Raw genomic sequence first — 54,342 nt, forward strand, 5'->3', positions numbered from 1 at the left:
TGTGGGTGAGGGCATCAAGCAGCTCAGGCCGTAACGGTAACGCTCTGACCTTCAAAACTCACGGTTTGACCCGCGACAATCTTGCAGCGCTTGCGGGTTTCCACCGCGCCGTCGACTTTTACCAGCCCGTCGGCAATGGCGATTTTGGCCTGTGCGCCGCTTTCGCTCCAGCCTTCCAGCTTCAGCAGATCGCACAGCTCAACGTGCGGGTGTTTACCTAATGAAAATGTGGCCATCTTACGCTTCCTTTACGTCGTGATACTCAACGCACGCCTGCAATGTATTCTGAATCAGTGTGGCAACGGTCATCGGGCCGACGCCGCCAGGCACCGGAGTAATGTAAGACGCGCGTGCAGCGGCATCTTCATAAACCACATCGCCCACCACTTTGCCGCTTTCCAGACGGTTAATGCCCACGTCCACGACAATCGCACCTTCTTTGATCCACTCGCCAGGAATAAAGCCCGGCTTACCGACTGCCACGATCAGCAAGTCAGCGTTCTCAACGTGGTGACGCAGGTTTTTGGTGAAGCGGTGGGTGACCGTGGTGGTGCAACCCGCCAGCAGCAGTTCCATGCTCATCGGACGGCCAACGATGTTGGATGCGCCAATCACCACGGCATTCAGGCCGTAGGTGTCGATGTTGTAACGCTCAAGCAGCGTAACGATACCGCGAGGCGTACACGGACGCAGACGCGGCGCACGCTGGCACAGGCGGCCGACGTTATACGGATGGAAACCGTCGACGTCTTTGTCTGGCGCGATACGCTCAAGCACTTTCACGTTGTCGATGCCCGCAGGCAGCGGCAGCTGGACCAGAATACCGTCAATTTCTTTATCGGCGTTCAGGGTGTCAATCAGCTCAAGCAGTTCTGCTTCGCTGGTGGTTTCTGGCAGATCGTAAGAGCGGGAAACAAAGCCCACTTCTTCACACGCTTTGCGTTTGCTGCCGACATAAATCTGCGATGCCGGATTGCTACCAACCAGCACAACAGCCAGCCCAGGGGCGCGAAGTCCGGCCGCTTTACGCGCCTTCACTTTTTCCGCAACCTCAGAGCGCACCTGCTGCGCAATCGTTTTACCGTCAATAATCTTTGCTGCCATCAGAGAGAAGATTCCGTCTGTAACGTTTGAAAGGGGGATTGCCTATATTTTGTCAGAAGCGAGCGCCGCTGTCAGTCACCCTTTGCGAGATTTCCTTCACTGGCCTCAAAACCCATGGTAATCGCATGGTCAATTTCTTAGGGCGGATTAGGATGTGGCCTGGTTAAATCGCAGCGTTTTGACATATTTTAAAATACTTTCCTGAGCTACTTTGTCTCCTCCGAAATAAGCTTTCAATTTATCAATTGAACGTATTTCTTATTCCCGATTATCCGCGGGAAGGGTTATTTATATTTTAAAGGAATAGACATGAAACTCAGCAACATTGCTTCGACCATTATTGCAACTCTGGCCCTGGTCGCGGGTGCCGCTCACGCTGAAGATCCAACGCCGGTTTCCGTGAATGGCGGTACCGTGCATTTTAAAGGTGAATTAGTGAATGCCGCGTGCTCAGTTAATACGGATTCTTCAGAACAGACCGTTAATCTTGGTCAGTACCGTACCGCGAAATTCACCAAAGTCGGTGATACCACCTCTAATATTCCATTCACTATTGAACTGAACGATTGCGATCCGCTGGTTGCGAAAACGGCTGCAGTCGCCTTTACCGGTCAGATCGACGCAACCGATAAAACCCTGCTGGCCGTAACCTCCGGTAACAACGACAACACCGCGCAAGGTGTAGGTATCGAGATCCTCGACAGCAAATCCAGCACGCTGACCCCAGACGGAGCCACTTTCTCTGCTGCGCAGACGCTGATCGAAGGGACCAACACCCTGAACTTCACCGCGCGTTATAAAGCGACCGCTGCGACCACCACGCCTGGTCAGGCGAACGCGGACGCAACCTTCGTCATGAAATACGAGTAATGCCTGAATACAGGGATGTGGTCGACCTCAGGGAGGAGGTCTCTTAATCGCTAACGCCGGGAACGAAGGATGACAAGGACTGGGATACTGCTTTTTGCCCTTGCGATTGCCTCAACGGTAAATGCTCATACCGTGGTGATCGACGGCGGTAAAGTTCACCTGAGAGGGGAACTGGTCAACGGCGGCTGCGCCGTGGCGCCTGACAGCCAGAATATGCGCGTGGATATGGGGCAGTACCGCACCAACGCCTTTTCGGGCGTTGGCAGTTTTTCCACGGTAAACGTGCCTTTCACCGTACGGCTGCTTGACTGCAGCGTTGATGTCTCCCGTACCGTGGGGATCCAGTTTCAGGGCGCCACGCCTGAAGAGGATCCGCAGGTCTTCCTGGCGACATCGCGGCCAGGGGAAACCCCTGTCAGCAGCGGGGTTGGACTGGCACTTTTCGACGAACAACAGCGTCAGATAATCCCAAACGCCGCGGCGGTCAGTTGGTTGCCCATTAATACCAGTGAGCTGGCGTTTCATTTCAGTGCCCGCTACCGGGCAATTTCCGAACACCTCGTGCCAGGCAATATTCAGTCAGACGTCTGGTTTACGTTGATTTATCCCTAACGCCTGCGAACACATTATTAAAGGTACGGTTGTGATGAACACCCTAATTAAACCTGGACTGATTTTATCTTTTATTTTGATGATGGTTTCTACATGCGCAAATGCGTCCGGCGGTATTGCGTTGGGCGCGACGCGCGTTATTTATCCGGCGAATGCGAAACAGACCTCGCTGGCGATCACCAACAGCAACAAACAAGAACGCTATTTAATTAACGCGTGGATCGAAAATGCGAACGGGCAAAAGGAAAAAACCTTTGCCGTTACACCGCCCCTGTTCGTGAGCGAGCCGGACAGTGAAAATACGCTGCGTATTATTTATGCAGGACCGGCATTACCCACCGATCGCGAATCGCTGTTTTACATGAATGTGAAAGCGATCCCATCGGTCAGCAAGGCGAAAACAGAGAACAATAACGTGCTGCAACTGGCCATTCTGTCGCGAATCAAGCTGTTTGTGCGCCCGGTTAACCTGTCGATGCCGCCGGAAGAGGCGCTCTCCCAATTGCGCTTTGAGCGCGTCGGAAACCACCTGAAGGTGAGCAATGCCTCGCCCTATTACGTCACGCTGGTCAATCTTAAGCTTGGCGGTCAGACGCTGGATAACCTGATGGTCGCGCCTAAAAACTCAGCGCAGCAGGTGTTACCAACCGCCGCGAGCGGCACGCTCTCCTGGCAGAGCGTCAATGACTACGGTGCCATTACACCGGCACGTAGCGTCAATCTGTGAGCAGAGTCAGGGCGATGAACACTCAATGGCGTTACTGCCCGGTTGCACTGGCATTGATGGCAACGCTCTGGCCGCAAACCGGCTGGAGCGAAAGCTACTTCAACCCGGCCTTTTTATCCGACGACACCGCAAGCGTGGCGGATTTGTCGCGTTTTGAGCAAGGGCATCAGCAGGCTCCGGGCGTCTATCGCGTGGATATCTGGCGCAACGATGAATTTATCGGCACGCAGGACGTGCGCTTTGAACAAGCCGAAAACACCCCACCTGTCGCGGGCGGGCTCTCACCATGCATTACGCGCGCGATGCTTGATCGATTTGGCGTTAATATCGCGGCGTTTCCGGAACTGGCAAACGTACAGGGCGAGACCTGTGTTCCGCTGACCACGGCCATTCCTGGCAGCGAAACGGCATTCAACTTTGCGTCGCTGCGCCTGAACATCAGCCTGCCGCAGGTGGCGATGCAAAATAGCGCTCGGGGCTACATTCCCCCTGAACAGTGGGATGACGGGATCCCCGCCGCGTTGCTCAACTACAGTTTTACCGGCAACCGGGGCAGCGACGACGACAGCTATTATCTGAACCTGCAAAGCGGGCTGAACTACGGCGCCTGGCGTCTGCGCAACAACGGCGCATGGCGTTATTCGCAAAACAACGGCGAGCGGCACAGCAACTGGGAAAATATTGGCACCTGGGCCCAGCGCAGCATTATTCCCCTTAAAAGCGAGCTGGTGCTGGGTGACAGCAATACCGGTAACGACGTGTTTGATAGCATCGGTTTTCGCGGCGGGCGGCTTTACTCTTCTGACAGTATGTATCCGGACAGCCTTCAGGGCTACGCACCCACCGTGCGCGGTATCGCCCGGACGCCTGCCAAAGTGGTCATTCGCCAGAACGGGTACGTGATTTACCAGAGCTATGTCCAGCCCGGCGCTTTTGCAATAAACGATCTGAACCCCACTTCATCCAGCGGTGACCTTGAGGTCACGGTAGAAGAAAAAGACGGTAGCCAGCAGCGCTACACGGTGCCGTATTCCACCGTGCCGCAGCTTCAGCGTGAAGGTCGCTGGAAGTATGACCTGGTGGCGGGTGACTACCGTAGCGGGAACAGCGAACAGGATACGCCGTTCTTCACTCAGGGAACGTTAATTGCCGGTCTTGCCGATGGCTACACGCTTTACGGCGGTACGCAGCTGGCATCACGTTACACGGCGCTGGCCATCGGTGCCGGGAAAAACCTCGGTGACTGGGGGGCAATATCGCTCGATCTGACTCATGCCCGCAGCCAGCTTGCCGATGACAGCCGCCACAAAGGACAGTCGCTGCGCTTCCTCTATGCCAAATCCCTGAACGGATTTGGCACCAACTTTCAGTTGCTCGGTTACCGCTACTCCACGAAAGGGTTTTACACCCTGGATGATGTGGCCTGGCGCTCGATGGAAGGTTATCAATACGGCGACAGCCAGGATAACGACGGTGTGCCGGACGTGCAGAGCTATCACAATCTGACGTGGAATAAAAAAGGGCGCTTCCAGCTCAATATCTCCCAGTCGCTGGGGGATTACGGATCGCTGTATGTCTCTGGCAGCCAGCAAAGCTACTGGGGAACCAGCGAATCAAACGTCTGGTATCAGCTTGGCTACGCTGGCGGCATTCAGGGCATCAGCTATTCCGTCTCCTGGTCGTGGAATAAAGCCGTGGGGATCGACGGCACAGACCGGATCGCCTCGTTTAACGTCTCTGTTCCTTTCAGCCTGTTCACGCGCCACGGCTATCGACGTGATCAGGCCATTGACCGGGCTTATGCCACGGCTTCTGCCAGCCGGAATAACGACGGTGACAGCAGCTGGCAAACCGGGATCAGCGGCACATTACTTGAAGACCGTAACCTGAACTACAGCGTGACCCAGGGGCATACCAGCAATAACGGCGCTAGCGGAAGTGCCAGCGCCAACTGGCAGGCGACCTACGGCACGCTGGGAGTGGGCTACAACTACGCGCGCGATCAACATGATCTCAACTGGCAGCTTTCTGGCGGCATCGTGGGCCACGAAAATGGCGTGACCTTCAGCCAGCCGCTGGGGGATACCAACGTTCTGATCAAAGCCCCAGGAGCATCCGGAGTGAGCGTGGAAAACCAGACCGGAGTGAAAACCGACTGGCGCGGCTACGCGGTGATGCCGTATGCCACGGTCTACCGTTACAACCGTGTGGCGCTGGATACCAACACCATGAGCAACAACACCGATATCGAAAATAACGTGAGCAGCGTGGTGCCGACAAGAGGCGCGCTGGTGCGTGCCAGCTTTGATGCCCGGATCGGCGTGCGCGCGTTACTGACCGTCAGACGTGGCGATCAACCCGTGCCGTTCGGCGCCATAGTGCGTGAAACCGAAAGCGGCGTCACCAGCATGGTGGGCGATGACGGACAGATTTACCTCAGCGGATTACCGCTGGAAGGGGAGCTGTTGATCCAGTGGGGCGACGGGATGCAGTCCCGGTGTCGCGCGCACTACCGCTTACCCGCAGATAGCCAGAACCAGGCCATTACCATGGCGGGGGCGAGCTGTGATCGATAACAGGAACTCAATGATGAAATTTCCCCACACGCTATTGGGTGCGGTACTGCTGTGCGGCGCGCTGCCTGCGTGGGCAACCGTGTGTCAGAATGCCGACGGCGTCGCGAAGGATATCTCTTACGATCTCTCAAACGTCTTTGACAGCTCTAACAACAAGCCCGGGCAGATTGTCACCCTGGCGCAAAAATCCGGGTTGGTCGGGGTGAACGCTATCTGCCCGAAGGGCACTTCCGGCAAATCGACCATGCGAAGCTACGTCACGGACCTGCCCATCACCACCGAGATAGACAGCTACAAGTATGTGAAGCTGAATGACTATCTGGATGGCGCGATGCAGATCCACGATGATTATGCCGGGACGTTTTATCCACCAGCGAACTATATCCAGATGGGCCAGCACCCCAACGTGCCGAACAACAAAGCCTTTCCGGTGACGGATTCGAAGCTGGTGTTTCGCCTTCGGGTGACGCGCCGGTTTATCAATATGGTGGTGATCCCGCAGCAGACCATGTTCAGGGTCTACGTCACCACCACGTCGTCCGACCCGCTCAGCACGCCGGTTTACACCATCAGCTACAGCGGGACGATCCAGGTGCCGCAAAGCTGTGAAATTAATGCCGGAAAAGTCGTGGAATTTGATTTTGGTGAAATCGGTGCATCGCTGTTTAGCCAGGCCGGAGCCGGAAATCGCCCGGACAAGGTTTCGCCACAGACAAAAACGATTGCCATCAAATGCACCAATGTGGAAGCCAATGCTTACCTGTCCATGCGTATTGAAGCTGAGCAAACCTCTGGCAATGCGCTGGTTTCCGATAACCCCGACTTGGGGTTTGTGATCGCAACAGAAAGCGGCACCCCACTGACGCCCAACAACCTGACCAGCAAAATTCCGTTCCGTCTGGATGACAGCGCGCAGGCGCAGGTGGGGATCCGGGCCTGGCCGGTCAGTATAACGGGCAATAAACCCGCCGAAGGGCGTTTTACCTCTCGCGGGTATCTGCGCGTGGATTATGAATAAAGGAGGAGCAATGCGACGCTTAAGTAAAGCACTGCTGCTGGTAGCGCTGGTTCACGCGAACGCCCATGCCACCACGGCACTGGGGGAAATCAACATTGAGCTGTACGGTAATATTGTGGATTTCACCTGTGTCGCGGAAGGCAGCGATAGCGACAAAATCGTGACGCTGGGTACATGGCCGACAAAACAACTCAGCACCACAGGCAGCAGGACGCAGCCGGTGCCGTTTACGCTGAAGCTGACCGGATGCCCGCCCGGCGCGGCATCGATAACCTTTTCAGGAAAAGAGGACGGGAGCGATAGCGGTTTACTGGCTCTGAATGATTCAAGCCAGGCCAGCAATGTTGCGGTGGAAATTCGCGATCGCGATAAAACACGCCTGGCGTTGCAGCAGGCCAGTCAGACGGTGGCGGTAGACACCCAGGGAAACGCAGAGCTGTCGTTTTATGCCAATTATATTGCCACGGCTGATAACCCGCAGCCGGGCAGGGCAGATGCCGATGCAACCTTTATGATTAATTATAATTGAAACTGACCGCACTCCCTGCAACTCGTATAAGTTGCGGGGAGTGAATTCAGGTTAAAGCAATTCGTGGGCTTTCGCGTAATCAATTAATTCAACAATGCTTTGCACACCCAGCTTAGAATAAATATTGGATTTGTGAGCGCTTATTGTTTTGTTGCTAAGCAACAACTGCTCGGCGATTTCTTTATTCGATAACCCATTGGCCAGATACCGCAGTACCGTCACTTCTCGGTTTGATAACGGCATGTCTATAACCATTCCTTTGTGTGTTCCCAGGTGATTTATAAAATTTAGTGTTTCGGATGGAAAAAATGAATATCCCGTCAGTAACATTTCAACCGCATTATAGATCTCACCTAAGTCTTTTCGCTTACTGACAAAGCCGTTTGCTCCGGCACGAATGGCGCGTCCGGCGTAAAACGCCTCTGATTTTGAAGACAGGAAAAGAACTTTGATGTCCTTATTTAAGTTTTTGATTCTTTTGAGTAATGCAAATCCGTCAGTCCCGGGGAGTTCGATGTCCAGGATCACCAGATCAATCGCATGGTTGCGTATACAATCAAGAACTTCATGGCTGTCACCAGACTTGAGCTTAACCACGATATTTTTATTTTTCTGTAGCAGGACTTCTATCGACATTCTGACAATAGGGTGTTCGTCCATAATGATAACGGATGCCGGTTTCATTTTTTATGCCTCAGATTGTTAAAAGCGTTGTGCCGAGTTTTGCTAAAACTCTCGGAAAGCCGGAAGGATAATTATGCAGATCCTTATACGGTGGTAATTCCCTGGAAGAGCGAAAGCATCCTTGTTAACGTAGCGATAAAATCATTGCCTCAGCGCGGATTGTTAAATTGGCTGGTGGTGGCAAAAGTGTTTTCTTATTCATGTTTGAAACACGTCTTATTATACCGCTTAAGCTTTCTCCGAAAAGCCTGTAAATTATATTTTCCGTGTTTCGCTATATTATCTTCTGGAAGCTAATAGCTATTAATTTAAATTTAGCTGAAATCACCTGTTATTTCTTATACGGCAATTCATCATCTTCATGTAATAACAAAAAATGACATATCTCTCTATATGTTGATCGGTTGTTAAAAATATAAACCCGAAACCCTGAGTCATTTTTCCTGGTGTTAGCGAAGCGATCGCTGACACAGGCCGTGGTGCCGCCAACGGCAAGCGCTAACGCTCTTAAAGAAAATCTTGTGACTGAACAGCAGGATATGCTGGACATTCGCATGTCGTGTTGATGCCGTTATGACTAATCTGCTTGTTTTTACATCATTATCATCTCATTAACGGAATCATTATTATTTTAACGCATGGTGGAATGAACTGCCTGTTCAGGTTTTTGTGGTGTTTCGCGTTGTTAAAGTGGATAAATTAGGAATAGTTGTAATTTCGCAAATTATGTTAATAAATCACATTTAATTGACAATTATCTTAAGTAATTTCCTAAAGTCCTTTGGGAATTAATGGGTTAGTGAGTAAGTTAAAACGTGAAGTCGGACAGGTTATTGAGCAGGTGCAGGAGTTCCTGGCGCTGATTTAATCCGAGTTTTTTCAGGATGCAGTTCAGGCGATAAATGATCCGGCTGTAAGGACGGTTTTGTCGGTTGGCTATTTCCCGCAATGACAGACCCTGGGACAAATACTGAAGCACGGGCCATTCGTTGCGGGAGAACCACTCTTTTTTCATACTCACCAGCGCAGTGGTGTGCAGCAGGGATTGTTGCATGGCCTTCGCGGTGAGCTGGCGCTCCAGAACGTGAAACGGCCCGGAGGCACGGCAAAAAAGCCGGGTGTCGTAATCATCCGCCCTGATCAGTAAATGAGGTATCAGAAAAGGGGAGTAAAGGCTCTGCCTTCTTAGCCTGTCCAGCATGTCGATAAGCGTAATGGCACGGCTTTCGATATCCACAAGCAGCCTGGCCGACGGCCAGTGGCCGAGCGTGCTGAACGCCTCTTCCAGCGTTTCGCAATCACAGCAGTTACTGAGCGGGGAGAGCCCGTTCATAATACCTGTACGAAGGAAGTTATCTTGGGTGACCAGAATAATAAAAGGCGCGTGCGTCTTGCGAGTCTGATTAATCGACTGGCTCAAAAACTCTAGACGGTCAAAAAAGGGGGGAGGATAGGGCGAGTGTGTAAATCCCGGTGAATCACTTCCTGTCCGACGCCGTCTGTAGCGGCGTACTGTCATTCGCATAGCTTCCCTCCTGGCGATGACTGGCTAGTCCTCCGACCAATACCAGCATGGCCAGTGATAGCCCTGGCCTAATCCTGCTCCTGCCTGTAACGCATATGCACGATCCTGGTCGTTCTCGATACCTTCGATCAGCACATGCCCGGCAAGTTGCGAACAGAGAGTGACCAGCCTGGAAAGCGCAGGTGTGGCGCGTAATCGCCAGAACGCGACCTTATCAATTTTGATGCCGTATAAAGGTAACCGACAGGATAAAAACGGTTTAATAACGGTTTCATCAACGTCATCCAGCCAGATGCGGTGACCTTGCATACTTAATTGCTGCAAGCGTTGGGTTACACATTCACGTAGCCCGGCCGAAAGACTGAAAAAAGATGCGGGCTCGACAATCTCAATATTGAGTTGCGAGCTTTTAAGCTGCATTAACTGATGAAATGTTTTGCCCATAGTTAATACGGTTATCGGCAGATTGATAAAAAGGTTTTTGCACATCAGGGCGTTTTTTAACGTGCAGAGTTGGGCTTCAAGTAACATAAATGACTGAACCGCTGACTGGTTGTGGAAAAAACGCTCGTTTTGCAGGTTGGGTGACAACACGCTGAGCACTTCAGCACCCACGGTACGTGAAGTTGAGAGGGCAACGATCGGTTCAAGTTTGATACCGGTAATATCGCTAGAGATGTGTTGAAAGCGGGAGGATTGCACTGCTACTCCGTCGTCCTGTTGTCTGCCAGTCATCGTCATAGATTGACGGAGACCGATACAGGAAAACAGCAGGCGTTACTTAAATGCAGCTAAGCCTTTTCGCAGCGAGAAGAACGAGGACGGAAGGGGGACAAATGTTGAAAAAACAGACGTATTTACAATCGTGTAGCGCATATTGGCAGAGAAGACCGACAATCATGCCAAAAGGCATTGACTCACCTGCCATTGACCGTATAATTCCACGCGTTTCACCACCGCGAAGTTTACGCTTCTCCGTGCGCCCTTAGCTCAGTTGGATAGAGCAACGGCCTTCTAAGCCGTAGGTCGTAGGTTCGAATCCTACAGGGCGTGCCATTCAGGTCATCTGTTTATCAAAACCTCCGTTTCGCCAGCATAAAACCTTCTTTCGTTCCTGCGCGTCATTTTTGAATAATGCTGTATATTTCACCCCGGAAAGGTGTAAATTCATTTGCCAGAAATAAATAGAATGCTAATTAAATAATATATTTTTGCATCTTAAGGTTTTCCTAATCTTTAATATGGTCGTGTTTTTTTATTGGGTTTTTATCATTTTAAATTCGGTCAAATTAATATTTTAGACTTTTACGAAAAAACATGACTGATAGTAATTATCATTAGCGTTTTTATATGCTTTAATCCGTATCCTCAAAGCCATTCGTTGTTATTTACTTTGGTCAATTAAGGATATGTTCATGAATTCTCGCGTATTGTCATGCTTCTCGCTTGCATTATTGTCTTCATCGATTTTCCTTTCAACTCAGTCGGTTGCGGCAGAAAACAACGAAGGTATCGTTGTATATAACGCCCAGCATGAAAATCTGGTGAAGTCGTGGGTTGATGGTTTTACTAAAGAAACAGGGATTAAAGTCACACTGCGTAATGGCGATGACAGCGAGCTGGGTAACCAGCTGGTTCAGGAAGGAAGTGCGTCACCTGCGGATGTCTTCCTGACAGAAAACTCCCCATCAATGGTACTGGTTGATAATGCAAAACTGTTTGCGCCATTAGATGCGGCCACATTAAAACAGGTCCCTGCGGAATTTCGTCCTGCGCACGGTCGCTGGATTGGTATTGCTGCACGTAGCACCGTCTTCGTCTATAACCCGGCTAAACTGAGCGAACAGCAGCTGCCTAAATCGCTGATGGATCTGGCAAAACCTGAGTGGAAAGGCCGCTGGGCTGCTTCCCCGTCTGGTGCTGATTTCCAGGCGATTGTCAGTGCGATGCTGGCGCTGAAAGGCGAGCAGGCTACCCTGGACTGGCTGAAAGCGATGAAAGCCAACTTTGTTGCCTACAAAGGCAACAGCACCGTGATGAAAGCGGTCAATGCCGGTCAGATTGATGGCGGCGTGATTTATCATTACTACCGTTTTGTTGATCAGTCCAAAACCGGTGAAAACAGCAAAAATACTCAACTCTACTACTTCAAACACCAGGATCCGGGCGCGTTCGTGAGCCTCTCTGGTGGTGGTGTTCTGGCGTCCAGCAAGCATAAAGAGCAGGCTCAGGCGTTCATTAAGTGGATCACTGGTAAAGAAGGTCAGGAGCAGCTGCGCACCAACAATGCGTTCGAATATGCCGTGGGCGTTAACGCCGCGTCTAACCCGAAACTGGTTCCGCTGAAAGATCTTGATGCACCTAAAGTTGAGCCTTCTACACTCAACAGTAAGAAAGTCATTGAGCTGATGACACAAGCGGGCCTGCTGTGATCCTAAGAGTTAAGTGAAAGCCTTATGTCTGGTTTGAGTCTCGACCTCGGTAAAAGGCCATCTCGCCAGCCGGCCCGTAAGCGGCCGGCGTTGCCGATGGTTGCGTTAGCGGTACTGTTTTCATTAATGGCGCTTCTGCCTTTAGGTTTTATCATTGCCATTGGCTTTGAGACCGGCTGGGAAACCATTAAGGCTCTTGTGTTTCGCCCGCGTGTTGCTGAGCTGCTCAGCAACACGCTGTGGCTGACTGCGTTAGCGGTGCCGCTGTGCATTGTTCTGGGTGTTTCCATCGCCTGGCTGACCGAGCGCACTACGCTTGCGGGCCGTCGTGTCTGGTCAGCGCTTGCCGTTGCGCCGTTGGCGATCCCGGCATTTGTCCAAAGCTATGCCTGGGTGAGTGTCGTGCCTTCTATGCACGGGCTCTCTGCGGGCGTGTTTCTCTCCGTCCTGGCCTACTATCCGTTTATCTACATGCCTGTTGCAGCCGTCCTGCGCCGCCTTGACCCAACGCTTGAGGATGTTGCCTCTTCGCTCGGCACTCCGCCGTGGCGGGTGTTTTTCCGCGTGGTGTTGCCGCAGCTAAAACTGGCGATTTGTGGCGGGGCGCTGCTGGTTGCGCTGCATTTACTGGCGGAATATGGCCTGTACGTCATGATCCGCTTCGACACCTTTACGACCGCGATTTACGACCAGTTCCAGTCGACGTTTAGCGGCCCGGCGGCCAATATGCTGGCGGGCGTACTGGCTTTGTGCTGCCTGGCTATTCTGCTGCTTGAAGGCGCAACGCGCGGTAAAGCCCGCTACGCCCGTATCGGCTCCGGCGCGGCGCGCGAGCAAAAACGCTGGCCGTTAAAACCGGCAACGGCTCTGATGGGGCAAGCGCTGTTTATCGTGCTGGTTATTCTGGCCCTGGGTGTCCCGCTGGTGGTGCTGTGTCGCTGGATCTGGCTCGGTGGCGTGCAAAACTGGATGAGCGCCGATCTCTGGCTCTCGCTTCGCCAGACGCTGATACTCGGTGTGGGTGGCGCGCTGCTGACCACCGTCTGCGTTATTCCCATTGCCTGGCTCGGTATTCGCTATCCGCATCGCGTGTTCAGGATGCTGGAAGGGTGCATTTACATCACCAGTTCATTGCCGGGGATTGTAACGGCGCTGGCGCTGGTGACGGTAACTATCCATTACGCGCGGCCGATTTATCAGACAGAAGTCACGCTGTTCCTCGCCTATCTGCTGATGTTTATGCCCCGCGCGCTGATCAACCTGCGGGCCGGGATCGCGCAGGCCCCGGTGGAGCTGGAAAACGTTGCCCGCAGCCTGGGCTCCTCTCCGGCGAAAGCGCTCTGGAGCGTCACCATGCGGCTTGCGGCACCGGGTGCTGCGGCAGGTGCGGCGCTGGTTTTCCTCGGCGTAAGTAACGAACTCACTGCGACGCTGTTGCTCTCGCCGCTGGGGACGCGCACGCTTTCAACCGGCTTCTGGGCGTTGACCAGTGAGATTGACTACGTTGCCGCGGCACCTTACGCCATGCTGATGATCCTTATCTCACTGCCGCTGACCGGTATCCTTTACATGCAGTCTAAAAAAATCGCAGGGCTTTGACATGCTTGAACTTACGTCGATTTCTAAATCATTTGCCGATGCGCTGGTGCTCGATAACCTGAACCTGACCGTTGCGCCAGGAAGCAGAACGGCGATTGTCGGGCCATCGGGTTCAGGAAAGACAACGCTGCTGCGTATTCTTGCCGGTTTTGAAACGCCGGATGCCGGGCGCATAGTGATGCAGGGGAAAACGCTGTTTGATGAGGCGAATTTTGTTCCGGCGCATCAGCGTGGGATCGGCTTTGTTCCGCAGGAAGGGGCGCTGTTCCCGCACCTCAATGTGGCGGATAATATTGCCTGGGGGCTGGAAGGCACCCGGCAGGAAAAACGCCAGCGTGTTGAGGCGCTGATGGAGATGGTGTCGCTGGACAGGCAGCTGGCAACGCACTGGCCTCATGAGATTTCCGGTGGCCAGCAGCAACGCGTTGCACTTGCGCGTGCTCTGGCGCAGCGTCCGTCGCTGATGCTGCTGGATGAGCCTTTCTCTGCGCTTGATACCGGGCTTCGTGCCATGACCCGTAAAGCAACAGCGGATTTGCTCGCTGACGCGGGCGTGGCATCTATTCTTGTGACCCACGATCAGAACGAAGCCTTGTCATTTGCGACCCAGGTAGCCGTGATGCGTGCAGGGCGTTTCACTCAGGTGGGGACGCCTTTTGAGGTTTACACCCAACCGGTGGACGAAGAAACCGCGCTGTTCCTGGGCGATGCGCTGGTACTCCCTGCGCAACTCAAGGATGGACGTGCGCTATGTGCTCTGGGCGAAGTGCTGACTGATGATGATAAGGCAACGGGGCAGGGGCGTATGATGTTGCGCCCGGAACAACTTCGCGTTACGGCGTGCGCGCCACATGAAAGCCAAATCTCCATTGTTGACGTCGATTTCACCGGACATTTATCAACGCTCACTCTGGCACTTGCCGGGCAGCAAGCGCCGCTGATCCTGAAAACGGTGAGCCAGCCGGGGTGGAACCCGGGAACATCTGTACGTATCGATATTGCCGGTAAGGCCCGTGTTTTTTGAGTTTGCAGCTCTGAAATATATTCTTAATACTCGTTAGTATTTTCCGGCAACGGATTGTAATAAAAGATTTTTCCAGGCGTGTGGCATTTCCTGAGTTTCTCTACCATGCTGATAAAACCTCACAAAAGACGTGCGGTTTTACGTGGTTGTTTATTAATCTCAAGGAAAAAGGTTATGAAAAAAACAATTGCTATTTTGATGGGAACGGCGTTTTTGTTTACGACGAATGTCTTTGCCGCTGAACTGATGACTCGCGCTGAGTTTAAAAAAGTCGAGTCTCATTATAAAAAAATCGGTACTGTCTCCACTTCGAATGAAGTATCCGTTGATGATGCGAAAAAAGAGCTGATTGAGAAAGCAGATAAGAAAGGTGCTGATGTTCTGGTGCTGACGTCAGGCAATACGAATAACAAAATTCATGGCACGGCCAATATTTACAAGAAAAAGTAACACAGTGAACGCCACCCCGGAATGACGGGGTGGCGTTCTGTCCTTTCTCCTTGAGTGAGATATCCTTTTTGTCGCTAATGTTATGAATTTAAGGCGTTACGCATATTTACACTTGATCATAAAAAGATAATGAGTATAGTTCTCATTCTCTTTAGTGTTTGCGGGCGCTGACGGACACTCCCCGCATCAACAGTGAGCAGATCTCACACGGAACACTGAGTACAACGGTGGATCCTGCTCTGGCCTAACAGCCTGCCAACACAATCATAATCGCAGCCACATGCGACGCAGATCCCCGCCTGACTATCTTTGAACGGTAAAGGATGTTCCTGATGACCCAAAAAATGTCTGCGCTGGCATTGCTTGTTGCTGTCTCTCTTTCTGGTTGCGCAGCCCAACAGGCGGCCACGCCAGCACCTGCTGTCCAGAAGACCGTAACGGCCCCTGAGAAAACCGGCGTGCTCAAACGTGAACTGGCCGATGGTCTGTACGAAATGGTGCTCAATCAGAAAGGCGATGCGCTGTTTGTTGCCAGTTCTGAGGGCTTTAAGGATGTGCAGGGCGGCGTGGTCTATAAGCTTGATCCCGCCACGCTGAAAACCATTGGCCGCAGCCATACGGATCTGAAAAACTTCGCGATGGCTATCTCGCCCGACGGGCAAACGGTCTACGTCACGAACTCGCTGGACGGCGGTATCAGCGCGATCAGCACCGCTGACGGAAAAGTCAAAAAACGCCTGATGTTCACCGAGCGCAACAAAGAGGGCTTCCCGTTTGGCGCACGTGAAATTCTGCTGCACGACGGCTCGCTGTACGTCGGTGGCGTGGGCGATCCGGGGGTGATTTGGGTGATAGACGCCGAAACCCTGAAGCTGAAAAAAACCATCAAAAATGCCGGCCAGTGGGTTACCGGGTTGTTGTGGTCTGAACAGACAGACCGCCTGTATGCAGCCAACGGCGGCGGCGAGATCCTCGTCATCAATCCGCACACCAACAAAATCGAAACACGCTGGAAGCCGCTGGGTAGCAAGCCAGCGCTGCTGCTGAATCTGGCCGAAGACAAGGCCACCGGCCGCCTGTTCGTTACAGATAATTCCAAAGCCAAAACCACGCTGGTGCTCAATATCCGTACCGGTGAGGTAATCAAACAGCTGGATGTTGGCGACTCGCTGGCGGTGAAGTTCAACGCCAGACGCAATGAGCTGTACATCACCCAGCGCGAAAGCGGAAAACTGCTGAGCCTGGACGCCACCACCTATGCCGTGAAGCAATCATGGGATCTGCCGCCAAATCCGAACAGCCTGCTGCTGTCCGCAGATGGCCAGACCCTGTACGTCACCGTTAAACAGGCTTTCAACAAAGACCACTCAACTAACGGGCCGGACAGCGTCGTTCGTATTTCGCTTAACTAAATTCTAAGGCCCGTTCACGGGCCAATTTTGCGCGTACTTTTAATGAGTTAATTATGACCAACACCACAATGCACAAAACGCTGCTGGCACTCGCCATTGGCGCGGTTACGCACTCCGCCTTTGCGGCGGACAACAAAAATGAAGACACCATTGTCGTTCAGTCTGCTACGGCAGACGCCTTCAAACCGGGCGGCGATCAGCTGGTGCCTGCCTTCCTTGACGGGCAGGTGGCAAACGGCGGACGCATGGGAATGCTCGGCCAGCAGAACGCCATGGACGTGCCGTTTAACCTGGTCAGCTACACCGCGAAGCTGGTTGAAGATCAACAGGCGAAAACCATTGCCGATGTGGTCGCCAACGACGCGGGCGTGCAGTACGTGCAGGGCTACGGTAACAGTGCGGAAAGCTTCCGTATTCGTGGCCTGAAATTTGATGGCGATGACATGACCTTTGGTGGCCTGTCCGGCGTATTGCCACGGCAGGTGGTTGATGCGCAGATGGTGGATCGTATCGAGATCTTCAAAGGGGCAAACTCCCTGATGAACGGCGCGGCAAGCTCTGGCGTGGGCGGGATGATCAACCTTGAGCCAAAACATGCAGGCGAAACCCCACAGGCGAAAGTGGGCGTGGATTACACCTCTGATTCGCAGTTTGGTACCACTCTGGATGCCGGCCGCCGTTTCGGTGACAGCGATCAGTTTGGCGCGCGGGTGAACCTGGTCCATCGCGAAGGGGAAACCGGCGTGGCGAACGATCGTCGTCGCACCACCTTGCTTTCTACTGGCCTGGATTACAAGGGCGATAATTTCCGCACCTCGCTGGATGTGGGGTATCAGAAGAAGACCTTCCACGGTAGCCCAACCAGCGTCAACATTTCGGCAGTAGACTTCATTCCTGAGCCACCGAAAAATGACCGTAACATTTCGCAAAAATGGGCTTACAGCAATATCGAAAACGAATTCGGGATGTGGCGCAGCGAATACGACATCACTGATAACTGGACGGCATACACAGGCCTTGGCGCGCAACATGCGCACGAAGAAGGGTTATACAGCGCACCGAAGATCCTCGACAAAAGTGGCCGGGCGATTGTGAGCCGTCTGGACACCAACCGCATCAGCGATTCGGTCAGTGGCATGGCAGGCATTCGCGGCAACTTCAATACCGGTTTCGTCTCGCATAAGGTAAACGTCGGCTATTCCGCGTTGACCAAAAACGAAAAAATCGCGTGGAAGATGTCGAAGGCGGCGGATAACCCGTACACCAATATCTACCACAATACCGGCGTGAATGCGCCAGACAGCACCAACTTCAACGGCTCTGGCGGCGATTACAGTGACCCGCTCACCAGCGGTCGCACCCGCTCTCAGGGCTGGCTGTTGAGCGACACGCTTGGCGTGCTGGACGACAAACTGCTGTTCACCGCGGGCGCGCGCCATCAGAAAGTGGTGATCCGCGGTTATAACAAAATCACCGGGGCAGAAAACGACGCTGATGGCTTCGACGGCAGCCGCTGGATGCCAACCTACGGTGTGGTGTATAAGCCGTGGAATGAAATCTCGCTTTACGCTAATCACACCGAGGCATTGCAGCCGGGTAAAACCGCGCCAGATTCGGCGACCAACTACGGCCAGAGCACCGGGATCGTCCATTCAAAACAGAACGAAGTGGGGGTTAAAGCCGACTTTGGTCGCGTGGGCGGCTCGCTGGCACTGTTTGAAATCAAAATGCCATCGGCCATTCTCGACAGCGTGACCAAACACTATGGTCTGGATGCCGAGCAACGTAACCGTGGGGTTGAGCTGAATGTCTTTGGCGAGCCAATGTTGGGGATGCGTCTCAACGCCAGTGCCACCTGGTTACAGGCGGAGCTGACCAAAACCAACAACGGCCTGAATCAGGGCAATGACGCCATCGGCGTACCGAATTTCTATGCGGTACTGGGCGCTGAGTACGACATCAAACCGATTGACGGACTAACGGCAACCGCGCGCGTAAACCACTCTGGCACACAGTACGCTGATCTGGCCAACACCAAAAAGCTGGACAGCTATACCACCCTGGATCTGGGGATGCGCTACCGCTTTGCGGTTAACCAGAATCAAAACCAGATGACCCTTCGTGCGGGCATCGACAACGTCACCAACGAAAACTACTGGGCGTCTGTTGATGATTCCGGTACGTACATCACTCAAGGCGAACCCCGGACCTTTAAGGTCTCGGTTGGCTACGAGTTCTGAGTTCCACCCTCGTTATCAGGGGCAAGGATGCCCCAATCCCTTGCTACCACCAGCATGAAGTGTTAAAACGTGCCCCTTCTAAAAAAGAGACAGGGGTAGGACGTGAAAGACGCGTCATCCGCTTCGGGCAGTGAGAGCGCCGAAGCCTCGTCGGAACAGACTCCGACGCTGCAACGTGGTTTGCAAAATCGACATATCCAGTTAATTGCCCTCGGCGGCGCTATTGGTACCGGGTTGTTTCTCGGCATCGGCCCTGCGATCCAGATGGCGGGCCCGGCAGTGCTGCTGGGTTACGGTATCGCCGGGGTTATCGCCTTTTTGATCATGCGCCAGCTTGGCGAGATGGTCGTCGAAGAGCCGGTATCAGGTTCCTTTGCGCACTTTGCCTATAAATACTGGGGCCCGTTTGCAGGCTTCCTGTCCGGCTGGAACTACTGGGTGATGTTCGTACTGGTGGGCATGGCTGAGCTGACCGCCGCAGGCATCTATATGCAGTACTGGCTGCCGGACGTGCCGACCTGGATCTGGGCTGCGGCCTTCTTCATCATTATTAACGCCGTTAACCTCGTGAACGTGCGCCTGTACGGCGAAACCGAGTTCTGGTTTGCACTGATCAAGGTGCTGGCGATTATCGGTATGATTGGTTTTGGCCTGTGGCTGCTGTTCTCGGGTCACGGTGGCGAACGCGCAACCATCGATAACCTGTGGCAGCACGGCGGGTTCCTGGCAACAGGCTGGAAGGGGCTTATCCTGTCGCTGGCGGTGATTATGTTCTCCTTCGGCGGGCTGGAGCTGATTGGGATTACCGCCGCTGAAGCGCGCGACCCGCACAAAAGCATTCCTAAAGCCGTGAACCAGGTGGTGTACCGTATCCTGCTGTTTTACATCGGCTCTCTGGTGGTGCTGCTGGCGCTCTACCCGTGGGTAGAAGTCAAATCCGACAGTAGTCCGTTCGTGATGATTTTCCACGATCTGAACAGCAACGTGGTGGCTTCAGCGCTGAACTTCGTTATTCTGGTGGCATCCCTTTCGGTCTATAACAGCGGCGTGTACTCCAACAGCCGAATGCTGTTTGGCCTGTCTGTTCAGGGCAATGCGCCGAAATTCTTAACCCGCGTCAGCCATCGCGGTGTGCCGGTGAATTCGCTGCTGCTTTCTGGCGCTATCACGTCTCTGGTGGTGTTGATCAACTATCTGCTGCCAAAAGAGGCCTTTGGCCTGCTGATGGCACTGGTGGTCGCCACGCTGCTGCTGAACTGGATAATGATCTGCCTGGCGCACCTGCGTTTTCGTGCGGCAATGCGTCGCAAGGGGCGCGATACCCAGTTCAAGGCGCTGCTTTACCCGGCGGGGAACTACATCTGTATCGCCTTCCTGGGGCTGATCCTCGTGCTGATGTGCACTATCGACGACATGCGTCTTTCCGCGATGCTGCTGCCTGTGTGGGTGTTGTTCCTGTTCGTGGCGTTTAAGCTGTCCCGGAGATAAAAGCAAAACGGCAACCTGGTTGCCGTTTTTTGTGTTTGCACCCTCTCCCCGTGGGAGAGGGCCGGGGTGAGGGCACCAGACCGCACGAATGCTTACCGGGCCTACAACTCACCACTCTGCGTTCAACCCAACCTTTATCGTGACCCCCCTCCCATTTCTGTTTCGATCCGCAGGATCTTTATTTTGTAATCGATTACTTTTCATTTGAACTGTTTTGTAATCGATTACTTTTTCTGGGTGAGGCTCATCATGGTGTCAACAACTGAAAGTAGTGAAAAGGCGATAGCGCAGCACCGGCTTCTTGTGCCACGTCTGTCGTTGATGATGTTTATGCAGTTTTTTATCTGGGGTAGCTGGTCGGTTACGCTCGGCCTGGTGATGACCCAGCACAACATGTCATTGCTGATTGGCGATGCGTTCTCCGCGGGGCCCATAGCCTCCATTCTCTCGCCGTTTGTGCTCGGGATGCTGGTAGACCGCTTCTTTGCCTCGCAGAAGGTGATGGCGGTAATGCATCTGGCAGGGGCGGCGATCCTGTGGTTCGTGCCAGGTGCCCTGATTGCGGAAAATGGCGCATTGCTGATTGGCCTGCTGTTTGGTTACACGCTCTGCTATATGCCCACACTTGCGCTCACCAACAACATCGCCTTTCACAGCCTGGCGAATGTCGATAAAACCTTCCCGGTGGTGCGCGTGTTTGGCACGATTGGCTGGATTGTTGCCGGGATCTTTATCGGCGTTACCGGCGTGGCATCCAGCGTTACCATTTTCCATATCGCGGCCACCTGTTCGGTGCTGCTGGCGCTCTATAGCCTGACGCTGCCGCACACCCCGGCACCGGCGAAAGGGCTGCCGGTGCAGCTGCGCGATCTCTTCTGTGCTGACGCCTTTGCGCTGCTCAAAACGCGTCATTTCTTTATTTTCTCGCTCTGCGCAATGCTGATTTCTGTGCCGCTCGGGACGTACTACGCCTATACCGCGTCTTATCTGGCCGATGCGGGTATTGCGGATGTCAGCACCGCCATGTCGTTCGGGCAGATGTCCGAAATCGTCTTCATGCTGGTCATCCCTCTGCTGTTCCGCCGTCTGGGCGTGAAATACATGTTGTTGGTCGGCATGTTGGCGTGGTTTGTGCGTTACGCCTTCTTCGCCCTGGGCGTGAGTGAGGAAGGGCGCTTCCTGCTTTATCTGGGCATTTTGCTGCACGGCGTGTGCTACGACTTCTTCTTCGTGGTCGGTTTTATCTATACCGACCGTGTGGCGGGGGAGAAAGTGAAAGGTCAGGCGCAGAGCATGATTGTGATGTTCACTTACGGTATCGGGATGCTGCTGGGCTCGCAAATTTCAGGCGCACTCTACAGCCGACTGGTGGCCGGGCAAACCCTGCCACAGGCGTGGGTGGCGTTCTGGTGGATCCCGGCGGTCGCGGCCGCAGCGATTGCACTCATTTTCCTTCTCACGTTCAGGTATGACGATGACAAGGCTTAACATTCAGGAGGGGGTATGAGAACCATTAAGGGACCGGGCATTTTTCTGTCGCAGTTTATCGGCGGGCATCCGCCGTTTAACTCGCTGGACGGGCTGGCGGGCTGGGCTGCTGGCAAGGGTTATAAAGCACTGCAAATACCCTGCAATCATCCACATATCTTTGATGTGGAAAAGGCGGCTGAAAGCCAGACCTATTGCGATGAGATAACCGGAAAGTTGGCCGAGCATGGGCTGGTTATCAGCGAACTCTCGACCCATCTGGAAGGGCAACTGGTGGCGGTAAACGCGGTGTATCGCGAGGCGTTTGATCATTTTGCGCCAGAAACGGTGCGCGGCAACGATACGGCCCGCCAGGCCTGGGCAACACAGAAGCTGAAACAGGCGGCAGTGGCGTCGTCCCGGTTAGGGTTGAACGCACACGCAACGTTTTCCGGCTCGCTGGCCTGGCCGTATTTCTACCCGTGGCCACCGCATAATGAACAGCGTTTCCAGGAGGCGTTCCGCGAGCTGGCACATCGCTGGCGGCCGATTCTGGATACCTTTGATCAACATGGAGTGAATGTCTGCTTTGAGCTGCATCCGGGGGAAGATCTGCACGATGGCGTGACCTTTGAGCGTTTTCTGGCGCTGGTGGACAACCATCCGCGCTGCAATATTCTCTACGATCCAAGCCATATGCTGCTGCAACAAATGGATTATCTGACCTTTATTGATCTCTACCATTCGCGGATCAAAGCATTCCACGTTAAGGATGCCGAGTTCAGGGCGAACGGGCGCAGCGGCGTGTACGGCGGCTATCAGTCGTGGATCAATCGGGCCGGGCGCTTCCGTTCGCTGGGTGACGGGCAGATTGATTTCAAAGGGATTTTCAGCAAGCTGACGCAGTACGATTACGACGGCTGGGCGGTACTTGAGTGGGAATGTTGCCTGAAGGATGGCGACACCGGGGCCAGCGAGGGCAGCGAGTTTATCCGCCGCCACATTATTCCGGTGTCGGGGCGCGCATTTGATGATTTTGCCGCAGGAGGCAGCAATGATTAATGTCGGCATTATCGGCAGCGGGTTTATCGGCCCGGCCCATATTGAAGCGCTTCGCCGCCTGGGGTTTGTACAGGTGGTGGCGCTGTGCGATGGTTCGCTTGCCCAGGCGCAGGAAAAAGCGCATGCGCTTAATGTACCCCACGCCTACGGCAGCATCGATGAGCTGCTGGCGCATCCGGATTTACACGTGGTACACAACTGCACACCCAATCATCTGCACGCGGAAGTGAATCGCCAGATTATACGCGCGGGCAAACATGTCTTTTCTGAGAAACCCCTGTGCATGACCCCACAAGAGGCGCGCGAGCTGGTGGCGCTGGCAGAACAGGCGGGTGTGGTTCATGGCGTCAGTTTTGTCTATCGCCAGTTTGCGATGGTACGCCAGGCGGCAAGCATGATGCGCGAAGGTCGTATCGGGCGGTTGTTCGCTTCCCACGGCAGCTATTTGCAGGACTGGATGCTGCTGGAAACCGACTACAACTGGCGGGTAGATGCCGCTCTCGGTGGGGCATCGCGCGCGGTTGCCGATATCGGCTCCCACTGGTGCGATACCGTGCAGTTTGTTACCGGACGGCGGATAACCGAAGTGATGGCCGATCTCTCGATAGTCTGGCCAACACGCAAGGCCAGCGTGGTGGGAAATCAAACCTTCACGCACGACGAACGGGCAGCGTATGAGGATAAACCGGTCACGACCGAAGACTTCGGCTCGGTACTGTTCCGCTTTGATGACGGCAGCAAGGGCAGTTTTAACGTTTCGCAGGTCAGTGCCGGGCGTAAAAACCGCCTGACCTTTGAGATCAACGGCAGTGAGCGTTCTGTGGCGTGGGATCAGGAGGTTCCGCAATGCTTGTGGATTGGCCATCGCGCGCAGGCTAATCAGTTGCTGAGCGACGATCCGGGGTTAATGAACCCGGATGTGGCGGAAAGCGCCCATTTCCCGGGGGGGCATATCGAAGGCTGGCCAGACGCATTCAAAAATATGATGGTGCAGTTCTACCGCGCGGTTCAGACGGGCAGGATGCCGGAACAACCGCTGTTCGCCACTTTCCATGAGGGGGCGAACGTGATGTATATCATTGATGCGATAGTAAAAAGTCATCATCAACAGCGATGGGTGCGTATTGAGCGATGACGTGTTGCCCGGTTCGCCGGGCAACAAATTTATGATAGCCTGCATAAAACGCTAACCGCAGGATGTGTCGTCGTTATGTCAATTCAGAAAATCGCTCAGCTTGCCGGCGTGTCCGTGGCCACCGTGTCGCGCGTGCTCAACAACAGCGACACCGTAAAGGCAAAAAACCGCGAGCGCGTTCTGTCAGCCATCAAAGAGAGCAACTACCAGCCCAATCTGCTGGCGCGCCAGCTGCGCACCGCCCGCAGCTACATGATCCTGGTGATGGTGTCCAACATCGCCAACCCGTTTTGCGCGGAAGTGGTGAAAGGTATCGAAGAAGAGGCAGAAAAAAACGGCTACCGCATTCTGCTGTGCAACTCCGGCTCTGATATCGAACGTTCCCGCTCAGGCTTAAGCCTGCTGTCGGGCAAAATTGTCGACGGCATTATCACCATGGATGCGTTCACCAAACTTCCTGAACTTTCAGCGCTGATTGGGGCGGCACCCTGGGTTCAGTGTGCCGAATACGCAGATGCCGGAGCCGTGTCCTGCGTGGGGATCAATGATGTTGATGCCTCGCAACATGTGGTGAGTCAGCTTGCCGACAGCGGTCGTAAACGCATTGCCCTGATTAACCACGATTTAAGCTACAAATATGCCCGCCTGCGCGAACGCGGCTATAAAAGCGTGCTGCATCTGCGCGAACTGGATTATCAGGTTGTGGAATACGCACGCGATCTCAGCTCTGCCGCCGGGATGACCGCGATGCAAAAGCTGCTGGCTGATAACCCACCGGATGCGGTGTTTGCCGTATCGGACACGCTGGCGGCAGGCGCGCTGCGGGCGATTGAGCAGGCGGGGCTGCGCGTACCGCAGGATATCGCCGTGGTAGGGTTTGACGGCACTGAGCTGGCAGACATGATCTCCCTGACCACTATCGAACAACCTTCGCGGGATATCGGGCGCAAGGCGGTCGATCTGCTGCTGAATAAAATCGACAACCCAGATGCGCCTACAGAAAGGGTGATGATGGACTGGCGCTTTATATCCCGCGCCAGCTCCTGAGTTATTTCGCCAGTGCACCCGCCAGCGAGCGAATATCGTTCCCGGTTGGTGACTGGTGAATACGCAGTCCAAACTCATCCACTACCGCGAAAATATGATCGAAAATATCAGCCTGAATAGTTTCATATTCTGCCCAGATAACCGTATTGGTAAAGGCATATATTTCGACCGGCAGCCCGTTGGCATCAGGGGCTAACTGGCGCACCATTAAGGTCATATCTTTGCGAATGCGCGGGTGGTTACGCAGATATTCATTCAGATAAGCGCGGAATGTCCCGATATTGGTCATTTTGCGCAGGTTCAATACTGACTCGCCTTCGCCATTTTCCTCATTCCATAAACTGATTTCTTCATGGCGTGCGGCCATATAAGGTTTGAGCAGTTTTGCCTGAATCAGATGCTGTTGTTCCTGCTCACTGAGGAAATGGATGCTGGTGGTGTCGATATTCAGGCTGCGTTTAATCCGCCGCCCGCCGGAAGCCGACATCCCACTCCAGTTGATAAAGGCATCAGACACCAGCGCCCAGGTTGGGATGGTGGTTATCGTGTTATCGAAGTTGCGAACTTTCACCGTGGTCAGGCCGATATCCGTTACCGTGCCGTTAGCCCCGTATTTTGGCATCTCCAGCCAGTCGCCAAGCCGGAGCATGTCGTTGGCGGACAGCTGAATACCGGCCACCAGGCCCAGGATCGGGTCTTTAAAGACCAGCATTAAGACCGCCGCCATCGCCCCCAGGCCGCTGATCAGAATGGCGGGCGACTGACCAATCAGCAGGGAGATAATCAAAATCCCCACCAGGATTGCGCTGACCAGTTTTATCCCCTGGAATATCCCTTTCAGCGGGAGCTGCGAGGCGGTCGCCATTTTTTGCGACAGCCTGAGCATCACGTCCAGCAGCGAGAAGAACGAGAGCAGGGCGTATACCATCACCCACAGCTTTGCGCAGGTGGTCAGAATTTCAGCCGCTTCGCTGCCTTTTTGTAACCATAATACCGCCTGAACGTTGACGATAATCCCCTGTAGGGTAAACGCCAGACGGTGAAATAACTTATTTTGTGTGATTATCTGCAACCACAAATGGCTACTGGCCTGGGCGCGTTTTTCAAATGCCCGCAGCACCCCTTTGTGCAGAATAAAATGTACTACGATGGCGGTAAGAAAAATAATACCAAAGATTATCACCAGGGAAGTGGTGTGATTAATTTCAATGCCTAACTCTTCAACCTGAGCAATTAATTCCTGCATAACGTCTCCTGTATTGATGCAGCCCCATAATGGCGGCTGCGGATCTATTATGCAAATTCGGAGGGTTTATTTCACCGCGTGGCAGGCCTTCACTACGGGCATACACAGGCGATGACGCATCCGCAGTGTGACCAGCGCCAGCACCACCATCATTCCCGTTTCGACCACCAGGAACAGGTTAATCGCCTGGGTGTAATCACCGTGATGGTTTTGCAGCGCGTGCAGCAATATTGCCCCGAAAATGGCCGGGCCAAGGCCTAATGCCGCCTGTTGCAGGGTGCTCAGAATGGCGCTGGCGGCACCGGCATCGTCAGGCTGGATATCGCGCATCCCGATACGGTAGAAACTGTTGACGATCAGCGCCTGGCCGTAACCCACCAGTCCGGTCGCCGGGGCCAGGGTAAGGGCCGTATTGCTCATCCCCCAGACGCGGAAAGTGGCAATCAGCGCCAGCAGGCCGGTTATCTGAATAGCCAGACCCATCAGCAGAATACGGCTGGTACTGTGGCGGGCAATCAGGCGAGGGGCAAACCAGGCTGAGATGAAATAGGTCACGCCCAGCGCTATAAAGCTGTTCCCGGACTGCCACGGTGCCATGCCCAGACCCGTTTGCATGGTCAGCGCCATGCAGAACATAAACCCGGACCAGACGCTGAAAAAAAGCATCGCAATCAGCACGCCAAAACGAATGCTGCCGAGCTGCAAAAGACGCGGTGGGATCAGCGGATGGTCGTTCTCGCGCTCTTTTTTGCGCGCATTCATCGCCATTAGCCAGGCCAGCGGAATAATTGCAATCAGCGCAGCCTTAAGCGGCCAGGACCAGTGCCACTGTGGGCCAAGCGCCATCGGGAACAGCAGGCAGCAGAGGATCGCCGCCAGCAGTAGGGTCCCTTGCCAGTCGATGCGCGACGGGGTTTCTCGCCGGGTTTCCGGTACATAGCGGCGGCTTATTGCCAGCACAATCAGGCAAAATGGTACGTTGATGAAAAAGGCATTTCGCCAGCCCAGCCCGGCGATATCCGCGGAAACCAGCCAGCCGCCGCCCATCTGTCCGACGATAAAGGCGATGCCGCCGATACCGCCAAACAGGCTGATGGCTTTGGCGTGCGCCGTTCCTTTTAGGGTGACATGCAGCGTGGCGAGGATTTGCGGCATGATAAGCGCGGCTCCGGCACCCTGAACGATACGCGCGGCCAGCAGTTGCTCAACACTGCCTGCAATGCCGCACAACAACGATGCCAGACCAAAAATCGCTATCCCCGCCATAAACAGACGACGGCGACCCAGGTTATCGCCAAGCTTACTGCCCAGCGCCAGACAGACGGCAAACGCCACGCCGTAGAGCGCGACAATCAACTCCAGCTCAGTCGCAGTGGCGTGTAACGAGTGGGTAATGGAGTCCAGCGCGACGTTGGTGATTGAGGTATCAATCAGCGGCAGCATCTGGCCGGTTAACAGCAAAATCAGGCCTGCACGACCCGGTGAAACAACTGACGTATTCATGGTAACTCCATTGCGTCATTCAACAGATGGTCGTAGCATCAACGATCTAATAAACGGGTACCAGTTCTTGCTTATACTGGTACTGGCACTACCACGCAGGGGGAAATATGGCGCTGATGTCTGAACCTGTCACCTCGCTTCAGGATGACACCCGAAAACAGCTGGGGGCATTTTTGCGCGCGCGTCGCGAAAGCCTCGATCCGCAGCGACTGGGTTTACCGCGCAGCGGACGCCGCCGCACGCCGGGCCTGCGCCGTGAGGAAGTCGCATTGCTGGCGGATGTGGGCGTCACCTGGTACACCTGGCTGGAGCAGGGCAGGGACGTGAACCCGTCCAGCGCAGTGATGGCTGCCGTGGCGAAAGCGCTACAGTGCACCCCGACCGAGGCCCGGCATGTCTTTGTTCTGGCCGGATTGCCGCCGGGTGAAGCCCCGCAGGCGGTGTGCTGCGAGGGCATCAGCGAAGGCACACGTCGCCTGCTTGATACCCTGATGCCGAAGCCTGCCAGCATTCAGAAACCCAATTTTGACATCGTGGCGTGGAATGACAGCTTTGGTCACCTGATGGGTGTTGATTTCAATGAAATCCCGCCGGAAGACCGCAACTGTATTTACCTGTTTCTTACCCATCCGGCGTGGCGCGCCCGGCTGGGCAAGCGCGACGACGTGCTGCCGATTTTTGTCTCATACTTCCGTGCGGCAATGGCGGAGCACCGGGGCGATCCCCTGTGGGAAGCGAAACTGGCGCGGTTCTTTGCGGTGTCCGAGGAGTTTAAAACCCTCTGGCACCAGCGTAACGAGGTGCGCGGTGTCGAAAATCAGCTCAAACTGTTCACCCATCCGGAGCTTGGCGATTTTACTCTCCAGCAGATGTACTGGTATTCCGCGCCGCGTAACGGATCGCGATTGCTGGTCTATCTGCCGGTGGATGAGACCGGGGAACGGGCGCTGACATGGCTGGCGGAACAGGCTGTTATACTCAGTTAAATCCAACTCTTTCAGGGATCGAATATGAACGTTACGCGTAAGCAAGAAAAAGTTCTGCGCCGCGCTCTCACCGAGTGGGAACAGGAGGGCGCATTAACGGCTGAGGAGCATCAGCGTCTGGCGGGTAGCCTGAAACGCGTTGCGATGGACTGGCAGCGCCTGAGCCGCTACGCCTTCTGGACCGCGCTGGCCTGCGTTATTATCGCCATTGGCAGCCTGTTTGCCGACAGCGAGTTGATGGCGCGCATCATCGAATTTTTCTCTTTCTCGTCCATCGCCCGTATCGGGTTGCCTGCGCTGGTGGCGGTGCTGTTTTACCTGTGGGGATTTGCCAGACAGCGGCGGGAAACCCAGTGGCACTACAGCACAGAGGCGATCCTGTTCCTTGGCGTATTCTTTACCGCCATCGCGCTTTGGCAGCTTGGCGAAAGGCTTGATAACGGCAGCGGTCACATCGCACCGCTGTTCCTGGCGGGCTGCGCGGTTTACGGGCTGGTAGGGTTCTTCGGCCGCTCAGGGTTGGTGTGGCTGTTCTTCCTGCTATCGCTTGGCAACTGGTTTGGTGCGGAGACGGGCTATATGTCCGGCTGGGGCGCGTACTGGCTGGGGATGAATTATCCGGTGCGATTTATCTTCTTTGGCGGCGCGCTACTGGCGCTGTGCTGGATATTGCGCGCGATGTTGCAGGCGCGTCATCTGTACACCACCAGTAAAGCGATGGGGCTGACGTACCTGTTTGTCGCGCTGTGGATCATGTCGATTTTTGGCAACTACGATGTGGATAACTGGTACAGCGTCACTCAGGCTTCACTGCTACCGTGGGCGCTGCTGTTTGCCGTCGCGGCGGTGCTCTGCATTTACATCAGCCTGAAAACCGACGACGGGATGCTGCGCGGCTTCGGCCTGACGTTTCTTGCCATCAACCTCTACACCCGCTATTTCGAATACTTCTGGGACGGGATGAACAAAGTGGTCTTTTTCCTGATCCTCGCGGCATCGCTGGCGGTGATAGGGCGTTATGCCGAGAAAATCTGGCACGCCGGGAGTTCGGTTAAGTAGGTTTTGCGAGGCGCTTTCAGGGATTGAATACGGTTTCTCCTGGGCCTTGATAAAGCGTGTAAGGTATCTCACGGAAGGCAAAATTAGCCTTTAATGAAAATTGCCTTATATGCTAATATCATCAGGGATGACCTATTGTGTTCAGACTCATTGTCCATGAGGCAGTCAGAGAAGAAATCCTCTCATTGCCAGCAGGGGTACAGGCGAAGTTGATTCGCCAGCTTGATAAACTGCGCAGTAATCCGACGGCGCTACGAGAGCCCGACAGCAAACCCTTACCCTATGGTTTGTTTGAAATCAGAACTATTGGGCTGCTTCATAGCCGCGGGATTTATGTGTATCAGCAGGGGAAGACGATTTTTCTGCTGCGAGTGTTTATTAAGAAGACCCAGAAAACGCCCTCTGCGGAGATCCGTCTGGCATTAAAACGACAACAGGAGATGTTGGATGAGCAAGAAGATGATTGACTGGGATGCGTTAAGATCTGAACTGCTAAGTCACTCAGACGTGCAGGCGGCATTTGATGCAGAGGAACGCAAAGAACGCCTGCGTGAAATGCTGGCGCAGTGGCGTAATCATGCTGGTCTTACGCGTGCGCAGGTTGCGGAACGAATGGGAGTCAGCGCGCCAACGGTTTCCCGCATGGAAGCCAATATTACCCGGGCAAGCCTGGATACCTTAACGCGTTATGCCCTGGTATGCGGTGTTAAGCATCCGCAGATTACGCTGTACTGAAATCTGGCACGCCGGAACGCGTGCCAGTAGCCATTAGCACTCGGTGACAACAGTGCTCAGCGGCAGGCGAGATTTTGGCAGAGTGGCGTTGAAATCTTCCACGCTGTGATGCCCGACCGGCACCACCACCAGGCTGGTGAAGCCTTTCTCTTTCAGGCCAAACTCTTCGTCGAGGATCGCAGCGTCGAAGCCTTCAATTGGCACCGCGTCCAGGCCCATCGCGCCCACGCCCAGCAGGAAGTTGCCCACGTTCAGGTAAACCTGTTTTGCCATCCACTGATGGTCATCTTTCAGATCGACGCGGTGCATGTCGGCAAAGTAGTGACGGCCTTTGTTATTGGCAGCTTTTGCTTCTGGCGTGGCAAAACGACCATCGGCATCTTCCTGGTCTACTACACGTTCCAGCCAGGCGTCGTCCATTGCGGTTTTTGCGCAGAAGACCACAACGTGAGAAGCATCCAGCATTTTGCGTTCGTTGAACACATACGTGCCTGCGGCAGATTTTGCCACGCGCGCTTTACCTTCTTCAGTGCTGGCAACAATGAAGTGCCATGGCTGTGAGTTGGTGCTGGATGGGCTGTATTGCAGCAGGGTTTTAATTTTCTCGCCTTCTTCAGCGGACAGTTTTTTGCTTGCGTCGAACGCCTTAGTGGAGTGGCGTTTCAGGGCGACAGAAATGATATCCATAACAACTCCTGGTGATGAAATTCGCCCGTCTGCGGGCGCGAAAGGAAAGCAGATTACAAGGCAATGCGGGAAAAGATAAGTGCAATACGAGCGCTTATACTGTTCGTCTCAGCCGAACAATCAAACCGGGCGTATCCACTTCTGATCTTTTTTGGGCAGCTTATCGACAATCAGATTCCATGAGTCGGCGATCAGGTCGGCGACCAGCTCCGGCGTCATATCCTCGGTGCCATAAAGTGAGATCCAGTGTTTTTTATTCAGATGATAACCCGGCTCAATACCGCGGTAGATCTGCTGATTTAACAAGGATTTTTCAGGATCGGATTTCAGGCTGACGTGTGGCCGCCCGTGGGCGACCGCGACAATCATAAAGATCTTACCGCCCACCTTAAACACGTCGAATTCCGGACCAAAAGGCCAGCAGTGTTCCGTGAACGGCTGCTCCAGGGCCACGCGTTTTGCGTGTTCCTGCAACGATTTACTGTCCATCGGCTTCCTCATAAGCCAGCCCGCGCCACATGGCTTCAAAACCGAGTGCTTTAAACTCGACGGCGCGCGACGGATCGCGGGTGGCAAATTCCATTGTGGTTTCAGCCAGCGATAAGAACATCGCATCACCGAAGGTTTTGAATTCATCAGACATAAAGACCGGGCGCACCGAGCGGCGGCACAGTTCATGCAGTTCCGGGAACATCTCTTTTACGGCCTGTTCAGTCTCAATACTGATCTTTTCGCTGACACCAAGCTGGCGAATGGCTGCGTGCGAGACAGGATTACGAATACCCCAGTCCACGTAGCTGTTCCAGATGTTGCGGGTATGCTCTTTGGGCAGGGTAATGCTGCGATCAAGATTCGCCAGCATCGTCTGGCAGAGATCCTGCTTCAGATGCAGATAGAGGGCATTCAGCAGATCGTCTTTGGTAGCAAAGTAGCGGAACAGCGTGCCTTCAGCGACGCCCGCGTTACGGGCGATTAATGCCGTTGAGGCGGCGATACCTGACTGTGCAAATGCAGCGGTTGCTGCTTCCAGTAAGGCCTGTTTTTTATCTTCACTCTTAGGACGTGCCACTAAATTTCCCCTCCTGTCAATTGTAAAAACCATGATTGAAACACGTGCTTTGCCATGCTGCAACGCGGAATGTCAAAGATCGAAAACGTCTTGACGACTTTCTCGTCATATCTATAATGAGTGCTTACTCACTCATAATCAAGTTTACCCGCGCAATCCATCGGATGGGGCGCGTAGCCGGGTCAGGATATGAAAAAGCCTCTATTCATCTGCGTGGTGTTTGTCATGATTATTGCTTCAGCTGCAAGTTTACCTTTTGTTCTGAATGCCGGATTTGGCCAGCCACCGCAGGGTGAGCAGCTAACGGAAGTTGAAGCGTCTGCGCAGTATCGCGACGGGCGTTTCCACAATACGCTGCCTACGCCGGGCTATAACGGCGACAAAAATATGCTGGTGGCGATGTGGGAATTTCTGACCAAAAAAACGGAAAACGCGCGTCCTGTCGAGCCGCTGCCGCTGGTGAATACCAATCTGGCGAGCCTGCCGCTGGAACAGGACACGCTGGTGTGGCTCGGCCACTCATCGTGGTTTATGCAGCTGGCGGGCAAACGCATCCTGATCGATCCGGTACTTGGCAACTACGCCGCGCCGTTCTCGTTCCTGAATAAAGCCTTTGCGGGTGAATACCCATGGCGCGCGGAGTCCATGCCGGACATCGACCTGCTGATTATCTCTCACGATCACTACGATCATCTGGATTACGCCACCATCAAGGCGCTGCTGCCGAAGGTGAAGCGCGTGGTCACGCCACTGGGCGTGGGTTCGCATCTGCGCTACTGGGGCATGAACCCGGCGATCATCGACGAGCGCGACTGGAATCAGTCGGTGCGTATCAGCGATGAACTGACGTTGCATGTGCTCCCGGCACGTCACTTCTCCGGGCGCGGCATCAAACGCGACCAGACCCTGTGGGGCAGCTTTATGTTCGTCACTCCTGAGCAGAAGGTTTACTACAGCGGTGATTCCGGTTACGGGCCGCACTTCAAAGCTATTGGTGAGCAGTTTGGCGAGGTGGATTTAGCCATCATGGAAAACGGCCAGTACGACCAGGACTGGAAGTACATCCACATGCTGCCGGATGAAACTGCGCAGGCGTCGGCAGATCTTAACGCCAGAGCGGTTGTGCCGGGGCATAACGGGCGTTTCGTGCTGGCGAAGCACACCTGGAACGATCCGCTGATCCAACTGGCAAGAGCCAGCAAGGATAAAAACTATCGGCTGCTGACGCCGGAACTGGGCGAACCCGTCCGCGTGGGTGATACCACCCAACAATTTAGCCAGTGGTGGGAATAATGTTTAATCGGGAAACAGAGGGGGAGAGCAGCATGACTATTTCCGCTCAGGTCATCGACACCATCGTCGAGTGGATCGACGACAATTTACATCAACCGTTGCGCATTGAAGAAATTGCCCGTCATTCGGGGTATTCAAAGTGGCACTTACAGCGGTTGTTTATGCAGTATAAAGGTGAAAGCCTGGGGCGCTACATACGTGAACGTAAGCTGCTGTTGGCGGCGCGCGATCTGCGCGAGTCGGATGAACGGGTGTATGAGATCTGCCTGCGCTACGGGTTTGACTCACAACAAACGTTTACCCGCATCTTCACCCGCACGTTCCACCAGCCGCCTGGCGCGTACCGCAAAGAGAACCACAGCAGGGCGCATTGAGATACATTCCCTTCACCCCGGCCCTCTCCCACAGGGAGAGGGAGAACTCCGGGCAATCCCCTCTCCCTGTGGGAGAGGGTGAGGGAGCTGACCGCACAATCCCTACCAGCTGTAATTCACCGTCGCCGTGACCGTGCGGCCAATCCCGTAGAAGCACGCCGTGTCGCTTGCGCACGATGCCACATACTTGGTATCCGCCACGTTATTCACGTTGAATTGCATGCTCGCCCCTTTCAGGCTGCTACTCATCTCGCCCAGATCGTAGCTCACCATCGCGTCATACAAGTCCACCGACGGCACCTTAAAGGTGTTCTTCGCGTCGCCGTAGCTGGTACCGATGTAGCGCATCCCGACGCCTGCGGTCAGACTCTTGAGCGCGCCGCCCGGAACAGTATAGCTGGCGAAAGCCGAAGCCATATGCGCTGGAATACGTGCAGGCGTTTTACCTTCAGTTCCCGCCACCGTGGTGCTCCTGGTTTTTGCATCCGTGTAAGTGTACGAACCAATCAGGTTGATGTTGTCCATCAACGTGGAGTGGATCTCCGCCTCAACGCCTTTCGAACGCACCTTGCCCGCGTTCTCGAACCAGCCTTCGGTGCTGTTGTAGGTGGCCACGTTGTCCTGGGTTAAATCGTACAGCGCCAGGGTCATCAGCGTGGTATCGACAGGTTGATACTTCAGGCCGATTTCGGTCTGCTCACCGGTGGTCGGTTTAAACGGCCCCACGCCCGGCGCGCGGTTGGTTTGCAGGTTCGGTTCAAACGAGGTGCTATAACTGACATACGGCGACAGGCCAAAATCGAACGCGTACAGCAAGCCGGTGCGCCAGGTAAACTTGCTGTCGTTTTGCTGGGTGAAGCTGCTGTCGGTGAAGTCGTTGGTGCGCACTTCGCTCCAGTCGTAACGTCCGGAAACCAGCCACTCCCAGTTGTTCCAGCTCATCTGATCCTGCAGATACAGGCCCATCTGGTCGAGATTTTGCTGTTCGTCGGTGGCAGTTCTGAAGGTGCTTTCATCCACGTTCACCCCGTAAACCGGATTTCGCCAGTCGAGGTCATACTGCGAGCCGCTCCCACGCTCCAGCAGCTGTTTATCTTTGCTGGTTTTGTAATCAAATCCGCCGAGCAGGGTATGGCCAATTTCACCGGTATTCACCAGGTATTCCAGCTGGTTGTCGAGGCCAAACTCGTTGGTGGTGCGTTCCTCATGCTGGGCGCGACGGGTTAATACTGAGCTGTTGGCGGCGCTGGTGGCGTAAACCAGATAGCGGTATTTCTGCTTAATGGTGGCGTAACGCGCGTTCTGGCGGAAGGTGAGGTTATCGGCGAACTGGTGTTCCAGCTCGTAGCCAATCATCGTTTGTTCGCGCCAGGATTGATCGTAATCCGGATCGCTGACGTTAAAGTCGCGCGGGATGTATTTCCCATCGACGCTTTTCACCGTGCCGTAGGCCGGCAAGAAGTTGCGGTAACCCGCGTCCGGATCTTTTTGGTAGCTGGTGAGCAGCGTAAAGCGGGTCTGATCGTTCGGATACCAGGTGATCGCCGGGGCAATCGCCATGCGCGTCTCTTTGTAATCATCCACCTGATTATGCTGGGTGCGGGCGATACCGTTCACGCGATACAGCACGCGGCCATCGTCGCTGAGCTTACCGCCGAAGTCAAACGCGCCTTCTGCCAGGTCGTTATTGCCGGTGCGAAACTGCACGTTATGGATGGATTCCGTGGTCGGGCGCTTGCTGGTCATACTGATGAGCCCGCCTGGGTTCACCTGACCAAACAATACGGACGCCGGGCCTCGTACCAGCTCCACGCGCTCCAGCAGCCACGGGTCTACTGTGCCCGTCTGCGATGAGGCCGTTGCGCCAAAGCTCAGACCGTCGAGGAATTTCGGCACATAGCTAAAGCCGCGCACAAACACTTCATCGTTACGGTTCGACGAGCCGCGGTACTCGGTAAACACCCCCGCCGAGTAGCGCAGCGCCTGTGACACGGAGGTGACGTCCTGCATCTTCATCTGATCGCGGGTGATCACCGACACCGACTGCGGCGTCTTCACGATCTCGGCGCTGGTTTTGGTCGCAGAGAGGGTTTTGGTGGCCACAATCCCCTTCACGGGTGCGGTGGGTTCTTCGCTGACCCCCTGCGTTACCGTAATGGTTTCTTCTTTTGTTTCTGCCTGGGCCGTGACGCTGACCGTCGCCATACTCAGCAGCCAGAGCTGCATTATCTTATTATTTTTAAACATTTTTATTTAACATCCTTGGTTGCTATCGCCATAAAAACACCGGTTAATCGGCGTAGATGATATTGCAAATTATTACCATTTGCATTAGCGTTGGTAACAAATTTCGTCAGGGAACAAGCGGTAATGAAGAGGGTATGGAGTGGGTTGTTAATCGGTATCGGTACGTTGCCAGCGATGGCGGCGGCCTGTGAGCACTCTTCCTTGCAGGGAGACGTTCAGGGGAAGTTTGATGCCAGCGGCGAAGTCTGTTTTTTACTTCCGCCGCTGGACGAGAATTACGTTTCCGCCACGCTGAACGGCGTAACGGATGCTCGCCTGCTGGACGGGCAAAACCGTGGCATCCGCACGCTGGTTGAAAATGGCCCCGCCGATGGCGAACACACGCTCCTGTTTGCGCTGCCGGTGAAGCAACACACCTCGCTGGTGCTGCACGGTGAAGCGGGTAAACCCTGGCGTTTTCAGTGGCGGATGAAAGAGACCTCCGCCTTACCGCGTGTACAAATGCTCGCACCTGAAAGCCCGACGCTTCAGGCGCTGGCAAAAGAGATTGCTGCCGGTGGGAGTACCGATGCGTTCTGGCAGGCGCAGAGTCGGCAGGGAACGCCGATGGTGGAGCCGGTTGATGCGAGCCACAAGCGCGTGACCTTCCTGTGGCGCGGCGCACGGGATAACGTCTATATTCTCGGCTCGCCGGCGGGCGATCACGATCCGCTGTTTCGCCTCGGCAAAAGCGACGTCTGGTTCCGCAGCTACGTGGTGCCCGCCGACACGGTGATGCAGTACAAGATTGCGCCGGACGTGCCGGTGATTGAAGGTTCCCCGCGCGACCAGCGGCGCGCCATTCTGGTGAGCGCTCAGGCCGATCCGCTCAACCCAAATACCTTTGGAGAACAGAAGACCGATCGCTGGAACCGCTACTCGCTGCTCGATCTTAGCCCCGCGCGCTACTGTACCGTTCAGGCCACGGCGCAGCCGCTGGTGCACGGGACGCTAAGCCGTCAGAACATGGCGAGCAAGATCCTCGGCAATTCCCGCGAAGTGATGATCTACAGGCCGCGTGGCGCACAGCCTGCACGCTGGACGCTGATCCTCTTCGACGGACAGGTTTATCAGGATGAGTACCACTTTGCCAACGTACTGGACGGCCTGATTGCCCGCCACCACCTGCCTCCGGTCAATGTCGTCTTTATCGATAGTCTTGATCACGCGCGTCGTGGCAAAGAGCTGCCACCGAACCCTGATTTCGCAGATTTTATGGCTCACGAACTGCTGCCGTGGCTGCGCGGGCAGGGGATTGCCCTGCAACGGAAAAAAACGGTGCTGGCAGGTTCTAGCTATGGCGGGCTCGCCTCATCCTGGGTGGCGCTGCGATATCCGCGCTTGTTCGGCAATGTGCTTAGCCTGTCGGGATCGTACTGGTGGGCACCGAAAGGGGAAGCGCCCGGCTGGCTTACGCGGCAGTACCAGCAGGCGCCGCCGTATCCGGTACGCTTCTGGCTACAGGCCGGGAAGTTTGAAACCACGGGGCCGGGCGGGGGGATTTATCGCACCACGCAGGATTTTGAACAGGTGTTACGGGAGAAAGGCAATCGCGTCAGCTTCCATCCGTCATCCAGCGGCCATGACTATGCGGCCTGGTGTGAGGCGCTGATCCACGGAATGCGCGATTTCACCGGCTTACGACGCCAGTGAAAACCAACGGCGCCAGACGAAACGCAGGATAAAGAATTCGATGGCGCCAAGCACCAGGAACCACAGGCAGAAAAGGATGGTGTAGAGCTGGTTAAGATCGACCAGGTGGAAGGTCGCCATCATTTTCTGCGCCAGCACCAGCCCGAGCGAGGGTGCCGGTAACAGCAGGCAAGAGAGCAGAGCCATCAGCAAAATGCCCCCGGCAGTTAGCAGCGATTCTAACGGGTGTTTCATATTAATGTTAATCGTCAGTTAAAAAAGTTATTGTCGGGCATATTGTAGCGTAAAGCAATATAAACCCGATATTCACTTTTTGATAAAACCAGGGTCGTGTTTCGCTAATAAATAACCGAAACAGAATAATATTCTTAAGGCGATTAAACTAATATCGGGTTATGTAAATAAATGTCTTCCTCAGGCAAATAATTTTACAAATGTATATGTGCTATATCCAATTAACGTTGCAATAACAATGGCGGCGACAATATATAACGCCAGGCGGCGTCCGCGATAAATGCCAAACATGGTGGCTCCTTGTTTAGTTCTGGTTTAGAAACATTTTGTAAAAATCAGTTCATCGAAATAATTTTTATCAGTTTTGAATAACCCGGCAGTAATTATATTGCGGTAGATCAATTTAAGCCGCAAGCCTTAAAAATGAATTTATTAAAGCCAGAAAGGAATTCAGGCTTCCGTCCACCGGATATTGAAGGATATGACGTAATGACCAAGATGATGAACTCGCAGAATATACCGCCTGCAGGCGGAAATGTGCAGGGTAAGCCCTACCAGCAAACGGTAGAGCAAGTACTTGCTCACAAGCAGACTCATGCAAACGGCCTTGACCGCGCAGAGGCGAAAGCCCGTCTGAACCAGTATGGCCCGAATGCGCTGCCGGAAAAAAAGGGCAAGCCTGCGTGGCTGCGTTTTCTGGCGCATTTTAATGATGTGCTGATATATGTTCTGCTGGCCGCTGCGGTACTCACCGCTGTCATGGGGCATTGGGTCGATACGCTGGTTATTTTAGGCGTGGCGGTCATTAATGCGCTGATTGGTCATATCCAGGAAAGTAACGCTGAAAAATCCCTGCAAAGTATTCGCAATATGCTTTCCAGCGACGCGCGGGTAATTCGTAATGGCAGCCATGAAACTATTCCTACAACTGAAATAGTCCCGGGCGATATTATTGTATTACGCGCGGGCGACCGTATTCCGGCCGATATGCGTCTGATTGAGGCCCATAATTTACGCGTTGAAGAAGCTATTTTAACGGGTGAATCAACGGTTGTGGATAAACACATTCTGCCACTCGAGGGTGAATTATCGCTGGGCGACCGCACCAACCTGGTGTTTTCCGGTACCACTGTTAGCGCGGGTGGTGGTGTTGGGGTGGTTATTGCCACCGGGCAGGATACAGAGCTTGGCCATATCAATCAGATGATGGCGGGTATTGAAAAGCACCGCACCCCGCTGCTGGTGCAAATGGACAAACTGGGTAAAGCCATTTTCGCCATTATTCTGGCGATGATGGCAGCGCTGTTTGTCTTCAGCCTGGTATTGCGCGATATCCCGATGGGGGAATTGCTGCTCTCGCTGATAAGCCTTGCAGTGGCTTCGGTACCGGAAGGTTTACCGGCGATTATCTCCATTATCCTTTCCCTGGGCGTACAGGCGATGGCTCGCAAACGCGCCATTATCCGTAAGCTGCCAACGGTAGAAACCCTGGGGGCGATGACCGTTGTCTGCTCGGATAAAACCGGTACGCTGACCATGAACGAAATGACCGTTAAAGCCATTATCACGGCGGACACTTGCTATCGCGTGGACGGCAACAGCTATGAGCCCGTGGGCAACATCTATCTTGAAGGCAGCGATGAGCCGGTACAAATCCAGCCGGGCACCGTGCTGGAACAGTACCTGCGCACCATCGACCTGTGTAACGACAGCCAGCTGATTCAGGATGAGCGTAGTTTGTGGGGCATCACCGGTGGGCCAACCGAAGGCGCACTGAAAGTGCTGGCGGCGAAGGCAAACCTGGAGCCAGTGACGACCACGCTGGTGAATAAGATCCCGTTCGACTCTCAGTACAAATACATGAGCACGCATCACCAGATTGGTGGCGAGGAGCAGATCCTGGTCACCGGCGCGCCGGATGTGCTTTTCGCCCTGTGCGAGCAGCAGCAGACCCGCAATGGTACGGAAGCCTTTAACCGTGCGTACTGGGAATCAGAGATGGAGCGTTACGCACGCCAGGGACTGCGAATGGTTGCTGCTGCGTTCAAACCGGCGAACGGTGAGACCCGGCTTACCCATGACGACCTGAACCACGGGCTGATTTTCCTCGGTATCGCCGGGATGATGGATCCGCCACGCCCGGAAGCTATCGATGCAATCCACGCCTGCCAGCAGGCCGGGATCCGCGTGAAGATGATCACCGGCGATCATCCGCAAACGGCGATGAGCATTGGCCAAATGCTGGGGATCACCAACAGCGTGCAGGCGGTGACAGGCTATCAGCTGGAGAAAATGGACGATCAGGAGCTGGCGAATGCGGCGGTGGATTATGACATCTTCGCCCGTACCAGCCCGGAGCATAAGCTGCGGCTGGTGAAAGCCTTGCAGGACAAGGGTGAAATCGTCGGCATGACCGGTGACGGAGTCAACGATGCGCCAGCCCTGCGTCAGGCTGATGTAGGTATCGCGATGGGAATTAAAGGCACCGAAGTCACCAAAGAAGCGGCAGACATGGTGCTGACGGATGACAACTTCGCCACCATCGCCAGCTCGGTGAAAGAGGGGCGACGCGTTTATGACAACCTGAAGAAAACCATTCTGTTCATCATGCCAACCAACCTGGCGCAGGGGCTGTTGATTGTGATTGCGCTGCTGGCGGGGAACATCATTCCGCTGACGCCGGTCCTGATTTTGTGGATGAACATGGCCACTTCCGCCACGCTCTCCTTCGGCCTGGCTTTTGAAGCCGCAGAGCGAAACATCATGAAGCGCCCACCGCGTCAGACAGGGCAGCACGTGATGGATGCCTTTGCCGTGTGGCGTGTGGCCTTTGTTGGCACCATGATCGCCATCGCCGCATTTGCGCTGGAAGCCTGGCTGGCACCACGCGGCCACAGCGCTGAGTTCACGCGTACCGTGCTGTTGCAGATGCTGGTGTGTGCGCAGTGGGTGTACATGATCAACTGCCGCAACGCCGACGGGTTCTCCCTCAACCGTGGTCTGCTGGCGAACAAAGGTATCTGGCTGGTAACGGGCGTGCTGTTACTGCTGCAACTGGCGATTATCTACCTGCCGTTTATGCAGATGCTGTTTGGCACCGAAGCCCTGCCGCTGCGCTACTGGGCTATCACCCTGGTGATTGCAGGCGCGATGTTCTTCATCGTTGAAATCGAGAAGCGTTTGACCCGCAGGTTCCGTAAGGCTGCATAACTCAAACCTTACCCCTCACCCTGCCCTCTCCCCATAGGGGAGAGGGTGTTCAAGTTCCCTCTCCCTGTGGGGGAGGGCCGGGATGAGGGGAAATTACTGAGGTACTCCCATGAAATTCCCACTTCTTCTTACATTCCTCGCCTGCACCCTGCAAACCGCATTTGCTGCCGCTATTCCGGTTCGCATTGCCACCGTAGAGCAAACCGCTCACGCCGCGGAACGCCAGATCCCAGGGCGTATCGAAGCCATCCACACCGTTGAGCTGCGCGCCCGCACGGAAGGCGTTATCACTCAAACCCATTTCCGCGACGGGCAGTATGTGAAAAAAGGTGATGTGCTGTTTGAGCTGGACGATGCCGAACCGCGCGCCGCGGTGCGCCTGGCACAGGCCGAGGTGAAAAGCGCCAGCGCCACGTTGCGCCAGGCGCAGCAGCAGCTGACGCGCTTTGAAAGCCTGAAAAACAGCAATGCCATCAGCCGGAATGATGTGGATAACGCCCGGATGCAACGCGATGTGGCAAGTGCTGCGCTGGAACAGGCTCAGGCGCGCTTAGAGGCACGTAACGTCACGCTGAGCTACACCCGCATCACATCGCCCATCGATGGCCGCGTGGGGCATAGCCAGTTTCATCAGGGGAGTCTGGTAAACCCGGCAAGCGGTGTGCTGGTGGAAGTAGTTCAGCTTGATCCCATTCGCATCGCTTTCGCGCTGGAAGAGGGGGCATTTGCCACCAAAGCCGGACAACATGCGGATATCAGCGCCCTGAAACAGGCCTGGCAGGCGCAGCTTGATAGCAATGGCCAGCGTGTGAACGGCGAACTGACCTCGGTGGACAACCGTATCGACCCACGTACCGCCAGCGTGATGCTGCGTGCTGAGTTTGCGAACCCGCGTCATCAGCTGTTGCCCGGTGGCAACGTCAATGTCTGGCTTCGCCCCTCCAGCGAGCAGGATGTTATGACCCTGCCTGCCGCCGCAGTGCAGCAAAACGGTGACGGGTACTTTACCTGGGTGGTGAATAGCGATGGGAAAGCTGAAAAACGCCCGCTGAAAATCGCCGGGCAGATGGGGCAACAGTTCCGGATCGCCTCCGGTGTGAAGCCGGGTGAGCGGGCCATCGCTGAGGGTGCACAGCGCGTGCAGCCTGGCGCCGTTGTCCAGATACTGAATTAAGGAGCCATCATGCTGACGTTTTTCATCAAACGCCCGCGTTTCGCGATGGTCATTGCGCTGGTTATCACACTGCTTGGCGCGATTGCGCTCAAAATCATCCCCGTGGAGCAGTACCCGCAAATCACGCCTCCGGTGGTGAATGTGAGCGCCTCCTGGCCTGGCGCCAGCTCGGCTGACGTGGCCGAGGCCATCGCCACACCGCTGGAAACACAGCTAAACGGCGTGGATCACATGCTCTATATGGAATCCACCAGTTCAGATGAAGGCGCTTACAGCCTGAACATCACTTTTGCCGCCGGGACCGACCCGGATCTGGCTGCCATCGACGTGCAAAACCGCGTGGCGCAGGCCGTTGCCCAGCTGCCCGCCGAGGCACAACAAAACGGCGTGCAGGTGCGAAAACGCGCCACCAACCTGATGATGGGGGTGAGCCTTTACTCACCGGATAAGACCCACTCGCCGCTGTTTGTGAGCAACTACGCCAGCACGCAGGTGCGTGAAGCACTGGCGCGCTTGCCGGGCGTGGGGCAGGTACAGATGTTCGGCGCGCGCGACTACAGTATGCGCATCTGGTTACGTCCGGATCGCATGAACGCGCTGAACGTGACGACTGACGATATTTCCCAGGCATTGCGCGAACAAAACGTCCAGGGCGCGGCAGGCCAGGTGGGAACGCCGCCGGTCTTTAACGGCCAGCAACAGACGTTAACCATCAATGGATTAGGGCGCCTCAACCAGGCCGGGGAGTTCGGTAACATCATTATTCGTACCGGAGAACACGGCCAGCTGGTGCGCCTTCAGGATGTCGCGACCATTGAACTGGGCTCACGCAGCTACAGTTCCGGGGCGCAGCTTAACGGACATGACTCCGCCTATCTGGGTATTTACCCAACACCATCCGCCAACGCCCTGCGCGTGGCTGACGCGGTGCGCGCGGAGCTGGATCGACTCTCGACGCGCTTCCCGGACGATCTGGTTTATGAAGTTAAGTTCGATACCACCTCCTTTGTTGCCGCCACCATTAAAGAGATTGGCGTCTCACTGGCGCTCACCATGCTGGCCGTTGTGGTGGTCGTTTCCCTGTTTCTACAAAGCTGGCGCGCGACGCTGATTGTGGCGCTTGCCATTCCGGTGTCGCTGATCGGGACGTTCGCCGTGCTTTATACGCTCGGGTATTCCGCCAACACGCTTAGCCTGTTCGCCATTATTCTGGCGCTCACCATGGTGGTGGATGACGCCATTGTGGTGGTGGAAAGCGTTGAATCGCTGATGGCGGAAGGGCAGAGCCGGACAGCGGCGACCGCGCTGGCGCTGCGCCAGATTGCCGGGCCGGTGATTGCCACAACCCTGGTGCTGCTGGCGGTGTTTGTGCCGGTTGCGCTGCTGCCGGGCATTGTTGGGGAGTTGTACCGTCAGTTTGCGGTGACGCTCTCTACCGCGGTCACCCTTTCAAGCCTGGTGGCGCTGACGCTGACGCCAGCATTGTGCGCAATGCTGTTGCGCCCACGTCCGCAGCGCCCGGCGGCGCTCTTCCGTGGGTTTAACCGTGGGCTCGACAGCACCCGCCGCGGCTATACTCGCCTGGTGAGCTTGTTTAACCGCCGTCCGCTGCTGGCGCTGGCGGCGACCGTTGCGGCGGCTGTGGTGGTGGCGTTCAGTTTTATCTCCATGCCAAAAGGCTTCCTGCCGCAGGAAGATCAGGGCTACTTCTTTGCCAGCGTTCAGTTGCCGGAAGCGGCCTCGCTGGAGCGTACCGAAGCCGTGATGGCTGCGGCGCGAGAGCTTATTGCAGCGAACCCGGCGGTGGAGGATGTGATTCAGGTCTCCGGGTTTAACATTCTCAACGGCACCAGCGCGTCGAACGGTGGGTTTATCTCGGTCATGCTGAAAGACTGGAGCGAGCGTCCGCCGCTGGATGAGGTAATGGGTACGTTGCAGCGCCAGCTGTTTGCCTTGCCGGAGGCGACCATCATGACGTTCGCGCCGCCAACCCTTCCGGGGCTGGGCAATGCATCGGGCTTTGACCTGCGTATTCAGGCACAGGCGGGACAAAGCCCGGCAGAGCTGGAGCAAGTCACGCGCAGTGTTCTGCTGAAAGCGAACCAGCATCCACAGCTGAATCGTGTCTTTACCACCTGGAGCAGCAACGTGCCGCAGCTGACGCTGAGCGTCGATCGCGAACGCGCCGCGCGTCTTGATGTACCGGTTTCACGCATCTTCAGTAGCCTGCAAACCGCGTTTGGCGGCACGCGTGCCGGGGATTTCAGCGTCAACAACCGGGTCTATCACGTGGTGATGCAAAACGAGATGCAGTGGCGTGAGCGCGCGGAGCAAATCAGCGATCTGTACGTGCGCAGCAACACCGGCGAGCGAGTACGCCTCAGTAACCTGGTCACCATTACCCCGACCGTGGGCGCTCCATTTTTACAGCAGTACAACCAGTTCCCGTCGGTGTCGGTGAGCGGTTCTGCGGCGGAAGGGGTGAGTAGCAGCACCGCGATGGCGGTGATGGGGAAACTGCTGGCAGAAAACCTGCCTGCCGGGTATGACTATGCCTGGAGCGGTATGTCTTATCAGGAGCAGCAGACCGGTAACCAGGCTATCTGGATCGTGCTCGCTGCCGTGGTGATGGCGTGGCTGTTCCTCGTGGCCCAGTACGAAAGCTGGACACTGCCCGCAAGCGTAATGCTGTCGGTACTCTTTGCCATCGGCGGGGCGCTGGTGTGGCTGTGGATTGCGGGTTATGCCAATGACGTGTACGTACAGATTGGCCTGGTGTTGTTGATAGCCCTTGCCGCCAAGAACGCGATCCTGATTGTCGAGTTTGCCCGCGCGAAACGTAACGAGGGCATGGCGATTGTCGATGCGGCGCGAGAGGGGGCGTCACGCCGTTTCCGCGCGGTCATGATGACGGCGGTGTCCTTTATTATTGGCGTATTGCCGATGATGCTGGCGACCGGGGCTGGGGCGCAGAGCCGCCGGATCATTGGTACAACGGTATTCAGCGGGATGCTGGTTGCGACCCTGATCGGGATTGTCTTTATCCCGGCCCTGTTTGTACTGTTCCAGCGTCTGCGCGAGTGGGGACACCGGCTTACGGACTAGTTGCCCAGAGTTCGCAATGTTTTTGCACCAGCGAGGTCAGCGAACCGCCATCGTTGATGAAATCCCGCATCTGCTGCGCCTCGCTTTTGCCCTGTTTTAACAACAGGGCAATTTCCGTGATGGCGCTGGTTGCGCCAAGTTTCCCGGCCGACGCCGCAACCTGCTCCAGTAGCCACGCGATATCCTCTGCAATGGTTTTTTGTTCTCCGGTATGCACGTCGGTCAATATTCCTTCCAGCCCATAGCGACAGGCCTGGAACCGGTTAAAGCGATACAGCAGAAAATCGCGCTCCTGATGCTGGTAGGGCCGGGTAGTCAGCAGCCAGTGCGCGGTAGCCTGGATAAGCCCGGCGATATTAATGGCGTGTGAAAGCGTGAGGGGGGTATCCATCACCCGGACTTCCACGGTGCCAAAGTGCGGACTTGGGCGAATATCCCAGTGTAAATCTTTAATGCTGTCGACGATGCTGGTGGTACTCAGGCGGCGAAACAGCCCCTCGAAGGCCTGCCAGTTGTTCACCCACGGCATCGGGCCGTTATCCGGGAACCCGGAAAAGATATTGAGCCGCGATGAGGCAAAGCGGGTATCAGTGCCCTGCATATACGGCGATGCTGCCGCCAGGGCGATAAAGTGCGGCACAAAGCGTGACAGGCCGTGCAGCAGGTAAATGGCGTCATCTCCGGTCCGGCATCCGATATGCACGTGCTGGCCAAACACCGTGGCCTGCAAAATCAGATAACCAAATCGCTCCAGCGTGATGTTGTAGCGCTCATCATCGCACACCTCCTGACGCTGCCATTTTTGAAACGGATGCGTCCCGCCACCACAAATCTGAATACGCTGGTCTGCCGCCACGCGCAGGATGCTCTGCTGCATGGCAGAAAACTGCGCAGCGGCCTGGTTAATATCCTTGCACACGCCTGTGGCGATTTCGAGCATACTCTCGGTGATGTCGTGCTTCACTTCACCGGCGTTGATCTCATTTTTTACGGCGGCAATCAGGGCGGATGAATCCTGGCTGAGATCGTAACCCGGCGGGTTAACCACCTGGAGTTCCACCTCTATGCCAAGGGTGAAAGGTTCCGAAGAGTTGAAGTCAGGTAAAGGCATGAGGTGCTCCGTTGACGGGGATACGTTGAGTATAGACAACGGTATTATTGGCCCTTCGCGATCCTCTTTCGGCTGAAACGCCGATATCGGGCATTTACCCCAAATTCCTCGCCCCAAATCGCATTGTGTTTTACACTCCACGCTGCAAAAATTGAGTTAATGAACGATCAGACAGGCGGTAACAGCGATGAACGGTACAATCACAACGTGGTTTAAAGATAAAGGCTTTGGATTTATCAAAGATGAAAACGGTGACAACCGCTATTTTCATGTGATTAAGGTCGCGAACCCTGATCTGATCAAGAAAGATGCGGCGGTGACCTTTGAACCCACCACCAACAACAAAGGCTTGTCCGCCTACGCGGTGAAGGTGATCCCGGAAAGCCAGTACATCTACATTGCGGGCGAGCGGCTGAAACTCACCTCGATTAAGTCTTTTGTGGTGTTCAGCGAGGAAGTACCAGCCGATACCAGCATTGATAAAGAAAATGCGGTGCTGTCGGTGGGGATCCTGATGAACAACATCAAACCCAAAACTGCGGCTAAGCCGGGTGAAATGCGCACGGTTAAGAAACTGGCCATCACCACCTTCCAGAAAACGACCCACATCTTCTCGGAAGATGAGATCGATATCGAAGCCACGGTAAAAATGCTGAAATAACGTAAAGCCGACATTCTGCGGAATGTCGGCTTTTGCGCCCGCCTCAGCGCGCTGTCATGTCCGATTCCTGCACATATTCCGCCAGCAGCCAGACCATATCATGCAGTAACCTGGTGAGTTCTTTTGTCACACTGGCTGGCAACGTTCCCCCCGCAATCGCGTGCGTGAGCGCCTTCGCGTAGTCCACCTGTAACGAAGCATCATGCCAGCATTCCGGCACGCAGGCGTTAAGTTTTTCGCCCGAAACCATCTGTTCAACCAGGTACGAAGGCAGGCCATTTTCGCAGTGCGCCCGCAACTGATTGAGCCCATGCAGCAGGCGTTCGCAAAGCGCCGCATGGATTTCGCGATCGTCGGTTTCAACCAGCACGCTAACAAATGCGGTACAGGCTTTGGTCAGTTCAATGGGATCCGCCGAGTCGGGAAGCGACTGGCCGAGAAGATGGTGAATAACGTTTTCCTGAGATTGCGTGTGTGTCAGGGTAGGGATTGTTGTCATGTGATATTCCTTGTAAAAAAAGCTCCTGGCCACCTAAAACGTTCCTGTGCCGGTGAGGGGTAGCGCTGACGGAGGTAGGAATACCGCACACGACAAACGGTCAGCCTTTCGGCTACTCCACCAGCGCCACCATGTCTTTCAAAGGGGGAACGCTGTCGCGGCAATTTCATTGCCGTGCCATGAAAAACGGGTTCCTACGCCCGGTTGCGGATGCACCACAACGCAGGAACTTTACGACCATGAAAAAACAAATAACAGTCTTATCCCTTGATGAAACAGGGTTACTTTTTCAGTTTGCGAGGCTCCTTCCAGAAAGGTTATCGCCCCACGGTACTACCCCATCCGGTGCTCGCCCTTAAGCATCGCCTCACGATCAAACATCCGCTGGATAACCCCGTGCGCCATAAACGCCGCGCGGTCAGACATATGTGCAATCACATCTGCATCGTGGCTCACCAGCAGATAGGTCATTCCGTGCTGTTGTTTCAGACGGTTCAGCAGGTTGAGGATTTCCGCCTGCACGGACATGTCCAGCGCGGAGGTCGGTTCATCCAGCAGCAACAGTTGCGGACGTAACAGCAAAGCTCGGGCGATCGCCACGCGCTGCCGCTGCCCGCCGGAGAGCTGGTGCGGGTAGCGTTTACCCGCATCGGCAGACAACCCAACCTGCTGCAATGCATCCGCTACTTTTTCGGTAGTCTGCGTTTCACCGTGGATTTTTAACGGCTCTGAGAGCGTGCGCGCAATGGTGTGGTTTGGGTGCAACGACGCCCAAGGATCCTGAAACACCATCTGCACGTTGCGCCTCAGTGCGCCTTCAAAGCGGCGGCCTGCCTTTAACTGCTCACCCAGCACGGCAATGCTGCCGTTCCAGTCACGTTGCAGCCCCGCGAGCACCCGCAAAATGGTGGATTTCCCGCAGCCGGATTCACCGATCAGGCTGAAGGTTTCGCCTTTCCCGATTGCAAAGCTGGCTGCGGATACCGCGGTTTTTTCCCCGAAAGTGACCTGGAGCTGATTAACTTCAACGAGTGCCATTGTTCGCCTCCTTCCATGGCTGAGTGCGATCGAGCGTTGGCAGCATCTGGCCGAACGTGCTGGCGTCAGGACGGCAGGTCCAGAGCGTGCGCGTATACGGGTGAGTGGCTTGCGGCAACTGATTTGCCGCCATCTCATCGACTTTTTCGCCCTGATACATCACCAGTACGCGGTCGCAATGCTCTGCCACCAGCGGCAGGTCGTGGCTAATCAGTAGCATCGCCATCTGACGCTCTTCGCACTGCTGCACCAGAAGCTCGAGGATCTGGTTACGCAGGCGGGCGTCCAGCGCCGAGGTGGGTTCATCGGCAATTAGTACCTGCGGGTTGTTAATCAGCGCGATGGCAATCATCACGCGTTGCCCCATACCGCCCGAAAGCTCGCCGGGATAGCGCGTCAGCACATTGTCGGTTAGCCCGACGGCGCGAATAATGTCGTGGATGCGCGCCAGACGCTCCGCTCTCGGCAGGGACTGATGCAGGGTTAAGGCCTCTTCAAGCTGGGCGGCCACGTTTTTCACCGGGTTAAGGGCGTAGCGCGGATCCTGAAGCACCATCGCAATGCGGTTACCGCGCAGCGCCTGCCAGCGTTTGTTATTCAGGGCCAGCAGGTCGTTACCGAGCACGTTAAGCTGGCTTGCGCTCACGATGCCCGGCTTACGCACCAGCCCCATCAGGGCACGGGCGGACATGGATTTTCCTGAACCCGATTCCCCGACCAGCGCCAGGCGTTCATTGCCAAGCGTAAAGCTCAGGTTGTTGACCACGCGCGCGGTGGGATAGTCGATATTCAGCGCATCGACGATGACGCGTTGTTCAGTCATGTTGCGGCTCCAGTACATCGCGCAGGCCATCGCCCAGCAGGTTAAATGCCAGGCTGGCAAACAGAATCGCACCGCCCGGAATGGCGGCAATCCACCACTGGTCAAAAATGACCTGCATCCCGTCGGCAATCATGGCTCCCCATTCTGCCATCGGTGGGCGTGCGCCCAGGCCGAGGAACCCAAGCCCGGCGGCAGCCAGAATAATCCCGGCCAGATCGAGTGCCAGACGCACAATCGCAGACGGCAAACACAGCGGCAGAATGTGGCCGAACAGCAGCCGGAACCCACGGATCCCCATCATCCCGGCAGCGGCCAGATAGTCGCTGTGACGCAGGCGCTGAATTTCACTGCGTGCCTGGCGTGCATAGGCAGGCCAGGTAGTCAAAGCCAGCGCCAGCGCCCCGTTCACCAGCCCCGGGCCAAGCATGGCGACAAACGCGAAGGCGAGGATCAGACGCGGCATCGACATCACCACATCGGTAAAGCGCATCAGCACCCGCTCCAGCCAGCCGCCGTAAAACCCGGACAAAATTCCCACCAGCAGGCCAGCGGGGAGGGTGATGACGGTGACCAGCGCAACCAGCCCCAGCGCGGGGCGTGTGCCGTAAATCAGGCGTGAAAGCAGGTCGCGGCCATAGCTGTCAGTTCCCAGCCAGTGCTGGGCGTTGGGAGCCTGTAAGCGCGCGGCGGCGTCCTGCCAGTTAGGATCATGCGGTGCAAGCCATGGAGCAAACAGCGCAACAGACACCAACAGTGCGATGGCGATAAGCCCGCAAAACGCAGCAGGAGAGCGGCGCAGGCGGCGTAAAAAGAGATAAAACGGCATTAGCGCACCCTGGGATCGGTTGCCCGCACAAGCAGGTCGGTAAGGTTATTGATCAGCACAAAACAGACGCCAATGAGCAACGTGCCGCCCATCACCGCTGTGGTATCGCCCGCAAACAGCGCGGTGGTGAGATAGCGCCCGATACCCGGCCAGGAGAAGACGGTTTCAGTTAATACCGCGCCTTCCAGCATACTGGTATAAGCAAGGGCAATCACCGTCAGTAGGGTGCTGCGAATATTCGGTAGGACGTGGCGCAGCAGAATGGTCATCTCCCCGGCGCCTTTGGCGCGGGCGAGCAGAATGTACTCTTTATTCATCTCGCTCAGGCAGGCTGAACGCGTCAGGCGAGTGATGCTCGCCAGTGAGTAATAGGCCAGCAAGAGCACCGGCAGCACCAGATGGCTGATGGCATTTCTGAAGGCCTCCCGGTCACCGGAAAGCCAGGTATCGAGAAGCGCAAACCCGGTACGTGGCTCAACGGTAAACTGCCAGGCATCATCCAGCCGGCCGGGGCCTGCGCTCCACTGGAGCTTCGCGTAGAACAGCGCCAGCATCAGCAGGCCGAGCCAGAAAATCGGTACCGAGTTGCCGAGCAGGGTAAGCGTGCGGATCGTCAAATCGAGCGCTGAACCAGCGTAGCGGGCGCACAGCACGCCCGCGATCACACCGAGTAAGGCACCGATAATAAGCGCCAGGGTTGCCAGCTCCAGCGTGGCGGGGAACGCGTGCAACAAATCCTGCAATACCGGTTGCCCGGTGGCACTGGCGGTGCCTAAATCGCCATGAGCGAGGTTTTGCACGTAATGCCAGAACTGCACGGGCAGCGGTTGATCCAGACCAAGCTGGTGGCGTACCTGATCGTAAGTAGACTGGCTGGCGTGATCGCCAACGATCTGCAAGACGCGATCGACGGGGGAAAATGCGGAGAGCGCAAACGTGATGAGCAACAGCCCGAAGAGCGTGAGTACCAGGGTCAGTAAGCCCTGAAGCACACGCGTCACGTGGGTGGAAAGATGTGGCATGGGAAATCTCTTCATGCCGGGTGGCGGCGTCGCCTTACCCGGCCTACAAAAACCGAGAACGTAGGCCGGGTAAGCACAGCGCCACCCGGCAACAAGGGCAGATTACTTCGTGACGTTGTCGTACCAGACCATATCCGCGTTCAGCCCCTGCTGATAACCCTTCACGTTATCGCGCACCACAATCTGGGTTTTACCCTGATCGACGAACACGTACGGCGAGTTATGTTGCAACTCTTCCTGCATCTTCTTGTACAGATCCAGGCGCTTCGCCGGGTCAGGCTCGGCAACCGCGGCCAGCGTGGCTTTATTCAGCTCAGGGATTTTCCAGCCGTTCAGGCCCGCCACGGTGCTGGATTTACCGTCGTTCCACGCAAAGGCACTGGCGTTAGAGTGCGCATCGAAATAGTCCGGGATCCACAGACGGATCGCCGCCTGATGCTGTTTAGCACGCACGCGGGCATAGACCTGGCTACCTGCCGCTGGCAGCAGATCCACCTTCACGCCGCCCTGAGCAAAACTTGCCTGCATGGACTGAGCGATGGTGATAAACGGCGGCTTGTTCTCCACGTCCAGCGTGAAGTGCGCATCCTTGATGCCCGCTTTGGCGAGGATCTCTTTTGCTTTTGCCGGATCAAATTTAAAGGGGTTGTCTTCCAGCGCCCCCGGCAGACCAACCGGCAGGAAGCTCTGGTGAACAAAATACTGGCCTTTCAGCAGGTCTTTGGTAATACCCTCGTAATCCACCAGCCAGCGAGACGCTTCCCAGAAGGCCGGGTTGTTCAGCAGCGGGTTAGCGCTGTTGCCGGTGTTAAACACCAGGTAGTTCTGCTCGGCAGACGGAATGCTCAGCACCTTCACGCCCGCTTTACCTTCCAGCGCGCTGATCTGGTCAGCGCCCAGATCGCGCGCGACATCCGCATCACCCTGCTGGATCAGCAGGCGGCGGGAAGCCGGGTCGGGAACGTTTTTAATGATGATGCTTTTAAGCTTCGGCGCGCCGCCAGGGGCGGTTTCGTTGGCTTCCAGCACGATGGCCTGATGCGGCTGGTAGACACGCATTTTAAACGCACCGCTGCCCGCAGAGTGCATTTTCAGCCAGGTATTGCCGAAGTCGTTATCCTTCACATTTGCGGAAACCAGTTTCTGATCAACGATAGAGGCAATTGGCGTGGACAGGATATTTAATGCCACGGAAGGGCTGACGTCCGCCGTCCAGTGCAGGGTGAGGGTGTGGTCATCCACTTTCTTCAGCTGGCTTTCGATGTTGCTCGCGTCCCAGCCCAGCACGTTAAGGATAAACGCCGGGGATTTGTTCAGGGTCACGGCGCGGGTATAAGAGAAGATCACATCTTCCGGGCGCAGCGGGTTGCCGGAGGCGAATTTCGCATCAGGCTTAAGTTTGATGGTCAGGGTTTTTGCTGCCGCATCGGCCTGCCAGCTTTCGGCCAGAATCGGGGTGATTTTTTCCGGGTTAGTGCGGTCTGGCTGTACCAGGCGCTGATAAAGACTTGGTACGGTCTGGATGCTGGAAAGTTCGTTGGCTTCAGCCGGGTCGAGACTCACAATGTCATCAAGACCTTGTGCGACAACCAGCGTATTAGGTGGTGTGGCGGCGTTGGCAGTGGCAGAGAGCACGGCCAGTACCAGTAACGGCAGCAGTTTTTTTGTCATAGCGATCCCTGGAAAGTCATTATTGTGATTGTTTTATGCTCCGCTACGTTAGGCTGACTGACGTTTTCCGCAAAGTTTAAATTCTGCTTTGCTTATGCCTTCAGGGTATAACGCATTCATATTGGCTATTAGCCCGAACGCTTTTCCGCCGCTTTTTAACCTGCTATAACAAAATCCTTACCTTTCAAGGAGTCATCCCTGTGCCGGAAATCAATCAACATGGTCAGACCGTTAACGATACTGTTCCCGACTGGAAAGGCGCGAGCATCCTGACCCGCTCGCCGCTGGTGGGGCGCTATTGCCGTCTTGAACCGCTGGATGCAGAGCGCCATGCCGCCGATCTCTTTGATGCTTACGCCCTGGGGGATGATAGCGACTGGACGTGGCTTGCCAGTACGCAACCCGCAACGGTTGAAGCGACTGCGCACTGGGTGCTCGGAAAAGTACTGGATGATGCGCTGGTGCCCTACGCCGTTATCGACTCGCGCACCGACCGCGCAGTGGGGCTGGTGAGCTATATGGCGATTGAACGTCTGATGGGGTCGGTGGAAATCGGCCACGTGACCTGGTCGCGAAAGATGAAAGGCTCCCGGATTGGCACCGAGACGGTGTGGCTGCTGCTGAAAAATGCCTTTGAGCACGGTTATCGCCGCCTGGAGTGGAAGTGCGATTCGATGAACGTGGCATCGCGCAACGCCGCAGAGCGTCTGGGCTTTGTTTGGGAGGGGCGGCTGCGACAGAAGCTGGTGCGCAAGGGGCGTAACCGCGATAGCGACATGCTTTCTATTATTGATAGCGAATGGCCAGAGCGTGATGCAGAGCTGCGCGCGTGGCTGGCACCCGAGAATTTTGACGAGGAAGGGCGGCAGGTGAAACGGCTGGGCGCGTTTCGCGGGTGATTTTCAGCCGGACCCACGCTCCCTTAACCTTCTCTGCGGTCTGAAAATGGCACGGACGTTGAGTCCCGCAGAAATCGGCGAACCGGAGACCGGATGACAAGGGCTGGACGCCAGGGATGGCGGCCAGAGGCGAATCGAGACAGGATGTCGAGTTGAGCCGACCGCAGGCAGAGGGTT

General features: G+C 55.4%; 48 protein-coding genes and 1 tRNA gene. 30 read left to right on the top strand and 19 right to left on the bottom strand.

Translation table 11 applies throughout. The annotated features are described in order from the left end of the window. Positions 1-23: 23 nt before the first annotated feature. Both ybcJ and folD read right to left on the bottom strand, forming a co-directional pair. On the bottom strand, positions 24-236 hold the full coding sequence (gene ybcJ, locus M987_RS11055) for a ribosome-associated protein YbcJ (RefSeq protein WP_004143016.1): 213 nt from the start codon (positions 234-236) through the stop codon (positions 24-26). A 1-nt stretch (position 237) separates the two neighbouring features. Next, a complete protein-coding gene (folD, locus tag M987_RS11060; protein ID WP_014069199.1) occupies positions 238-1,104 on the bottom strand; it encodes a bifunctional methylenetetrahydrofolate dehydrogenase/methenyltetrahydrofolate cyclohydrolase FolD in 867 nt (288 codons plus the stop codon). A 309-nt stretch (positions 1,105-1,413) separates the two neighbouring features. Here folD and fimA point away from each other — a divergent pair, with 309 nt between their 5' ends. The 6 genes from fimA (at position 1,414) to sfmF (ending at position 7,436) form a co-directional block, all read left to right on the top strand. Next, on the top strand, positions 1,414-1,974 hold the full coding sequence (gene fimA, locus M987_RS11065) for a type 1 fimbrial major subunit FimA (RefSeq protein WP_014069200.1): 561 nt from the start codon (positions 1,414-1,416) through the stop codon (positions 1,972-1,974). A 69-nt stretch (positions 1,975-2,043) separates the two neighbouring features. Further along, positions 2,044-2,586 (top strand): type 1 fimbrial protein subunit FimI, encoded by a 543-nt coding sequence (gene fimI / locus M987_RS11070; protein ID WP_014069201.1) that lies wholly within the window; start codon positions 2,044-2,046, stop codon positions 2,584-2,586. A gap of 34 nt (positions 2,587-2,620) precedes the next feature. After that, entirely contained in the window at positions 2,621-3,313 is a 693-nt protein-coding gene (fimC, locus tag M987_RS11075) for a type 1 fimbria chaperone FimC (protein ID WP_014069202.1), read from the top strand. Between the two features lie 14 nt (positions 3,314-3,327). Next, the gene (locus tag M987_RS11080; protein WP_014069203.1) at positions 3,328-5,889 is read left to right on the top strand and encodes a fimbrial biogenesis usher protein; all 2,562 of its coding nucleotides are present in this window, start codon (positions 3,328-3,330) and stop codon (positions 5,887-5,889) included. Positions 5,890-5,899: 10 nt separating this feature from the next. After that, positions 5,900-6,907, top strand: a complete 1,008-nt coding sequence (gene fimH, locus M987_RS11085; RefSeq protein ID WP_014069204.1) for a type 1 fimbria D-mannose specific adhesin FimH — start codon at positions 5,900-5,902, stop codon at positions 6,905-6,907. Between the two features lie 10 nt (positions 6,908-6,917). Then, positions 6,918-7,436, top strand: a complete 519-nt coding sequence (gene sfmF, locus M987_RS11090; protein ID WP_014069205.1) for a fimbria assembly protein — start codon at positions 6,918-6,920, stop codon at positions 7,434-7,436. A gap of 51 nt (positions 7,437-7,487) precedes the next feature. Here the strand turns inward: sfmF and fimZ are convergent, their stop codons facing one another. From fimZ to M987_RS11105, 3 genes are all read right to left on the bottom strand, one after another. After that, on the bottom strand, positions 7,488-8,120 hold the full coding sequence (gene fimZ, locus M987_RS11095) for a fimbria biosynthesis transcriptional regulator FimZ (protein ID WP_014069206.1): 633 nt from the start codon (positions 8,118-8,120) through the stop codon (positions 7,488-7,490). 808 nt (positions 8,121-8,928) lie between these two features. Continuing rightward, complete coding sequence (locus tag M987_RS11100; RefSeq protein ID WP_014069207.1) at positions 8,929-9,645, bottom strand: helix-turn-helix transcriptional regulator; 717 nt, start codon at positions 9,643-9,645, stop codon at positions 8,929-8,931. 24 nt (positions 9,646-9,669) lie between these two features. Further along, entirely contained in the window at positions 9,670-10,380 is a 711-nt protein-coding gene (locus tag M987_RS11105) for an EAL domain-containing protein (RefSeq protein WP_049796670.1), read from the bottom strand. A 244-nt stretch (positions 10,381-10,624) separates the two neighbouring features. Here M987_RS11105 and M987_RS11110 point away from each other — a divergent pair. The 12 genes from M987_RS11110 (at position 10,625) to M987_RS11165 (ending at position 25,001) form a co-directional block, all read left to right on the top strand. Continuing rightward, positions 10,625-10,701, top strand: a tRNA-Arg gene (locus tag M987_RS11110). A 359-nt stretch (positions 10,702-11,060) separates the two neighbouring features. After that, positions 11,061-12,077 carry an iron ABC transporter substrate-binding protein gene (locus tag M987_RS11115; protein WP_014069209.1) on the top strand — a complete coding sequence of 339 codons (1,017 nt, stop codon included), beginning with the start codon at positions 11,061-11,063 and terminating at the stop codon, positions 12,075-12,077. A 24-nt stretch (positions 12,078-12,101) separates the two neighbouring features. Then, entirely contained in the window at positions 12,102-13,676 is a 1,575-nt protein-coding gene (locus tag M987_RS11120) for an ABC transporter permease (protein WP_014069210.1), read from the top strand. A gap of 1 nt (position 13,677) precedes the next feature. After that, positions 13,678-14,700: an ABC transporter ATP-binding protein gene (locus M987_RS11125; protein ID WP_014069211.1), complete on the top strand. Its 1,023-nt coding sequence runs from the start codon at positions 13,678-13,680 to the stop codon at positions 14,698-14,700. Positions 14,701-14,874: 174 nt separating this feature from the next. Further along, positions 14,875-15,150 (top strand): DUF1471 family periplasmic protein YahO, encoded by a 276-nt coding sequence (gene yahO / locus M987_RS11130; protein WP_014069212.1) that lies wholly within the window; start codon positions 14,875-14,877, stop codon positions 15,148-15,150. A 332-nt stretch (positions 15,151-15,482) separates the two neighbouring features. Further along, positions 15,483-16,562: a YncE family protein gene (locus M987_RS11135; RefSeq protein ID WP_014069213.1), complete on the top strand. Its 1,080-nt coding sequence runs from the start codon at positions 15,483-15,485 to the stop codon at positions 16,560-16,562. Positions 16,563-16,615: 53 nt separating this feature from the next. Continuing rightward, positions 16,616-18,802, top strand: a complete 2,187-nt coding sequence (locus M987_RS11140) for a TonB-dependent receptor (protein ID WP_014069214.1) — start codon at positions 16,616-16,618, stop codon at positions 18,800-18,802. A gap of 102 nt (positions 18,803-18,904) precedes the next feature. Next, positions 18,905-20,290, top strand: a complete 1,386-nt coding sequence (pheP, locus tag M987_RS11145) for a phenylalanine transporter (protein WP_014069215.1) — start codon at positions 18,905-18,907, stop codon at positions 20,288-20,290. Between the two features lie 249 nt (positions 20,291-20,539). Continuing rightward, a complete protein-coding gene (locus M987_RS11150) occupies positions 20,540-21,778 on the top strand; it encodes an MFS transporter (RefSeq protein ID WP_014069216.1) in 1,239 nt (412 codons plus the stop codon). A 15-nt stretch (positions 21,779-21,793) separates the two neighbouring features. Next, positions 21,794-22,819: a sugar phosphate isomerase/epimerase family protein gene (locus tag M987_RS11155; protein ID WP_014069217.1), complete on the top strand. Its 1,026-nt coding sequence runs from the start codon at positions 21,794-21,796 to the stop codon at positions 22,817-22,819. Beyond that, positions 22,812-23,954: a Gfo/Idh/MocA family protein gene (locus M987_RS11160; protein ID WP_014069218.1), complete on the top strand. Its 1,143-nt coding sequence runs from the start codon at positions 22,812-22,814 to the stop codon at positions 23,952-23,954. The genes M987_RS11155 and M987_RS11160 overlap by 8 nt, the downstream gene beginning before the upstream one ends. Before the next feature lie 75 nt (positions 23,955-24,029). Then, positions 24,030-25,001, top strand: a complete 972-nt coding sequence (locus M987_RS11165; RefSeq protein ID WP_014069219.1) for a LacI family DNA-binding transcriptional regulator — start codon at positions 24,030-24,032, stop codon at positions 24,999-25,001. Position 25,002: 1 nt separating this feature from the next. Here M987_RS11165 and M987_RS11170 read toward each other — a convergent pair whose 3' ends face one another. Together M987_RS11170 and M987_RS11175 are read right to left on the bottom strand one after the other, a co-directional pair. Continuing rightward, a complete protein-coding gene (locus M987_RS11170; protein WP_014069220.1) occupies positions 25,003-26,247 on the bottom strand; it encodes a mechanosensitive ion channel family protein in 1,245 nt (414 codons plus the stop codon). 66 nt (positions 26,248-26,313) lie between these two features. Further along, on the bottom strand, positions 26,314-27,750 hold the full coding sequence (locus tag M987_RS11175) for an MFS transporter (RefSeq protein WP_014069221.1): 1,437 nt from the start codon (positions 27,748-27,750) through the stop codon (positions 26,314-26,316). 107 nt (positions 27,751-27,857) lie between these two features. Here M987_RS11175 and M987_RS11180 point away from each other — a divergent pair, with 107 nt between their 5' ends. The 4 genes from M987_RS11180 to M987_RS11195 all read left to right on the top strand — a co-directional run bounded on the left by M987_RS11180 (position 27,858) and on the right by M987_RS11195 (position 30,530). Further along, a complete protein-coding gene (locus M987_RS11180) occupies positions 27,858-28,736 on the top strand; it encodes a helix-turn-helix transcriptional regulator (RefSeq protein ID WP_014069222.1) in 879 nt (292 codons plus the stop codon). A gap of 24 nt (positions 28,737-28,760) precedes the next feature. Continuing rightward, positions 28,761-29,795, top strand: a complete 1,035-nt coding sequence (locus M987_RS11185; protein ID WP_014069223.1) for a hypothetical protein — start codon at positions 28,761-28,763, stop codon at positions 29,793-29,795. A gap of 137 nt (positions 29,796-29,932) precedes the next feature. Next, entirely contained in the window at positions 29,933-30,262 is a 330-nt protein-coding gene (locus M987_RS11190; protein ID WP_014069224.1) for a type II toxin-antitoxin system RelE/ParE family toxin, read from the top strand. Then, positions 30,255-30,530 (top strand): helix-turn-helix domain-containing protein, encoded by a 276-nt coding sequence (locus M987_RS11195; protein ID WP_041162197.1) that lies wholly within the window; start codon positions 30,255-30,257, stop codon positions 30,528-30,530. Before M987_RS11190 ends, M987_RS11195 begins: the two co-directional genes overlap by 8 nt. 33 nt (positions 30,531-30,563) lie before the next feature. Here the strand turns inward: M987_RS11195 and nfsB are convergent, their stop codons facing one another. From nfsB to M987_RS11210, 3 genes are all read right to left on the bottom strand, one after another. Continuing rightward, complete coding sequence (gene nfsB, locus M987_RS11200) at positions 30,564-31,217, bottom strand: oxygen-insensitive NAD(P)H nitroreductase (protein WP_014069226.1); 654 nt, start codon at positions 31,215-31,217, stop codon at positions 30,564-30,566. Positions 31,218-31,337: 120 nt separating this feature from the next. Next, a complete protein-coding gene (locus M987_RS11205; RefSeq protein ID WP_014069227.1) occupies positions 31,338-31,706 on the bottom strand; it encodes an MmcQ/YjbR family DNA-binding protein in 369 nt (122 codons plus the stop codon). Continuing rightward, a complete protein-coding gene (locus M987_RS11210) occupies positions 31,696-32,286 on the bottom strand; it encodes a TetR/AcrR family transcriptional regulator (RefSeq protein ID WP_014069228.1) in 591 nt (196 codons plus the stop codon). The genes M987_RS11205 and M987_RS11210 overlap by 11 nt, the downstream gene beginning before the upstream one ends. A gap of 189 nt (positions 32,287-32,475) precedes the next feature. Here M987_RS11210 and M987_RS11215 point away from each other — a divergent pair, with 189 nt between their 5' ends. Then, positions 32,476-33,579 (top strand): MBL fold metallo-hydrolase, encoded by a 1,104-nt coding sequence (locus M987_RS11215; protein WP_041162008.1) that lies wholly within the window; start codon positions 32,476-32,478, stop codon positions 33,577-33,579. A 32-nt stretch (positions 33,580-33,611) separates the two neighbouring features. After that, on the top strand, positions 33,612-33,953 hold the full coding sequence (locus tag M987_RS11220; RefSeq protein ID WP_014069230.1) for a RamA family antibiotic efflux transcriptional regulator: 342 nt from the start codon (positions 33,612-33,614) through the stop codon (positions 33,951-33,953). A 102-nt stretch (positions 33,954-34,055) separates the two neighbouring features. On the opposite strand, the gene M987_RS11225 is transcribed toward M987_RS11220, so the two are convergent. Continuing rightward, on the bottom strand, positions 34,056-36,200 hold the full coding sequence (locus M987_RS11225) for a TonB-dependent siderophore receptor (protein WP_014069231.1): 2,145 nt from the start codon (positions 36,198-36,200) through the stop codon (positions 34,056-34,058). A gap of 123 nt (positions 36,201-36,323) precedes the next feature. On the opposite strand from M987_RS11225, the gene M987_RS11230 reads away from it, so the two are divergent. After that, the gene (locus M987_RS11230) at positions 36,324-37,892 is read left to right on the top strand and encodes an alpha/beta hydrolase-fold protein (protein ID WP_064555858.1); all 1,569 of its coding nucleotides are present in this window, start codon (positions 36,324-36,326) and stop codon (positions 37,890-37,892) included. Here the strand turns inward: M987_RS11230 and M987_RS11235 are convergent. Continuing rightward, complete coding sequence (locus M987_RS11235) at positions 37,878-38,126, bottom strand: DUF1158 domain-containing protein (RefSeq protein ID WP_014069233.1); 249 nt, start codon at positions 38,124-38,126, stop codon at positions 37,878-37,880. The two genes, M987_RS11230 and M987_RS11235, sit on opposite strands and share 15 nt — an antisense overlap. 489 nt (positions 38,127-38,615) lie before the next feature. Between M987_RS11235 and M987_RS11240 the strand changes: the two genes are divergently transcribed. The 3 genes from M987_RS11240 (at position 38,616) to M987_RS11250 (ending at position 45,615) form a co-directional block, all read left to right on the top strand. Next, positions 38,616-41,336: a cation-transporting P-type ATPase gene (locus M987_RS11240; protein WP_014069235.1), complete on the top strand. Its 2,721-nt coding sequence runs from the start codon at positions 38,616-38,618 to the stop codon at positions 41,334-41,336. A 109-nt stretch (positions 41,337-41,445) separates the two neighbouring features. Further along, positions 41,446-42,510 carry an efflux RND transporter periplasmic adaptor subunit gene (locus M987_RS11245; RefSeq protein ID WP_014069236.1) on the top strand — a complete coding sequence of 355 codons (1,065 nt, stop codon included), beginning with the start codon at positions 41,446-41,448 and terminating at the stop codon, positions 42,508-42,510. A gap of 9 nt (positions 42,511-42,519) precedes the next feature. Beyond that, complete coding sequence (locus M987_RS11250; protein ID WP_014069237.1) at positions 42,520-45,615, top strand: efflux RND transporter permease subunit; 3,096 nt, start codon at positions 42,520-42,522, stop codon at positions 45,613-45,615. On the opposite strand, the gene M987_RS11255 is transcribed toward M987_RS11250, so the two are convergent. After that, positions 45,605-46,726, bottom strand: coding sequence for a YbdK family carboxylate-amine ligase (locus tag M987_RS11255; protein ID WP_014069238.1), 1,122 nt, complete (start codon positions 46,724-46,726; stop codon positions 45,605-45,607). The two genes, M987_RS11250 and M987_RS11255, sit on opposite strands and share 11 nt — an antisense overlap. A gap of 187 nt (positions 46,727-46,913) precedes the next feature. Here M987_RS11255 and M987_RS11260 point away from each other — a divergent pair, with 187 nt between their 5' ends. Continuing rightward, positions 46,914-47,387, top strand: coding sequence for a cold-shock protein (locus tag M987_RS11260; protein ID WP_014069239.1), 474 nt, complete (start codon positions 46,914-46,916; stop codon positions 47,385-47,387). A gap of 43 nt (positions 47,388-47,430) precedes the next feature. Here the strand turns inward: M987_RS11260 and M987_RS11265 are convergent, their stop codons facing one another. The 6 genes from M987_RS11265 to M987_RS11290 all read right to left on the bottom strand — a co-directional run bounded on the left by M987_RS11265 (position 47,431) and on the right by M987_RS11290 (position 53,266). Next, on the bottom strand, positions 47,431-47,886 hold the full coding sequence (locus tag M987_RS11265; protein ID WP_014069240.1) for a hypothetical protein: 456 nt from the start codon (positions 47,884-47,886) through the stop codon (positions 47,431-47,433). 333 nt (positions 47,887-48,219) lie between these two features. After that, positions 48,220-48,924, bottom strand: coding sequence for an ABC transporter ATP-binding protein (locus M987_RS11270; protein WP_014069241.1), 705 nt, complete (start codon positions 48,922-48,924; stop codon positions 48,220-48,222). Next, complete coding sequence (locus M987_RS11275; RefSeq protein ID WP_014069242.1) at positions 48,911-49,747, bottom strand: ABC transporter ATP-binding protein; 837 nt, start codon at positions 49,745-49,747, stop codon at positions 48,911-48,913. The genes M987_RS11270 and M987_RS11275 overlap by 14 nt, the downstream gene beginning before the upstream one ends. Then, positions 49,740-50,573 (bottom strand): ABC transporter permease, encoded by an 834-nt coding sequence (locus M987_RS11280; protein ID WP_014069243.1) that lies wholly within the window; start codon positions 50,571-50,573, stop codon positions 49,740-49,742. Before M987_RS11280 ends, M987_RS11275 begins: the two co-directional genes overlap by 8 nt. Beyond that, on the bottom strand, positions 50,573-51,595 hold the full coding sequence (locus tag M987_RS11285; RefSeq protein WP_014069244.1) for an ABC transporter permease: 1,023 nt from the start codon (positions 51,593-51,595) through the stop codon (positions 50,573-50,575). The genes M987_RS11280 and M987_RS11285 overlap by 1 nt, the downstream gene beginning before the upstream one ends. A gap of 102 nt (positions 51,596-51,697) precedes the next feature. Then, complete coding sequence (locus M987_RS11290; protein ID WP_014069245.1) at positions 51,698-53,266, bottom strand: ABC transporter substrate-binding protein; 1,569 nt, start codon at positions 53,264-53,266, stop codon at positions 51,698-51,700. 200 nt (positions 53,267-53,466) lie between these two features. Between M987_RS11290 and M987_RS11295 the strand changes: the two genes are divergently transcribed. Next, entirely contained in the window at positions 53,467-54,165 is a 699-nt protein-coding gene (locus tag M987_RS11295) for a GNAT family N-acetyltransferase (RefSeq protein ID WP_014069246.1), read from the top strand. Positions 54,166-54,342 lie beyond the last annotated feature (177 nt).

It is taken from the genome of Enterobacter soli ATCC BAA-2102, from assembly GCF_001654845.1.
Lineage (GTDB): Bacteria > Pseudomonadota > Gammaproteobacteria > Enterobacterales > Enterobacteriaceae > Enterobacter > Enterobacter soli.

What these genes read in the sequence shown, in the direction of transcription:
- M987_RS11205 (WP_014069227.1), bottom strand. Translation starts at nt 31,706, where the DNA reads ATGGACAGTAAATCGTTGCAGGAACACGCAAAACGCGTGGCCCTGGAG.
- M987_RS11255 (WP_014069238.1), bottom strand. Translation starts at nt 46,726, where the DNA reads ATGCCTTTACCTGACTTCAACTCTTCGGAACCTTTCACCCTTGGCATA.
- M987_RS11165 (WP_014069219.1), top strand. Translation starts at nt 24,030, where the DNA reads ATGTCAATTCAGAAAATCGCTCAGCTTGCCGGCGTGTCCGTGGCCACC.
- M987_RS11125 (WP_014069211.1), top strand. Translation starts at nt 13,678, where the DNA reads ATGCTTGAACTTACGTCGATTTCTAAATCATTTGCCGATGCGCTGGTG.
- ybcJ (WP_004143016.1), bottom strand. Translation starts at nt 236, where the DNA reads ATGGCCACATTTTCATTAGGTAAACACCCGCACGTTGAGCTGTGCGAT.
- M987_RS11150 (WP_014069216.1), top strand. Translation starts at nt 20,540, where the DNA reads ATGGTGTCAACAACTGAAAGTAGTGAAAAGGCGATAGCGCAGCACCGG.
- M987_RS11115 (WP_014069209.1), top strand. Translation starts at nt 11,061, where the DNA reads ATGAATTCTCGCGTATTGTCATGCTTCTCGCTTGCATTATTGTCTTCA.
- M987_RS11170 (WP_014069220.1), bottom strand. Translation starts at nt 26,247, where the DNA reads ATGCAGGAATTAATTGCTCAGGTTGAAGAGTTAGGCATTGAAATTAAT.
- sfmF (WP_014069205.1), top strand. Translation starts at nt 6,918, where the DNA reads ATGCGACGCTTAAGTAAAGCACTGCTGCTGGTAGCGCTGGTTCACGCG.
- fimI (WP_014069201.1), top strand. Translation starts at nt 2,044, where the DNA reads ATGACAAGGACTGGGATACTGCTTTTTGCCCTTGCGATTGCCTCAACG.
- fimH (WP_014069204.1), top strand. Translation starts at nt 5,900, where the DNA reads ATGATGAAATTTCCCCACACGCTATTGGGTGCGGTACTGCTGTGCGGC.
- folD (WP_014069199.1), bottom strand. Translation starts at nt 1,104, where the DNA reads ATGGCAGCAAAGATTATTGACGGTAAAACGATTGCGCAGCAGGTGCGC.
- M987_RS11140 (WP_014069214.1), top strand. Translation starts at nt 16,616, where the DNA reads ATGACCAACACCACAATGCACAAAACGCTGCTGGCACTCGCCATTGGC.
- M987_RS11240 (WP_014069235.1), top strand. Translation starts at nt 38,616, where the DNA reads ATGACCAAGATGATGAACTCGCAGAATATACCGCCTGCAGGCGGAAAT.
- M987_RS11230 (WP_064555858.1), top strand. Translation starts at nt 36,324, where the DNA reads ATGAAGAGGGTATGGAGTGGGTTGTTAATCGGTATCGGTACGTTGCCA.
- M987_RS11185 (WP_014069223.1), top strand. Translation starts at nt 28,761, where the DNA reads ATGAACGTTACGCGTAAGCAAGAAAAAGTTCTGCGCCGCGCTCTCACC.
- M987_RS11245 (WP_014069236.1), top strand. Translation starts at nt 41,446, where the DNA reads ATGAAATTCCCACTTCTTCTTACATTCCTCGCCTGCACCCTGCAAACC.
- M987_RS11235 (WP_014069233.1), bottom strand. Translation starts at nt 38,126, where the DNA reads ATGAAACACCCGTTAGAATCGCTGCTAACTGCCGGGGGCATTTTGCTG.
- fimZ (WP_014069206.1), bottom strand. Translation starts at nt 8,120, where the DNA reads ATGAAACCGGCATCCGTTATCATTATGGACGAACACCCTATTGTCAGA.
- nfsB (WP_014069226.1), bottom strand. Translation starts at nt 31,217, where the DNA reads ATGGATATCATTTCTGTCGCCCTGAAACGCCACTCCACTAAGGCGTTC.
- M987_RS11270 (WP_014069241.1), bottom strand. Translation starts at nt 48,924, where the DNA reads ATGGCACTCGTTGAAGTTAATCAGCTCCAGGTCACTTTCGGGGAAAAA.
- M987_RS11120 (WP_014069210.1), top strand. Translation starts at nt 12,102, where the DNA reads ATGTCTGGTTTGAGTCTCGACCTCGGTAAAAGGCCATCTCGCCAGCCG.
- M987_RS11160 (WP_014069218.1), top strand. Translation starts at nt 22,812, where the DNA reads ATGATTAATGTCGGCATTATCGGCAGCGGGTTTATCGGCCCGGCCCAT.
- M987_RS11080 (WP_014069203.1), top strand. Translation starts at nt 3,328, where the DNA reads ATGAACACTCAATGGCGTTACTGCCCGGTTGCACTGGCATTGATGGCA.
- M987_RS11275 (WP_014069242.1), bottom strand. Translation starts at nt 49,747, where the DNA reads ATGACTGAACAACGCGTCATCGTCGATGCGCTGAATATCGACTATCCC.
- M987_RS11250 (WP_014069237.1), top strand. Translation starts at nt 42,520, where the DNA reads ATGCTGACGTTTTTCATCAAACGCCCGCGTTTCGCGATGGTCATTGCG.
- M987_RS11105 (WP_049796670.1), bottom strand. Translation starts at nt 10,380, where the DNA reads ATGACTGGCAGACAACAGGACGACGGAGTAGCAGTGCAATCCTCCCGC.
- M987_RS11265 (WP_014069240.1), bottom strand. Translation starts at nt 47,886, where the DNA reads ATGACAACAATCCCTACCCTGACACACACGCAATCTCAGGAAAACGTT.
- fimA (WP_014069200.1), top strand. Translation starts at nt 1,414, where the DNA reads ATGAAACTCAGCAACATTGCTTCGACCATTATTGCAACTCTGGCCCTG.
- yahO (WP_014069212.1), top strand. Translation starts at nt 14,875, where the DNA reads ATGAAAAAAACAATTGCTATTTTGATGGGAACGGCGTTTTTGTTTACG.
- M987_RS11285 (WP_014069244.1), bottom strand. Translation starts at nt 51,595, where the DNA reads ATGCCACATCTTTCCACCCACGTGACGCGTGTGCTTCAGGGCTTACTG.
- M987_RS11155 (WP_014069217.1), top strand. Translation starts at nt 21,794, where the DNA reads ATGAGAACCATTAAGGGACCGGGCATTTTTCTGTCGCAGTTTATCGGC.
- M987_RS11225 (WP_014069231.1), bottom strand. Translation starts at nt 36,200, where the DNA reads ATGTTTAAAAATAATAAGATAATGCAGCTCTGGCTGCTGAGTATGGCG.
- M987_RS11175 (WP_014069221.1), bottom strand. Translation starts at nt 27,750, where the DNA reads ATGAATACGTCAGTTGTTTCACCGGGTCGTGCAGGCCTGATTTTGCTG.
- M987_RS11195 (WP_041162197.1), top strand. Translation starts at nt 30,255, where the DNA reads ATGATTGACTGGGATGCGTTAAGATCTGAACTGCTAAGTCACTCAGAC.
- M987_RS11290 (WP_014069245.1), bottom strand. Translation starts at nt 53,266, where the DNA reads ATGACAAAAAAACTGCTGCCGTTACTGGTACTGGCCGTGCTCTCTGCC.
- M987_RS11260 (WP_014069239.1), top strand. Translation starts at nt 46,914, where the DNA reads ATGAACGGTACAATCACAACGTGGTTTAAAGATAAAGGCTTTGGATTT.
- M987_RS11100 (WP_014069207.1), bottom strand. Translation starts at nt 9,645, where the DNA reads ATGCGAATGACAGTACGCCGCTACAGACGGCGTCGGACAGGAAGTGAT.
- M987_RS11280 (WP_014069243.1), bottom strand. Translation starts at nt 50,573, where the DNA reads ATGCCGTTTTATCTCTTTTTACGCCGCCTGCGCCGCTCTCCTGCTGCG.
- M987_RS11135 (WP_014069213.1), top strand. Translation starts at nt 15,483, where the DNA reads ATGACCCAAAAAATGTCTGCGCTGGCATTGCTTGTTGCTGTCTCTCTT.
- M987_RS11215 (WP_041162008.1), top strand. Translation starts at nt 32,476, where the DNA reads ATGAAAAAGCCTCTATTCATCTGCGTGGTGTTTGTCATGATTATTGCT.
- M987_RS11220 (WP_014069230.1), top strand. Translation starts at nt 33,612, where the DNA reads ATGACTATTTCCGCTCAGGTCATCGACACCATCGTCGAGTGGATCGAC.
- fimC (WP_014069202.1), top strand. Translation starts at nt 2,621, where the DNA reads ATGAACACCCTAATTAAACCTGGACTGATTTTATCTTTTATTTTGATG.
- M987_RS11180 (WP_014069222.1), top strand. Translation starts at nt 27,858, where the DNA reads ATGGCGCTGATGTCTGAACCTGTCACCTCGCTTCAGGATGACACCCGA.